Source organism: Pseudomonas sp. 5P_5.1_Bac1 (assembly GCF_025466015.1).
Taxonomy (GTDB): domain Bacteria; phylum Pseudomonadota; class Gammaproteobacteria; order Pseudomonadales; family Pseudomonadaceae; genus Aquipseudomonas.
The window spans coordinates 1-57,671 of the sequence record NZ_JANLNX010000070.1; the positions used below are offsets into that span (position 1 = coordinate 1).

General features: G+C 64.2%; 41 protein-coding genes and 2 pseudogenes (1 of these 43 running past the window's edge). 30 read left to right on the top strand and 13 right to left on the bottom strand.

What is annotated here, in order from left to right; all coding sequences use genetic code 11:
• Positions 1–70: 70 nt before the first annotated feature.
• Positions 71–2,488 (bottom strand): glucose/quinate/shikimate family membrane-bound PQQ-dependent dehydrogenase, encoded by a 2,418-nt coding sequence (locus NTD82_RS15120; protein ID WP_262129287.1) that lies wholly within the window; start codon positions 2,486–2,488, stop codon positions 71–73.
• Between the two features lie 332 nt (positions 2,489–2,820).
• Here NTD82_RS15120 and NTD82_RS15125 point away from each other — a divergent pair, with 332 nt between their 5' ends.
• Genes NTD82_RS15125 through NTD82_RS15135 form a run of 3 tightly spaced genes read left to right on the top strand, consistent with a single transcriptional unit; the run spans position 2,821 to position 6,406 of the window.
• On the top strand, positions 2,821–4,389 hold the full coding sequence (locus NTD82_RS15125) for an MFS transporter (protein ID WP_262129288.1): 1,569 nt from the start codon (positions 2,821–2,823) through the stop codon (positions 4,387–4,389).
• 32 nt (positions 4,390–4,421) lie between these two features.
• Positions 4,422–5,225 (top strand): SDR family NAD(P)-dependent oxidoreductase, encoded by an 804-nt coding sequence (locus NTD82_RS15130; RefSeq protein ID WP_262129289.1) that lies wholly within the window; start codon positions 4,422–4,424, stop codon positions 5,223–5,225.
• Between the two features lie 53 nt (positions 5,226–5,278).
• On the top strand, positions 5,279–6,406 hold the full coding sequence (locus NTD82_RS15135; RefSeq protein ID WP_095155121.1) for an NADH:flavin oxidoreductase: 1,128 nt from the start codon (positions 5,279–5,281) through the stop codon (positions 6,404–6,406).
• Between the two features lie 67 nt (positions 6,407–6,473).
• On the opposite strand, the gene NTD82_RS15140 is transcribed toward NTD82_RS15135, so the two are convergent.
• Together NTD82_RS15140 and NTD82_RS15145 are read right to left on the bottom strand one after the other, a co-directional pair.
• Positions 6,474–7,853, bottom strand: coding sequence for a class II 3-deoxy-7-phosphoheptulonate synthase (locus tag NTD82_RS15140; protein ID WP_095155120.1), 1,380 nt, complete (start codon positions 7,851–7,853; stop codon positions 6,474–6,476).
• A gap of 56 nt (positions 7,854–7,909) precedes the next feature.
• Positions 7,910–8,947, bottom strand: a complete 1,038-nt coding sequence (locus tag NTD82_RS15145) for an EthD domain-containing protein (protein ID WP_262129290.1) — start codon at positions 8,945–8,947, stop codon at positions 7,910–7,912.
• A 408-nt stretch (positions 8,948–9,355) separates the two neighbouring features.
• Here NTD82_RS15145 and NTD82_RS15150 point away from each other — a divergent pair, with 408 nt between their 5' ends.
• Genes NTD82_RS15150 through NTD82_RS15160 form a run of 3 tightly spaced genes read left to right on the top strand, consistent with a single transcriptional unit; the run spans position 9,356 to position 14,801 of the window.
• Positions 9,356–11,020 carry an FAD-dependent monooxygenase gene (locus tag NTD82_RS15150; RefSeq protein ID WP_262129291.1) on the top strand — a complete coding sequence of 555 codons (1,665 nt, stop codon included), beginning with the start codon at positions 9,356–9,358 and terminating at the stop codon, positions 11,018–11,020.
• Positions 11,017–11,295, top strand: a complete 279-nt coding sequence (locus tag NTD82_RS15155) for a DUF2783 domain-containing protein (RefSeq protein ID WP_095155118.1) — start codon at positions 11,017–11,019, stop codon at positions 11,293–11,295. The genes NTD82_RS15150 and NTD82_RS15155 overlap by 4 nt, the downstream gene beginning before the upstream one ends.
• Positions 11,292–14,801 (top strand): indolepyruvate ferredoxin oxidoreductase family protein, encoded by a 3,510-nt coding sequence (locus NTD82_RS15160; protein WP_262129292.1) that lies wholly within the window; start codon positions 11,292–11,294, stop codon positions 14,799–14,801. The genes NTD82_RS15155 and NTD82_RS15160 overlap by 4 nt, the downstream gene beginning before the upstream one ends.
• A 66-nt stretch (positions 14,802–14,867) precedes the next feature.
• Here NTD82_RS15160 and NTD82_RS15165 read toward each other — a convergent pair whose 3' ends face one another.
• From NTD82_RS15165 to NTD82_RS15190, 6 genes are all read right to left on the bottom strand, one after another.
• Positions 14,868–16,262: an MmgE/PrpD family protein gene (locus NTD82_RS15165; protein WP_262129293.1), complete on the bottom strand. Its 1,395-nt coding sequence runs from the start codon at positions 16,260–16,262 to the stop codon at positions 14,868–14,870.
• 75 nt (positions 16,263–16,337) lie between these two features.
• The gene (locus tag NTD82_RS15170; protein WP_262129294.1) at positions 16,338–16,904 is read right to left on the bottom strand and encodes an acetyl-CoA carboxylase biotin carboxyl carrier protein subunit; all 567 of its coding nucleotides are present in this window, start codon (positions 16,902–16,904) and stop codon (positions 16,338–16,340) included.
• Positions 16,905–16,927: 23 nt separating this feature from the next.
• Positions 16,928–18,415, bottom strand: coding sequence for an acetyl/propionyl/methylcrotonyl-CoA carboxylase subunit alpha (locus NTD82_RS15175; protein ID WP_095155114.1), 1,488 nt, complete (start codon positions 18,413–18,415; stop codon positions 16,928–16,930).
• 2 nt (positions 18,416–18,417) lie between these two features.
• Entirely contained in the window at positions 18,418–19,644 is a 1,227-nt protein-coding gene (locus tag NTD82_RS15180; protein ID WP_262129295.1) for a hypothetical protein, read from the bottom strand.
• 12 nt (positions 19,645–19,656) lie between these two features.
• The gene (locus NTD82_RS15185) at positions 19,657–21,165 is read right to left on the bottom strand and encodes an acyl-CoA carboxylase subunit beta (protein ID WP_095155112.1); all 1,509 of its coding nucleotides are present in this window, start codon (positions 21,163–21,165) and stop codon (positions 19,657–19,659) included.
• A 225-nt stretch (positions 21,166–21,390) separates the two neighbouring features.
• Positions 21,391–21,834, bottom strand: a complete 444-nt coding sequence (locus NTD82_RS15190; protein WP_262129296.1) for a MarR family winged helix-turn-helix transcriptional regulator — start codon at positions 21,832–21,834, stop codon at positions 21,391–21,393.
• Positions 21,835–22,225: 391 nt separating this feature from the next.
• Between NTD82_RS15190 and NTD82_RS15195 the strand changes: the two genes are divergently transcribed.
• Together NTD82_RS15195 and NTD82_RS15200 are read left to right on the top strand one after the other, a co-directional pair.
• Positions 22,226–23,092, top strand: coding sequence for a prephenate dehydrogenase (locus tag NTD82_RS15195; protein ID WP_262129298.1), 867 nt, complete (start codon positions 22,226–22,228; stop codon positions 23,090–23,092).
• A gap of 21 nt (positions 23,093–23,113) precedes the next feature.
• Complete coding sequence (locus tag NTD82_RS15200; RefSeq protein WP_095155109.1) at positions 23,114–23,395, top strand: chorismate mutase; 282 nt, start codon at positions 23,114–23,116, stop codon at positions 23,393–23,395.
• A gap of 130 nt (positions 23,396–23,525) precedes the next feature.
• On the opposite strand, the gene NTD82_RS15205 is transcribed toward NTD82_RS15200, so the two are convergent.
• On the bottom strand, positions 23,526–24,548 hold the full coding sequence (locus NTD82_RS15205; RefSeq protein WP_159985235.1) for an MsnO8 family LLM class oxidoreductase: 1,023 nt from the start codon (positions 24,546–24,548) through the stop codon (positions 23,526–23,528).
• 397 nt (positions 24,549–24,945) lie between these two features.
• Here NTD82_RS15205 and NTD82_RS15210 point away from each other — a divergent pair, with 397 nt between their 5' ends.
• From NTD82_RS15210 to NTD82_RS15280, 15 genes and pseudogenes are all read left to right on the top strand, one after another.
• A complete protein-coding gene (locus NTD82_RS15210) occupies positions 24,946–25,107 on the top strand; it encodes a hypothetical protein (RefSeq protein WP_262129299.1) in 162 nt (53 codons plus the stop codon).
• A gap of 135 nt (positions 25,108–25,242) precedes the next feature.
• Complete coding sequence (locus NTD82_RS15215) at positions 25,243–26,196, top strand: LysR family transcriptional regulator (RefSeq protein ID WP_262129300.1); 954 nt, start codon at positions 25,243–25,245, stop codon at positions 26,194–26,196.
• 141 nt (positions 26,197–26,337) lie between these two features.
• The gene (locus NTD82_RS15220) at positions 26,338–27,795 is read left to right on the top strand and encodes an FAD-dependent oxidoreductase (protein WP_262129301.1); all 1,458 of its coding nucleotides are present in this window, start codon (positions 26,338–26,340) and stop codon (positions 27,793–27,795) included.
• Positions 27,796–27,830: 35 nt separating this feature from the next.
• Positions 27,831–28,349, top strand: coding sequence for a CMD domain-containing protein (locus tag NTD82_RS15225; RefSeq protein ID WP_143501931.1), 519 nt, complete (start codon positions 27,831–27,833; stop codon positions 28,347–28,349).
• The gene (locus tag NTD82_RS15230; RefSeq protein WP_262129302.1) at positions 28,346–28,936 is read left to right on the top strand and encodes a peroxidase-related enzyme; all 591 of its coding nucleotides are present in this window, start codon (positions 28,346–28,348) and stop codon (positions 28,934–28,936) included. The genes NTD82_RS15225 and NTD82_RS15230 overlap by 4 nt, the downstream gene beginning before the upstream one ends.
• 25 nt (positions 28,937–28,961) lie before the next feature.
• A complete protein-coding gene (locus NTD82_RS15235; protein WP_262129303.1) occupies positions 28,962–29,876 on the top strand; it encodes an ABC transporter permease in 915 nt (304 codons plus the stop codon).
• Positions 29,873–30,691, top strand: a complete 819-nt coding sequence (locus NTD82_RS15240; protein WP_095155102.1) for an ABC transporter permease — start codon at positions 29,873–29,875, stop codon at positions 30,689–30,691. Before NTD82_RS15235 ends, NTD82_RS15240 begins: the two co-directional genes overlap by 4 nt.
• Positions 30,688–31,686 carry an ABC transporter ATP-binding protein gene (locus tag NTD82_RS15245; RefSeq protein ID WP_262129304.1) on the top strand — a complete coding sequence of 333 codons (999 nt, stop codon included), beginning with the start codon at positions 30,688–30,690 and terminating at the stop codon, positions 31,684–31,686. Before NTD82_RS15240 ends, NTD82_RS15245 begins: the two co-directional genes overlap by 4 nt.
• The gene (locus tag NTD82_RS15250; protein WP_095155100.1) at positions 31,683–32,579 is read left to right on the top strand and encodes an ATP-binding cassette domain-containing protein; all 897 of its coding nucleotides are present in this window, start codon (positions 31,683–31,685) and stop codon (positions 32,577–32,579) included. Before NTD82_RS15245 ends, NTD82_RS15250 begins: the two co-directional genes overlap by 4 nt.
• A gap of 3 nt (positions 32,580–32,582) precedes the next feature.
• Positions 32,583–34,088 carry an ABC transporter substrate-binding protein gene (locus NTD82_RS15255; protein WP_262129305.1) on the top strand — a complete coding sequence of 502 codons (1,506 nt, stop codon included), beginning with the start codon at positions 32,583–32,585 and terminating at the stop codon, positions 34,086–34,088.
• A gap of 121 nt (positions 34,089–34,209) precedes the next feature.
• Positions 34,210–36,297, top strand: a complete 2,088-nt coding sequence (locus NTD82_RS15260; RefSeq protein WP_262129307.1) for a hydantoinase/oxoprolinase family protein — start codon at positions 34,210–34,212, stop codon at positions 36,295–36,297.
• Positions 36,294–37,952, top strand: coding sequence for a hydantoinase B/oxoprolinase family protein (locus tag NTD82_RS15265; protein ID WP_095155097.1), 1,659 nt, complete (start codon positions 36,294–36,296; stop codon positions 37,950–37,952). The genes NTD82_RS15260 and NTD82_RS15265 overlap by 4 nt, the downstream gene beginning before the upstream one ends.
• 126 nt (positions 37,953–38,078) lie before the next feature.
• Positions 38,079–40,517 carry a TonB-dependent receptor plug domain-containing protein gene (locus NTD82_RS15270; RefSeq protein ID WP_262129308.1) on the top strand — a complete coding sequence of 813 codons (2,439 nt, stop codon included), beginning with the start codon at positions 38,079–38,081 and terminating at the stop codon, positions 40,515–40,517.
• 10 nt (positions 40,518–40,527) lie between these two features.
• Positions 40,528–41,499: an alpha/beta fold hydrolase gene (locus NTD82_RS15275; RefSeq protein ID WP_095155095.1), complete on the top strand. Its 972-nt coding sequence runs from the start codon at positions 40,528–40,530 to the stop codon at positions 41,497–41,499.
• 17 nt (positions 41,500–41,516) lie between these two features.
• Positions 41,517–41,858, top strand: a pseudogene (locus NTD82_RS15280) (aminotransferase class V-fold PLP-dependent enzyme); the annotation flags it as partial.
• On the opposite strand, the gene NTD82_RS15285 reads toward NTD82_RS15280, so the two are convergent.
• A complete protein-coding gene (locus tag NTD82_RS15285; RefSeq protein ID WP_262129309.1) occupies positions 41,771–42,739 on the bottom strand; it encodes an AraC family transcriptional regulator in 969 nt (322 codons plus the stop codon). The pseudogene NTD82_RS15280 and the gene NTD82_RS15285 overlap by 88 nt on opposite strands.
• Before the next feature lie 103 nt (positions 42,740–42,842).
• Here NTD82_RS15285 and NTD82_RS15290 point away from each other — a divergent pair, with 103 nt between their 5' ends.
• The gene (locus NTD82_RS15290) at positions 42,843–44,093 is read left to right on the top strand and encodes an MFS transporter (protein WP_262129310.1); all 1,251 of its coding nucleotides are present in this window, start codon (positions 42,843–42,845) and stop codon (positions 44,091–44,093) included.
• Between the two features lie 348 nt (positions 44,094–44,441).
• Here the strand turns inward: NTD82_RS15290 and NTD82_RS15295 are convergent.
• Positions 44,442–45,751: pseudogene (locus NTD82_RS15295) on the bottom strand (tyrosine-type recombinase/integrase).
• Positions 45,752–45,905: 154 nt separating this feature from the next.
• On the bottom strand, positions 45,906–46,820 hold the full coding sequence (locus tag NTD82_RS15300) for a LysR family transcriptional regulator (RefSeq protein WP_095155092.1): 915 nt from the start codon (positions 46,818–46,820) through the stop codon (positions 45,906–45,908).
• Positions 46,821–47,040: 220 nt separating this feature from the next.
• On the opposite strand from NTD82_RS15300, the gene NTD82_RS15305 reads away from it, so the two are divergent.
• From NTD82_RS15305 to NTD82_RS15330, 6 genes are all read left to right on the top strand, one after another.
• Entirely contained in the window at positions 47,041–48,063 is a 1,023-nt protein-coding gene (locus NTD82_RS15305) for a zinc-dependent alcohol dehydrogenase family protein (protein ID WP_095155091.1), read from the top strand.
• Positions 48,064–48,611: 548 nt separating this feature from the next.
• Positions 48,612–49,988, top strand: coding sequence for a hypothetical protein (locus NTD82_RS15310; RefSeq protein WP_262129312.1), 1,377 nt, complete (start codon positions 48,612–48,614; stop codon positions 49,986–49,988).
• Positions 49,989–50,059: 71 nt separating this feature from the next.
• A complete protein-coding gene (locus NTD82_RS15315) occupies positions 50,060–51,709 on the top strand; it encodes a VRR-NUC domain-containing protein (RefSeq protein ID WP_262129313.1) in 1,650 nt (549 codons plus the stop codon).
• Positions 51,706–53,967, top strand: coding sequence for an ATP-dependent DNA helicase (locus tag NTD82_RS15320; RefSeq protein WP_262129401.1), 2,262 nt, complete (start codon positions 51,706–51,708; stop codon positions 53,965–53,967). The genes NTD82_RS15315 and NTD82_RS15320 overlap by 4 nt, the downstream gene beginning before the upstream one ends.
• A 94-nt stretch (positions 53,968–54,061) precedes the next feature.
• Positions 54,062–55,702 carry a phosphoglucomutase (alpha-D-glucose-1,6-bisphosphate-dependent) gene (gene pgm / locus NTD82_RS15325; protein ID WP_095155088.1) on the top strand — a complete coding sequence of 547 codons (1,641 nt, stop codon included), beginning with the start codon at positions 54,062–54,064 and terminating at the stop codon, positions 55,700–55,702.
• Between the two features lie 183 nt (positions 55,703–55,885).
• Positions 55,886–57,671 carry the 5' portion of a UvrD-helicase domain-containing protein gene (locus tag NTD82_RS15330; protein ID WP_262129314.1) on the top strand. Its footprint extends 719 nt past the window's final position, so 1,786 of the gene's 2,505 nt are visible here — the first part of the coding sequence; it begins with the start codon at positions 55,886–55,888; its stop codon lies off the right edge, out of view.

The window sequence follows — 57,671 nt, forward strand, 5'->3', positions numbered from 1 at the left end:
AACCCCCCCCCCCCCCCCCCCCCCCCGGGAAAACCGGGCCCCCCGCCGGGGGGGGGGGCCCGGGGTCAGGTCACGGCAGGGCGTAGGAGATGACGTAGTCGCCGCGGTCGGTCGACTGACGCGCACCACCGGCGGTGATCACCACGTATTGCTTGCCGGTCTTCGGCGAGACATAGGTCATCGGGCCGCCCTGGCTGCCCACTGGCAGACGGGATTTCCAGATTTCCTTGCCGTTGCCGCTGTCGAAGGCGCGCAGGTAGAAGTCCTGGGTGCCGGCGATGAATACCAGGCCGCCCTGGGTCGACAGGGTGCCGCCGAGGGTCGGCAGGCCGATCGGCAGCGGCAGGTGCATGCGGATGCCCAGCGGACCGGTGTCTTCGACGGTGCCGACCGGCACTTGCCAGGCGACTTGGCGGGTCTTCATGTCGATGGCGGTCAGGGTGCCGTATGGCGGGGCCTGGCACGGAATGCCGGCGACCGACAGGAAGCGGTTCTTGTTCACCGCATACGGCGTGCCTTTGAGCGGCACCGCGCCCATGCCGGTGTTCAGCGCTTCACCACCACCAGCAGCTTTGCCTTGGTTGGCCGACGGGATCATCTGGATCCACAGGCCCAGACGCATGTCGTTGACGAAGATGAAACCGTGCACCGGATCGGTGGACAGGCTGCCCCAGTTCATCCCGCCGAGGGAGCCGGGGAAACTCAGCGACAGGTCGGTGCCTGGCGCGGTGTAGAGGCCGTCGTAGCGCATCTTTTTGAAGTCGATGCGGCACAGCAGTTGGTCATACGGGGTGGCGCCCCACATGTCCGACTCGGTCAGAGTCTGCGCGCCAATCTGCGGCATGCCGGTAGAGCGTGGCTGGGTGGCCGAGTACTGCTCGTTGGGGATGTCAGCGGCTTTCACCGGGACTTCCTCGACCTTGGTCAGCGGCTGGCCGGTGGCGCGGTCGAGGACGAAGATCTGCCCGGCCTTGGTGCCGATCACTAGCGCCGGCACGGTGTTGCCGTCGTCCTTGGTGAAATCGATCAGGCTCGGCTGCATCGGCAGGTCGAAGTCCCAGAGGTCGTTGTGCACGGTCTGGTAGACCCACTTTTCGGCGCCGGTGCTGGCGTCGATCGCGAGGATCGAAGCGCCGTATTTGTGGTTCAGCGCAGTGCGCTCGGCACCGTAGATGTCGGTGGACGAACTGCCCATCGGCAGGAACACGGTGTTCATCGCCGCGTCGTAGGACATCGGCGCCCAACTGTTCGGCGTGCTGCGCACGTAGGTGCTGTCGCCGTTTGGCGCCTGCTTGTCTTCCGGGTTGCCCGGGTCGAACGCCCAGCGCATGGCGCCGGTGATCACATCGAAGCCGCGGATCACGCCGCCGGGCATGTCGGTCTGGACGTTGTCCGCAACGCGACCGCCGACCACCACGGTGGTGCCGGCCATCAGCGGCGCGGAGGACAGTTGATAGTAGGAATCGGGCACGTTGCCCAAGCCGGCCTTGAGGTCAACCTGGCCGTTGTTGCCGAAGCCCTGGCAGAACTCGCCGGTGTCGGCATCGACCGCGATCAGGCGGGCGTCGATGGTATTGGTCAGTAGGCGACGCTGGCAGTTGGCGCCGGCCGCAACCGTGGCCGCGATGATCGGCGAGCTGTTGGGCTGGGTCGGCTGCGCGACGGCCTGGGTGGCGTCGAAGTAGGCCATGCCACGGCAACGCTGCCAGACCTTGGACTGGGCGTTGATCTGGTTTTTCCAGAGCTCCTTGCCGGTGTCGGCGTCCAGCGCGATCAGGTTGTTGTGCGGGGTGCAGATGAACACCTTGTCGCCGATCTGCAGCGGGGTGAGCTGGTCTTCGGCACCGTTGCCGTCGCTGATGGCGACGTCGCCGGTCTGGTAGGTCCAGGCCACTTTCAGCTTGTTGACGGTGTCACGGTTGATCTGGTCCAGCGCGGCGAAGCGGCTGCCGCCCTCGGTGTTGCCGTAATGGGCCCAGTCTTTCTGTGCCTTGGCCGGGTCCACCGGCGTCAGGCCGGGACCGTTGCCGTTGGCGGCGACGCTTGGGTGCGCGACGAACATATTGCCCACCGCCCACACCAGCGCGATCGCCAGCACGCCCGCGACGCCGTAGGCACCGCGCCCGGCAGTGCCGCCGGAAGCGCGCACCAGGGTCGGGTAGACCAGCGCGACGACGAAGCCGATGGCGCTGAACATGAACAGGCGGGAGAACATTGGCCAGAAGCTGCGGTCGGTGTCCACCAGCGCCCAGACGGCGGTGCCCACCAGGAATGCCGCGAACAGCCAGGCACCGGCCGGCTTGCGCAGGGCAATCAACACCCCCGCGCCGGCCATCGCCAGGCCACCGATGAGAAAGTACCAACTGCCGCCCAGCGCGGTCAGGCGAACCCCGCCCGCGGCCAGTGCAAGGCCGAGCAAGGCGACGACCACGCCCAGCCCGATGAGGATGAATTTGCTGAGGCCAGAGGCCTGAGAAGGTTGATTCATGCGGAACATCTCGCTGTGTGAATGCGGGCGATTATACGCTTAGCTAGCTAATTAACCAGATGGTTCATCGACCTTATAGCCGATAGTCGAATGCCAGGACGGCCTGACGGCTCAAGGAAAGGTTAGTCCGGTTGTTGCGGAATACGCGGCGAATCGTCGAGAACCCTGGCACCCCCGCCGGTGGACGACACGCAATGAGCACCATTTTTTTGAGTTGCATGCGATCTATCAGCGTGAGAGCATAAATTTCGCGTTTTCTGCAATACCGGCCAATGGCCAGGACGACCTTGCCGAGGTCGATAGGATTTTGTTTGAGTCGAGGGCATGACTGAATGGGCATTTCTCAAGAGCTCCTGGAAGAACACACGCAACCCGTTCTGAAAAACCGATACTCCGTACTTATTCCGCTGTGCGCGGCCGGGATCATCATTCCCATCGTCTTTACCGGGCCTGCAATCGCCACGCCGATGATTGCCCGGGACCTGGGCGGTTCATTGCTGGAGTTGGGCGGGGTGGTCAACGCCTACAACGTCGCCTTCGGCAGTTGCGTGATGGCGGGAGGGGCGCTGGCAGACAGATTTGGTCGTAAGCGATGCTTTATTTCAGGGCTGCTTTTGTTTTTTCTCACGTCGCTGCTGATCGGACTCGCGCCCTCTATCACGTTCCTCAACGTGTTCCGCGGGATCGAAGGCATTGCCGGGGCGCTGACGCTGACATCCGCCTCGGCCCTGATCGCCCAGGAATTCGACGATCACTTGCGCTTGAAGGCCTTCAGTTTCCTCGGCACCTCATTCGGTATCGGCCTGGCCTTCGGCCCCATGCTGGTCGGCGTGCTGATTGCTCACCTGGGCTGGCGCGCGCTGTTTTTCGGTATTGCCCTGGCCTCGCTGCTGGTGTTCGTCTTCAGTTTCCAGAAGGTCAATGAGTCGCGTGATCCCAACGCCAAGCGTATCGACTGGTGGGGTATCGCCCTGTTTACCCTGGCCCTCGGCGCGCTGATCCTGGGGATTGTCTCGGGGCCGGAAAAGGGCTGGGGTCACGCCTCTGTCGTGGCGCTGCTGGCGGGCAGTGGCGTGCTGTTGCTGCTGTTCATCCTCGTCGAACTGAAATCGCGCGAGGCCATGCTCGACCTGAGCCTGTTCCGTTTTCCGCGTTTTGTCGGTGTGCAACTGCTGCCGATCTCCACCGGCTTCTGCTTCGTCGCTCTGCTGGTCTTTCTGCCGATCTGGTTCATTGGCATTCAGGGCTACGACGAGACGGAAGTCGGCCTGGCCATCCTGCCGCTGACCGCGCCAATGCTGATCGTGCCGTTCCTGGCCGGCTCGCTGTCGCGTCACATCGCTCCTGGATACCTGTGCGGTGCCGGCCTGTTGCTGGCGGCCCTGGGGCATTGCTGGCTGGCGCTGACCCTGACGCCGGGCGCAAGTATCTGGAGCATTGTTCTGCCGATGCTGCTCATCGGCATTGGCAGCGGGCTGCCGTGGGGGCTGATGGACGGCCTGTCCATGAGCGTGGTGCCGAAGGAAAGGGCCGGGATGGCCGCCGGTATCTTCACCACCATGCGCGTGGCGGGCGAGGCCGTGGCCATCGCCATCATTGGCGCGTTGCTGGTGGGATACACGGCCTCGGGCTTGCGCCAGTTGGCTTCTGAAAGCCCGCTGCTGGGGGCTTCGCAGACCGGCGACTGGGCGGGCCGGATCGCCAGTGGTCAACTGAATTCGGTGCTGGAGCAGGCGGCCAGTCCTGATAAGGGTGTGCTGGGGCAACTGCTGGCCACGGTCTATCAACAATCGTTCAGTGCGGTGCTGGTGTTGATTGCCGTGCTGACGGCGGTGTGTGCGGTGCTGTGCGTGCTGACGGTGAAAGTCGATAGCACGGGCGGCGCGCCGGTAAAGAACTGAACACTGGGTATACCAATCGTTGAGGTGGATAAATGGATTTACAACTATCGGGTAAACGCGCGTTGGTGACGGGTAGTAACAGCGGCATCGGCAAGGCGATTGCCCTGGCGCTGGCCGCCGAAGGTGTCGAAGTGGTCGTTCATGGCCGGCGACGGCCGGAAAGCGAGGAGGTGGTGCACGCTATCCGCCTGGCGGGAGGCCGGGCGGAATTGGCCTGTGGTGACCTGACCAACGACGACCAGGCGCAGCAAGTGGTCGATGCCGCACTGGCGGCGTTCGGCGGCATCGATATCCTGGTGGCCAATGCCGGCGCGTTCCCGCCCACGCCGGTACTGGAAAGCGAGGCAGCGGACTGGCTGAACCTCTACAACCAGAACGTCGGCTCGGCGGTGCGTCTGGTCCGGTTGCTGGCTCCGGGCATGATCGACCGCGGCTGGGGCCGGATCATTACCCTCGGCAGTATTGCGGCGACCCGCCCGTTCGCCAGTTTTGGCGCGTATGCGGCGACCAAGGCCGCCTGTGTCAGCCTGGCGGTGACCTTGGCCAAGGAGTTCGGTGGCACTGGCGTGACCTCCAATTGCATCAGTCCGGGGGATGTCCTGACCCCGGCCGCCGAGAACCACTGGCACTCGGTGGCGCAGAAGAATGCCTGGGAAGGCGACTGGGATGCGATTGAGCGCAAGATCGCCTCGGAGATTTCACCCACCCTGGTCGGTCGCCTGGGACGACCCCACGAGGTGGCCGACCTGGTGACCTTCGTCTCAAGCCCGAAAGCGGCGTATATCAATGGAGCGAACCTGCGCATCGACGGTGGATTCCTGTCCAGCACCGCGTAAGCGGTGGTGACGCGTGCCGTTCCTTTTTCCGCGAGTCAGTCCAGGAGCACACCATGAGTCAAGCGCGTGAATCCCAGCACCAAGCGCTGTTCAAGCCCATTGCGTTCGGGCCGCACACCTTGAGAAATCGAATAGTCATGTCACCTATGACCCGCCAGCGTTCACCGGGCGGGGTGCCCGGGGAGCAATCCGTCGCCTATTACCAGCGCCGGGCCGAAGGCGGGGTGGGCCTGATCGTCACCGAAGGCACCTGCATCGGCCACCCGGCCGCCAGTGGCTACAATAATGTGCCGGACCTCTTTGGGCCCCAGGCCCTGGAGGGTTGGAAGCGGGTGGTGGAGGCGGTGCATCAGGCCGGTGCGCGCATCGTCCCGCAGTTGTGGCACGTCGGTCCGATCCGCCGCCTCGGCCAGGCGCCGGACCCGTTAGTGCCCGGTTATGGTCCCTCGGAAATCAGCGAGGGCGGGGAGGTACAAGTGAAGGCGATGAGCCTCGATGACATCGAGCAGGTGATCGAGGCCTACGCACAGGCCGCGAGGGATGCCCGGGCCATAGGCTTTGACGGTGTGGAAATCCATGGCGCCCATGAGTACCTGATCGACAGCTTTATCTGGAGCCAGACCAACCAGCGCGATGATGACTACGGTGGCTCTCTGGCAAACCGCACCCGCCTTGCCGCACGAATCGTCCAGGCGGTGCGCGAAGCGACCAGCCCGGATTATCCGATCATGTTCCGTTTTTCGCAGTGGAAGATCAGTGACTACGGGGCGCGGATCGTCGATAACGCCGCCGAGCTGAAGGTCTTTCTCGACATCCTGGTGGAGGCCGGCGTCGATGTTTTCGACGTCAGTACCCGACGCTTCTGGGAGCCGGCCTTCGAGGGCAGCAGCGATAGCCTGGCCGCCTGGACCCGACGCCTCAGCGGCAAGCCGGTGATGATGGTCGGTAGCGTGGGCCTGGACAAGGCTTATTCCATCGCGCAACTGCGCGGCAATGAAAACCCCGACGCCGGGCAGGCGGACCTGGCGCCGGTAGTAGGGCAGTTGCAGTCCGGTGCGGTGGACCTGGTGGCCCTGGGACGGATGCTGCTGGCGGATCCTCAATGGCCGACCAAGGTGTTCGAAAACCGCCTGGCGGAGATCAACCGTTTCGATCGCGAAGCGATGCAGACGGAGATCTGATCGGCGGTAATTGAAAAGCCCATCCGACCACGGTCGGATGGGCTTTTTAGTGGCTGCGGAAAAGGTTTCAGAGGGCCAGTTCAAGGATTGCCGGTTCGGGCTTTTCGATCTTCAGTTTCTCGGCAATCAGAAAGGCCAGCTCCAGGGCCTGGGTGGCGTTCAGACGTGGGTCGCAATGAGTGTGGTAGCGATTGCTCAAGTCCGCGTCGCAGATGCGCTGTCCACCCCCGGTGCATTCGGTGACATCGGCACCGGTCATCTCCAGATGTACGCCGCCGGCATGGGTGCCTTCGGCCTGGTGGACATCGAAAAAACGCTCGACTTCGGTGATCACCGAAGCGAACCGCCGCGTTTTGTAGCCGGTGCTGGACTTGATGGTATTGGCATGCATCGGATCGACCGACCAGATCACCTCGCGCCCTTCGTTCTTCACTGCGCGCACCAACTGCGGCAGGCGTTCGGCGAGCACGTCGGCGCCCATGCGTACGATCAAGGTCAAGCGCCCAGGCTCGTTGTCCGGGTTGAGCGCATCGATCAGGCGCAACAGGTCGTCTTCCCGCAGGGTCGGCCCGCATTTGAGGCCGATGGGGTTTTTCACTCCCTTGAGGAACTCGACGTGGGCATCCTCGACACCCCGCGTGCGTTCGCCGATCCACAGCATGTGCGCCGAGCAGTCGTACCATTCGTCGCTGGCATAGTCGAGGCGGGTGAAGGCTTCTTCATAGTTGAGCAGCAGCGCATCGTGGCTGGTGAACAGCTCGGTTTCACGCAGCGCCTGGACAGACTCTGGCGAGACACCGCAAGCATTCATGAACTTGAGGGCTTCCTCGATCCGGCGGCCAATCACTCGGTAGCGCTGGCCCTCGGGGGCGCCGGCAATGAAACGGGTGTTCCATTGCTGGACATGACGCATGTCGGAAAAGCCGCTGCGGCCGAGGGCGCGCAACAGGTTCATGGTGGCGCTGGACTGGTTGTACGCCTGCAGGATTCGTTCGGGATCGGGCCGGCGAGCCTGCGCGTTGAACTCGATGGAGTTGATGATATCGCCGCGATAACTGGGCAGCGTCACCCCGTCAATGGTTTCGTCGGGGCTGCTGCGCGGCTTGGCGAACTGCCCGGCAATCCGCCCGACCTTGACCACCGGCACCCCGGTGCTGAACGCGAGCACGGTCGACATCTGCAGGAAAACCCTGAACAGGTCGCGGACGCCGCCCGGATGGAACTCGGCAAAGGATTCCGCGCAGTCGCCACCTTGCAGGAGGAATGCCTTGCCACGGGCGACCTGGGCCAGGCGAGCCTTCAGTGAACGGATCTCGGAGGCCAGCACCAGCGGCACGCTGCCGCGCAGTTGCGCCTCGACCGCGGCGAGACGCTCGGGGTCGGGATACTCGGGCAATTGCAGTACGTTCTTTTCACGCCAGGACGAGGGTGACCATTCATTGGGCATCGGTACTTCTCCGCTTGTTCCATAAGGGGATCGGGTGAATCAGGACGCTGCGTGCGTCAGGCGTGCGCGCTGACATCCCGTCGAGCAGGCGCGGGGCTGGCGGTGCGGGTTTCACCGGGCAGTTGGTTGATGACCTGGAAGGCGAGGCCAGTCCAGTACTCAGGTTGCTGCGTATCGATCAGTGGCGCCTGGGCCTGGGTGAGCGCGGCGATGCCCGGATCAAGCAGGAACTCCTCCAGGTCGATGATCGAACTGAAAGCGCTGATTGCCACGCCGTCGATGTCCTTGGCCACTTCGTGATAAAGCGGCTGGTCCGCGTCGACCGGACCGATGTTGTGCAATTGCACATAGCGCCTGACCAGGCGCTGGGTCGCCGGTTGCTCGAGCAAGCGGGGTGCGTATTCCTGTAGCCAGCGGCGCTGGAACTGGTCGCGGCTGAGTGCCCGGTTACGGCGTATCAGGCTGATCAACAGGATCGATTCGCGAGATGTCGCGCTGGGTATGAGGATGTGCTGACGGCACAGGATCGGGCACAGCTCGCGGAAGATCACCTGGTCTTCGGGGAGGATCGCCCGGGAGATTTCCTCGTGGCCGAAGGTGACTTGCAAGGCGTCGGTGTTGGCGAAGCCGAGGTACGCGATACCGTCCCAATCCGGGCGCGCGTAGGGCGGCACACGGCCGATCACGCTGTCGAACAGTCGGCCGTCGTTGTCGAGGGGCGGCAGGTAGGGCAGTGGCGAGAGGTGCGAAGGGCCTGCGCTGAGGCGGTGTATCTGGTCATAGCGCAGCAAGGGATGGCGGCCGTCCGCTTGGGTGGGCAGGGCGTGGGTGAAGCGTGGGCCGTGGGTCTTGCGCCAGTACTCGGTCCACTTTTCGAAGTTGAGGTTGGGCTGTGCCTCGAAGGCATTCACGGTATTGGCCGGGTCACCGAGCACCTCGCCATACAGGTCGAGCATTTGCAGCGGACCTTTGCGTCGCTGATTCAAAGGCGTGTTGTCGGCCCGTGACAACAGCGTGCACAGCACGGTCAGCGGTTCGGTGCCCACGGCGGAATCGAGTGTCGATGCCGGGTTTTCCTTAGTGATGTCGAGCATTGCATCTCCTGAATAAATCATCGCCCTTCCATGGACCGCGACGTCCAGGTACGCCTGGGCTTGTGTTCAACATGACTTCATGTCGAAAAAGAAAGTAGTTCACGAATAGATCGCTTGCAATATAGTTTTTCGGAGTTTTATGTCGAAGCGCTCCACCGCGCCTAAGCGTGGCGTTTTCGGGCTGTATCTCTTGTATCTATGGGTATTGATGGCCATGTGCTGGCGGCTTTTATCGTCTGGATGCACGCTGTGGCAGGGAAAAGTTACAGACTGATAAACGTTATAAACATAGTTTTTTACACTATAAAACTTCAAGAAAGGCGTACTTGCGTACTACGCGTCAGGGAGCTAACTTCCTTTGCCAGGACCTGCTTTAACGCGACAACTTGCCATCGGAGGCGACGATTCATGCACCAGCCGTCCAGCTTGATCTATTCCACTCCCCCGGATCTTCAACTCACTACGGCCCGAACGGTGCCCCTGGCGATTGTCGGTGCCGGCCTCGTGGGCTTGACCCTGGCGCTCGACCTGGCCCGGCGCGGCGTAGCGAGCGTTGTTCTGGAGGCCCGGCAGACGCTGACGGAAGGATCCAGGGCCATTGTGTTTGCTCAGCGCAGTCTGGAAATCCTCGGGCGCCTGGGGTTGCCGGAGAACTTGCGGGAAAAAGGCGTCGACTGGCAGCTTGGCCGGGTCTTCCACAAAGACCAGGAGATGTTCAGTTTCGACTTTCAGTTGGAGCCCGGCTTTGGTTATCCGGCGTTCCTCAATATCCAGCAAACCTATATCGAGGAATGGCTGGTCCAGGCGTGCCTGGCCACTGGCCTGGTGGAGTTGCAGTGCCTGAGCAAAGTGGTGGGCGTCGAGCAGCGGGCAGAGGGGGCGACCGTGAGTGTCGCGTGCCCCGACGGTGCCTATCGATTGCATTGTGACTGGCTTGTCGCTTGCGACGGCGCGCGGTCGGCGGTCCGCAGTGCGCTGGACCTGCCTTTTATCGGCAAGGTATTCGACGATCACTTCCTGATTGTCGATGTGGAAATGAAGCCCGACTTTCCCGCCGAGCGACGTTTCTGGTTCGACCCCCCCTTTCATCCCAACCATTCGGTGCTGCTGCACAAACAGCCGGATGACCTGTGGCGGGTTGATTTCCAACTGGGCGCCGACGCCGATCCGGCCGTGGAGCGCGAACCAGAGCGGGTCGCCAGGAGGCTGCGAGCGATGTTCGGCGAGCAGACGCCGCTACGCATCGACTGGATCAGTGTCTACACCTTCCGCTGCCGGCGATTGGAGAGCTTTGTGCATTCGCGGGTGGTCTTCGCCGGTGACAGTGCGCACCAGGTCAGCCCGTTTGGCGGGCGTGGCGGCAATGGCGGCATCCAGGATGCGGACAACCTCGGCTGGCGCCTGGCCGGAATCATCCTCCACGGTGCGTCACCGGCGCTGATTCACTCCTATGACGAAGAGCGGGTGTTCGCCGCTGACGAAAACATCCTCAACTCGACCCGCAGCGCGGACTTCATCACTCCGCCCAGTAGCGCCGTGCATGTATTGCGCGAAGCGTCCCTGGCGCTGGCCAGCAACACCTCCTGGGCTCGCACGCTGATCAATTCCGGGCGGCTGTCGAAGCCGGCGCGGTTGCTTGGCGTCGGTCAGTTCGAGCAGTTCGGCGAGCACGACGCCACCCGCATCGCGCCCGGGACGGCGAGCCCGGATGCACCCGTAACCGTTCACGGCAAGCCCGACTGGCTGCTCAACCATCTGGGCCGGCGGGGCTTTACCGTATTGCTGTACGAGCCTGGCCCGACGCCGGTAGCGGAGGCGATCGCCGCGGCCTATCCGGTCGATGTGCTGGTGCTGACTTCACGCAGGCCCGACCCGGGGCTCGATCAGGTGTGGGATCACACGGGCCTGGTCGCGTCGCGCTACGGCCTGCAACCGGGGGCGGTGGCGGTGATCCGCCCGGACCAGCATGTGTTGACCACCCTGAGCTTTCTCGATGTGGCCGCCATCGAGCGCGCCATTGCTATCGCTTCGGCCACTGAAGTGCCTGCCCACGCACAGGAGCATGTGTCATGAGCACGTTATCCAGCCCTTTGGCCACCAGCCTTGCCAGCGAGTGCCGCCTGAGCAACCCGGATGGCTACTTCCAGCTACTGACCGACGCCTGCCAGGACCTCGACGCATCGGCCGGGCATTTGCTGCATGCCCAGTTGGTGTTGCTGCTGATGAACCATATCGGCGATGAGGCCGTACTACGAGAGGCGATTGTGATCGCTCGCCAGGGATTGAAGCTGCTCAGCACCACTGCCCCCTATCCACAGCAAGCGCACTCTGAAGGGACTCGAACATGACTCTGGATTCGGCGTACGTGCTTGACTCTCGTTATCGGCGGGGTATCGAAGAGCCCGCCGGCAAGATCTTCCTCAGTGGCCAGCAGGCGCTGGTACGCCTGCTATTGGCCCAGGCTGCCGCGGACCGCGCGGCGGGCATCAATTCGGCGGGTTTTGTCAGCGGCTATCGGGGCTCGCCGCTGGGTGGCCTCGACCAGGAGCTGTGGCGGGCCAGGCCGTTGCTGGAAAAGGCCAACATCCGCTTTCAGCCGGGCATCAACGAAGACCTGGCGGCGACCGCGCTGATCGGCAGTCAGCGGGTGGAAAGCGACCCGACCCGATTGCACGACGGCGTCTTTGGCATGTGGTACGGCAAAGGCCCGGGAGTCGACCGTTCCGGCGATGCCCTGAAACACGGTAACGCCTACGGTTCGTCGCCCCATGGCGGCGTATTGGTGGTCACCGGAGATGACCATGGTTGCGTTTCGTCGTCGATGTCCCATCAGTCGGACCAAGCCTTGATTGCCTGGGGGCTGCCGGTGATCCACCCGGTCGGGCTCGACGATTATGAGTATTGCGGGTTGTGGGGCTGGGCCCTGTCGCGGAGTTCCGGGCTGTGGGTCGGGTTCAAGGCGATCACCGAAACGGTCGAGGCATCGCGTTCAGTCGAAACCGTCGAAGCGCCACGCTTTACCGCGCCGACTATCGATCCCGGACCTGACGGTCTGCACTGGCGCTGGCCAGACTTGCCAGGCATGCAGATTGAACGGCGGTTTTCCTACAAGATCGAGGCGGCGCGGAGTTTCATCCGCGCCAATCCCCTTGATCGGGTGGACGTGGCACCGGCCTTTCCCCGGCTGCTGATCGCGGCCGTCGGCAAGGCGTATGGCGATGTGCGCGAGGCTCTGGAGCGTGGCGGCGTGACACTGGACGCGCTGGAAAAGGCTGGGATCGCCCTGCTCGGCGTGCGGGTCGTGTACCCGCTGTCACCGGTGTTGGAATCCTGGGCCCGGCGCTGTGAGCGGGTGCTGGTCGTCGAAGAGAAGGCCGGCGTAGTGGAAGACCAGCTAAAGCGCGCGCTGTTCAACGCCAAACCGGAGCACCGGCCGCTGATCATCGGCAAGTTGGATGAACGCGGGCAACCGTTGTTGTCGGTCACCGAAGAGCTGCGGCCGTCACGGATCATGCGGGTTCTGGCGACACGTCTGGCGCCGTTTGGCCTGGCCATCGATGCGCCGCGCTACTGGATCGAAGGCCCGGTGTCGCGCGAACTTCACTGGCTCAAACGCACGCCCTACCTGTGCTCGGGGTGCCCGCACAACACCTCGACCCAGTTGCCGGAAGGCAGCGAGGCCCGGCTGGGTATCGGCTGCCATGCGCTGGCGGCGCGGATGCCCGACCGCGCGACCAGCGGCAGCGTGCAAATGGGGGGCGAGGGTGCCGACTGGCTGGGGCAGATGGCTTTCGTGGCGACCCCGCATATTTTCCAGAACATCGGTGACGGGACGTTTTTCCACTCGGGCTACCTGGCGATTCGGCAAGCCATCGCCGCCAACGCCAATATCACTTACAAGGTCCTGTACAACGACGCGGTTGCAATGACGGGCGGCCAGCCGGTTGACGGCAAACTGAGCGTGCGCCAGGTGGTCGAGTTGGTGCAGAGCGAAGGCGTGCGCGAAGTCGTGGTGGTGGCGGATGACCCGAGCCGCTACCCATCAGGCGAAGGCTTGCCGGAGGGCGTGAAGGTTTACCACCGTGACAGCCTGGACAGTGTCCAGCGGCGTTTGCGGGAATTGCGCGGCGTCAGTGTGTTGGTGTTCGACCAGGTGTGCGCCACTGAAGCCCGGCGACGGCGCAAGCGCTTGCCGCCCGCGAAGGTGCAGTCGCGGGTGGTGATCAACGAGCAGGTCTGCGAAGGCTGTGGCGATTGCCAGGTCAAGTCCAACTGCCTGTCGGTGGTGCCGGTGGACACCGAATTCGGCCGCAAGCGCAGTATCGACACCGATTCCTGCAACCTCGACCAGTCCTGTGTGAAGGGCTTCTGCCCAAGCTTCGTCACCGTCAGTGGCACGCCTGCCACGGCGCGCCGCAAGCAGTTGCCCGCCGAGGATGTGCTGGTCCGCGCCGGCGCCCTGGCGACGCCAGAACAGGTGGGCTTCGAGCGGACCTTCGAACTGCTGCTGACGGGCGTGGGCGGCACGGGTGTGGTGACGATGGCGGGCACCATCGCCATGGCCGCGCACCTGCAAGGGCTGGACGTGTCGGTGCTGGACTTTACCGGGTTCGCCCAGAAAGGCGGCTCGGTGTTCAGTCACATCCGTCTGGCCCGGAATCCACGGCAGTTGCACCAACACCGCATCGACCGGGCCTGCGCTGACGTATTGATCGCCTCCGACCTGGCCGTTGCCTCTGAAGATGAAGCCTTGAACGTGCTACGCCGGGGCAAGTCCCGGGTGGTCGCCAGCACCAGCGAAGTCCAGGCCGGCGCGATGCTGCTGGACCCGGCCGTGCGCCTGGAAACCGGGGCGATCGAGCAGCGCCTGATCGACACCGTGGGGGCCGAGCGCTATCAGTCGCTGGATGCGCGCAAGGTGGCGACGGCGGTGGTCGGCCCGATGCAGGCGAATATCCTGCTGTTGGGGTTTGCCTGGCAGCAAGGCGCCATCCCCCTGACGTTCGATGCCCTCGATCGCTCGCTGGAAATCTATGGCGGCGATGTCCAGTCCAACCGCGTGGCGTTTGCCTGGGGACGACTGCTGGCGGCCGATCCGGCCTTCGTCGACACTCAGATCAACCCGGCCCCGCAGATCCGCCCCGCGCCAGTGGTGTCGCAGGGCGAGACCCTAGCGCAGGTGGTGCAACGGCGTAGTGCGTTTTTGGTGGACTATCAGGATCAACGTTATGCCGCGCGTTACCGGGCGATGGTCGAGCAGGTCGTCCAGGCTACCGCGGGGTTGGGCGATACCACGCTGGCCCATGCAGTGGCCCACAACCTGTTCAAGCTGATGGCGTTCAAGGACGAATACGAAGTGGCGCGGCTGCACAGTTCGCCCGAGTTTCTGAAAAGCCTCGGCGAGTCGTTCGCCGGCCGGCCCAAGGTGACTTTTCATCTGGCCCCACCGTTGCTGGATGGCTTGCGCAAGCGCACGGGCGAACCGCGCAAGATCAAGGTCTCCGGCTGGATCATTCCGGTCTTCCGGGCGCTGGCGGGGCTGCGTTTCTTACGGCACACCGCGCTGGACCCGTTCGCTGTGCTCAAGGAGCGTCGGGAAGAGCTGCGCCTGCTCGAGACCTACCAGAACACCGTGCTTTCGCTGCTGCCGAAGCTGACCGCCGAAAACTTGCCGCTGGTGGTGAGTTGGGCGCGCCTGCCGGAAGCGATTCGCGGCTACGGGCATGTCAAGGCGCGTTCGATCATCGGCGCGCGGCAGCGCGAGAGTGAATTGTTGGCGCAGATCAATGGTGGCCCGCTGGAGCGCAATGAAGTCCGGCGCATCGCGGTGGTGGAGGTGGAAAAGGTCTATTGACGGCAAGCGGTCCCGGGGAAAACGACAACAGGCACCTTTGACAGGTGCCTGTTGTCGTTTGGGAGATTACAGCGGGGTGTGCAGGGCCTGGGCGAGTACCTGATAGGAAGGGTTGATCGCGTCGCGGTCAAAGATCCAGTCGACGATGGTTGCCGACTGTGCCCGGGCCTGGGCAGCGTCCGACCAGGCCAGGCACTTGTTGAACTTCGTCAGCAGCTCTTCCTGGCTCATCGGGTTCAGCGGGTTACCCTTGGCGTGGCTGACTTCGCCTTGCAGGACCGTGCCATCGGCCAGCTCGATGCGGATCTTGATCTTGCCGTGGGTGCCCAGTTCGGCGATCTCGCAGGACGGGTCGTGATCGGGGAAGATCTTGCGGCTCAGGGCGATCACCGCAGGCCGCAGGATCGCCTGTTCGTTGAAGTCATCGATGAACAGGTCGCCGCTGGTGAGTGCCGCGGCGATGTTGTAAGCCAGGCTGAAGCGCGCCTCGACGACCGTGGTCGGTGCTTGCTTGCGTTCGATCGGGGCGCTGACCAGGTCGAAGATCTGCCGGTTGGTCAGCACGTCGATGCGCACCACCTCCGCCGCCTGCAGGCGGCGCCCGCGCACCAGTTCAAGGGCCAGGGCCACCGCCGAGGTATTGGGCCGGCACGTGGGGTAGGGCTTGAAGGCAATGCCGTCGGTGTTGCTGAACGTGTTGCCCAGACCGGCCTCGATGGTGTCCAGTGCCGAGCCGGGTTCGAAGGCGTTGTAGTAGCCCCAGCGACCGGTGAGGAACTGGCTCGCGCCGGTAAAGCCGTTGGCCGCCAGCACCACGGCGCGCACCGCATTGGCCGCCACCAGGCCCTGCTGGTAGAACACCGTCGAGGCGCCATCGATCATGCACTGGGTTTCGCCCAGGGCACTGGTGTAGGCGATGCCCAGCGCGTGATGCAGTTGCGCACCTCGCAGGCCGTAGAGCTTGCCGGCGGCGGCCGTGGCGGCGATGACCTTGCACAGGTCGTAGCGACCGCTTTCCAGCAGGGTTTCCTTGCGGGCCCGGGACAGGCGAATGGACAGGTCCTGGCCGGCGACAAAGGCCGTGAGGAACGCCTGGCGGTCGATGGGCTGGCCGATCAGGTCGGCAATCGCCAGTAGCGGCGGCAGGATGGCCACGCTGGGATGGGTGCCCAGAGGGTCGGCGACGTCATCGAAATCCAGCACGCGGGCGGCCGCGCCGTTGAGCATCGCCGCTGCCGGCGCGGGTAGCGCCTGCTGACGGCCGAGGACCCGGCTTTGCGGCTGGCCACCCCATTGCTCGACGATTCCGGCCAATACCTTGACCCCCACATCGCGGGCACCTGCCAGTGACACACCGAGGGCATCGAGCAACGAACGGCTGGCGATTTCCAGGGAGGCGGCGTCGATTGAAGCAAAGGTCAGGTCGTCACAGTACTGGGTGACGCGGGCTTCTAGTGTCATTTCAGCTCCATTGAATATGAGAAAAGTTACCGGGTCGCGCCCCGTCGCGGCTGCTTCGGGGGCGTTGTGCAGCGCTCAATCCACCTTGGCGAAGGTGATCAGCAGTTGGCCGGCGAGGATGCCGTCGTCCTGTTTGATGTGCAGGGTCTTGATCTGTCGGCGACCGGGCGCGGACAAGGTCATGACCATCTTCATCGCTTCGATGCGCAGCAACGGCTGGTTCTCTTCGACGAGGGTGTCTTCGCTGACCAGCACTTCCAGCACGCGCGCGGGCATCGGTGCCAGCAAACTGCTGCTGAAGTGCTGGCGGGGCGTCGCGTCGCCATCCCCCCGGCGTTTGCCGCTGTGCCAGGTGAGGGCACGTTGGCTGCCGGCGTGGTTCAGGGTCAACTGTTGCGCGCCATTCGCGGTGACATGCACGGTCTTGCGTTGGCCGTCCACGTTCAGGGTCAGCCGGGTGGTGCTGTGGGGCAGTTCGTCCTGCTGCAGAACTTCCAAAAGGAGGCTGCTGCCATCGGCGAACACTGCTTGGTAACGCTGTTCGCCCAGGGCTTCGATGTGCACCTGTGCCGTGCCGGTGTCGCCTTCTGCGCTGCCGGCCAGCGTCGTGACGGGCAGGCTGTGCGCCGCTGATCTGCTCATGCGGGGTCGCTCCTTGAGGGATATCAGGCCAACTGCCAGTGGCTGTTGCGCCGGGTCCAGGCCGATGGTTGGTTACTTGCCGTGGCGGGCACGGGCGCGGCTGCCGGAGACAGCTCCAGGTGCCGCGCCAGTGCCGCCACGGCATGCAGCAGCCGGGCGTCTTCGGCGGGCAGGGCATGGGCCGAGGGAAAGTGATTGCAGATAGACAGGTCATACGTGCCGTCGACGAACGCCGGGTAGGACAACAGCCAGGCGTGCACCGGCAGGTTGGTGCTGAAGCCCGCCACCAGCCATTCCTCCAGCACGGCACGGGCACGCCGTACGGCAAAGGCACGGTTGTCGGCGCTGACGATCAGTTTCAGGCACAGGCTGTCGAACAGCGGCGACATCAGCGAGCCGATCTGAATCCCGGAATCGACACGAATTCCCGGGCCCTCCGGGATGCGGTAGTCGATGACCCGTCCGCCGGTGGGCAAGAAATCGCCATGGGCATTTTCGGCGCACAAGCGGAATTCGAAAGCATGCCCGTGAAATCGCACCTGCTCCTGGGTCAGGCCCAGTGGCTGGCCCTGGGCCGAACGAATCAGGTGTTCGACAATGTCGACCCCGGTGATTTGCTCTGTCACCGGGTGCTCGACCTGAATCCGCGCGTTCATCTCGATGAAGTAGAACTGTTCGCTGGCATCCACCAGAAATTCCACGGTGCCGACACTGTCGTAGTTGACCTCCCGGGCCACCGCCAGCGCCGCCTCATGCAGGCGTTGCCGGACCTCGTCACTGAGGTTCGGCGCTGGCGCTTCTTCGACGATTTTCTGGCGACGGCGCTGCACGCTGCATTCCCGTGTCCCCAGGTGCAGGTAATGGCCGTGCTGGTCGGCGAGTACCTGGACTTCAATGTGGCGGACCACTTCCCCGAGGAATTTCTCCAGGTACAGTTGACCGCTGCCGAACGCGCGGATCGCTTCATGGCGTACCTCGGCAAAGGCCCCGGAAAACTCGTCGGGCTGCGTCACCACGCGGATGCCACGTCCGCCGCCGCCCAGGGCCGCTTTGAGCAGGACCGGGTAGCCGAGGGCGTCGGCGGCACGCGCGCCAGTCTCGACGTCATCGTCGATGGTCAGGCCTGGCACCACTGGAACCCCGGCACGCTGGGCGGCGGCGCGCGCGGCAATCTTGTCGCCGGTGTGGCGCACGGCCGCCGCGTTGGGTCCGATGAACAGCAGGCCGGCATCTGCGCAGGCCTGGGCAAAGTCGGCGTTTTCCGCCAATGGCCCATAGCCCGGCGCCACGGCGTCGGCGTTGCTGTCCAGGGCCGCGTCGATCACGGTCTGGATCAGCGTCGCGGGATCCCAGGCTTGCACGCGGACCGAGCTGTCGGCCGCAAGAACAAAGGGCGCCTGGTCATCGTCGGCGCTGTAGATCACCACGGTCTCGATGCCCAGCAGTTGGCAGGTGCGGATAAAACGGTGGGCGATTTCTCCACGGCAGCAGATCAGAACGCGACGAACCATCGTCATACCTCCGCCAGTCGAGCAGGCGTTGCCCCGGCACTCTGGCCACGGCCCAGCGTGGTGTGGGCGCGGGTGAACTCGCCGGCGCTGACGGCGCCCGCCACTGAGACTTCGCCCGCCAGGGCTACGGCGGCGGCGATTTCCGCCAGCTTGCGGGCGTCGTCCGTGCAACCCAGCATCTGCAGGCACTCTTGCTGCGCGGGCAGGCGCGTGCCGCCACCAACGGTGCCGACAATCAGGTTGGGCAGGGTTACGCTGGCGAGCAGGTCGCCATTGTCCAGCACGTCGAAGGTGGTGCAGGCGTTTTTGAACGACACCGTGACGAACGCGGGGTCTTGCCCGCAGGCAATGAACAGCGCGGTCAGCGCATTGGCAATATGGATGTTCGGCGCGGTCGCGCCGCGTTGCGCGAGCAGGCTGTTGCAGGCATGCAGGAAGCGTTGCATGCGCAGCGGCGTGGTGCGCAGGCGCTGTTCCACCAGTGCCTTGGGAATTCTCACGCTGGCAGACACATAACGGCCCTTGGCCTGGTCGGCCACGAAGCGCTTGTCACCGCCCAGGGTGTTGAAATAGTAATCCACCCACTCCGGGCATTGGTTCTTGATATAGCGGCAGGCGGCTTCGTTGGCTTTGGTGGCCATGTTCAGGCCCATCGCGTCGCCGGTTTCGTAGGTGAACGCCAGACCCACCAGATCGCCCTGGAATAGCGGCGATACCTCCAGCAGGCGTGCATGGTTGCTGGTGGCGTTGGCCGTTTCGACGATCTCGACCATGTGCGCCCTGAGCCAACTGTCGAACCGCGGCGCATCACTGGGGTCGTGCAGGACGAACGCGGAAATCTTGGTCAGCGCGTCGCCCAGAAACCGATACGCGGGCTGTCCGGGCGAAGGCTGGGCGTTGTCCAGGCTGGTGATATTGCAGCCGCCACTGTCGGTGATCAGGTTCATGCCGCGGGAGAAAGATGCCACCAACGCACCTTCGGTGGTCGCCAGCGGCACGATGAACTCGCCTTTGGCTCGTTCGCCATTCATCAGCAGCGGCCCGGCAATGCCCAGAGGCGTGCCGACGAAGCCGATGAAGTTTTCACAGGTGCCCTTGACCTGCTCGCCACTGATTGCCGCTCCGCCGATATAGGGAAGGCGGGTATCCGTCTGCTCGGCGACCCAGGCCAGGCGTCGGGCGATCTGGTCTTCGTGATAGTCGTTGCTGGGGTCCCTTGGAATAGCCATGACCGTGCTCCTTCACAGTTGGATGTTCGAATGTCTTCTACCCGGCAGCCCCGGGATCTTGTCTTGCAAGAGGGTGAAATTGGCGATCAGCGTATTGCGTAGATGCTCGGGCTCGACTAGGCCTTCGATGTAGGTGCGGCTGGCCGAATACTCGGCGCTGGCGTGGGCCTGGCGGTAGTCATCGATCAGGGTTTCCCGGCGTGCTTGGGGATCGGCGGATGCGGCAATGTCCTTGCGGAAAATCACGTCGACTGCGCCCTCCGGGCCCATTACCGAGATTTCCGCGCCGGGCAGAGCGAAGATCAGGTCGGTGGCCGAACGGTTGGCCAGCGTGGGATAAGCGCCGCCGTAGGCTTTGCGCAGGACCACGGCGATTTTCGGCACACTGGCTTCGCAATACGCGTGCATCAGCTTGGCGCCCGCACCAATCACGTTCGAGCGTTCCTGCTGCCGCCCCGGCAGGTAGCCGGGCACATCGATCAAGGTCAGCAGCGCAATCCCGAAGGCATCGCACAACCGCACGAAGCGCGCGGCCTTGGTCGAGGCGTTGATGTCCAGGCAGCCCGCCAGCCAGGACGGTTGGTTGGCGATGATGCCGATGCTCTTGCCGCCCAGCCGGGCGAAACCGATCACGATATTGCGGGCGAAGAGCGGCTGTACTTCGAGGAACGACTGCTCATCGACGAAGCCGTCGATCAGTTGGCGGACATCGAACGGCAGGTTTTTTTCGCGGGGAACCAGGCTAGCCACGGCGGGGGTCAGGTAACGCTGGGTCGTCGGACCCTCCACATGCGGAGGGTACGCGGTGTTGTTTTGCGGCAGGTACGACAGCAGTTGCCGGGTCAGATCCAGTGCCGCCTCGACACTGTCCACGAGGAAATGGGCCAGCCCGGTTTCGCTGGCATGCATGAACCCGCCACCGATTTCTTCCTTGGTCACTTCCTCGCCGGTGGCGCGCCGGATCACCGCGGGGCCGGTCAGGAACAGCGCTGACTGGTTGTCGATCATGATGATGAAGTCCGTCAGCGCCGGGGTGTAGGCGGCGCCGCCGATGCAGTCGCCGAGGACGACGGAAATCTGCGGCACCACCCCCGAGGCCCTGACAGTCTTGTAGAACACATGGCTGAATTGCGAATCGGCGTCCACACCTTCATGGATGCGCAGGCCGGATGAATGATTGAGGGCGATCACCGGGACCCCGGTGCGCAGGGCGATGTCCAGAACCTTGCCGATTTTCAGGGCGTGGATGCGGCTCGAACTGCCGCCCATGAAACTGCCGTCATGGCCGTAGACGATAACGGGGCGACCGTCGATGGTGCCATGGCCGGTGGCGATGCCGTCACCGCGGGTCTTGCGGGCAGCGGCGCCGAAATGCACGCAATCGTGCTCGGCCTGGGCGTCCAGTTCCTGGAAGCTCTCGGGGTCGAGCAGGTCGATGATCTGTTGCCGGTGCACAGCGGGGGTGGGAGCGGGAACTGTCCGTTCACGAGTAGCGTCCCTGACTTCAAGCGAATCTGACATGAATGGGCTCCACGGGCTGATAAAAGCATGACGAACGCCGTCCCTTGGCTTGCTCGCAGAAAGGCGCTCTATGGATTGAAGCTGGCGATAATCGGATGCTGCACGACGATGCTAGATCTCATGCGAGCTATTCGCAAGTATTGCTAGAAGGAGTTTTCATGGAGCGAAAGGGGATGCGGGGAGGGGAATGCGCCGGGTGTGGGGAAGGCTCCGGCGCGGAAGGGGTCAGTCGGCGGCGGCCGTGATGATCTTGTCAAATACCCCGTCGACAATCGCAAGGTGTTCGGAGGGCACGCCATCCAGCAGCTTGGCGCGGATGTGCCTGACGACCAACTCAGCCTGTTCCGCCAGCTTGCGACCGGCGTCTGTCAGATAGAGCGCCTTGGCACGACGGTCGGAAGGGTCGTCGCGACGTACCACCAGGCCGGCACTTTCCAGTTGATCGAGCAAGCGCACCAGGGACTGTCCTTCAAGCCCCATGTGATCGGCGAGGGTGCGCTGGCGCAGGCCTTCGCCCAATTTATTGATGAGCCACAACGGGGTGGTGGTGGCCTCGGACAGATTGAGCTTGCTCAATTCTTCGTCGGATACCTTGCGCCAGACCCTGGCAGCTCGCTGCAGGCGCAGACAAAACGTATCGTCTGCAAGGGAACGTAAGCTTGAATACATCGCTACACCTATTGTTGTATTTGATCGCCGCTTCTCCGGTGGTCGTGGCCGAAGCAGCCTGCCCGCCGGTTCACGATGGGACAACGGGCCAGCTGCGATGCCTTGGCGGCTAATCGCGTGATTTAAAGTGGGTACAAGCGAACAGTCAGGATGTATAGACATCCTGACTGTAGCAGAGCGCCCACGTGTACGCCGATTCACCCCGCTTGCCGGTGATCCGGGCGTCGGCCGCCATTATCGAGGTTTTTCAGCCTTTTCACAGGCGAAAATTCGCCTTCTGCCTCGTCCGTTAGTGGCAAATGAAGAATTTTACGACCTTGCGTATTGATCGTTCGCGTACTAATTTTCATGCTCGCATTGGTAAACCACTCAAGCAAAGGAGTGCGGGAGCATGGAACGCATACGTCATCTGGGTATCGTTGGCTTGGGATTGCTGGGCAGCTCTATCCTGCGGGCGGTGAAACTGAACTACCCGCACATTCACCTGCACCTTTTCGATGGCAACCGCCAGGTCTGCCGTGAGGTTGAGGCGCTGGGCCTGGTGACACAGTGTGCCGCTAGCCTGGCGGAATTGCAGGACTGTGACCTGGTGGTGGTGTGCGTACCGACGGGGGCGGTGGCGACGGTAGTCCTGGCCCTGGCCGAGGGTATGAAAAACGGCGCTGTGCTGACGGATGTCGCGTCAGCCAAGCAGACGGTGATCAACGAGCTGGAAGGTCGTTTGCCGGCGCATGTCTCATTCGTCCCCGGCCACCCCATGGCGGGCGGTGAAGTGAGCGGCCCGGGGGCCGGGCGCAAAGACCTGTTTGTCGGCAAGAGCTGCTTGCTGGTTCCGCTCGCCACCACGGCGGAGAACGCTATTGAACGGGTCGAGGGGTTCTGGCGCGCTCTTGGTGCCGTGACCTGCCGGGTCGATGCCCGCCAACATGACCGGATCGCGGCGTTGACCTCGCATCTGCCGCACCTGATCGCCTTCTCGCTGATGGAGACCTTTGGCGACCAGTTGCCCATCAACCCGCAGACCGGTTCGTTCATCGGTCGCAGCTTCTTCGAACAGATTCGCCTGGCCTCATCGGATGTCACGGTGTGGACCAGCATCTTTGAAAACAACACGGATGCGCTGCTTTCCCAGACCGAGCATTTCATCGAGGTACTGAGCAAGTGGTGCGCCATCCTGCAAGAACGTCCGCTGGAGTTGCACGGCAAGATAAGCCACTCCTCGGTGCTGGCCAACAAACTGCTGGGAAGCGCGCTGTAGCGCAGAGGGAGAAAGAGGCAAATGGACAACATTGAACTGGCAAGCTTGCGCCACACCATCGACGAACTGGACGAGCAACTGATCATCCTGCTTTCTCAGCGGTTTGAGGTCACCGAGCGAGTGGGGCGACTCAAGGCCCGGCAGCGATGGCAGGCTGTGGACCCCGAGCGCGAGTCGCAGCAGGAGCATCGTTATTCAGCGTTGGCTTCACAGCATGGCTTGAGCCGGGCGCTGATCTTGAAGATCTTTCGCACGATCATTGACGAAGTGGTGTGTAACCACCGCTCGTTCGTTCGCCATTGACCCGGTATGGCGAGGGCCACCCTGTCGGGGGGCCGCAGCCGTGGCCCTTCAATGGATCAGCCTCTCACTCTTGAGCCCGTGGACGCGCTCTTCCATAGCGCAATGCTTCGGTGCGCCAGCCGGGCTTGCGCTAGCGTGCGCCGAGACCGGATGCTTCGGAAAGCAGTCGGTAGCTTCGCAGCCGGTCATCGAAACTGTAGGTGACCGTCACCACCCCGATTTCCTCGCAGCCGTATTCGTCAGCGATGTGTCGAATCCTCGACCAGCAGGTCTCGGGCGAGCCCACCACCATGTCGCCTAGCGTGTTGTCGAACTCGACCCGCTCCTGCTGAGTCATCCGCGCGTATCGCCGCTGCACCTCGCCAGGGGACAACAAAGGCTCGCGGGGCATGCTTCCTGCCATCAGTTTCCTGTAGACGGCGGTGCCGGCGAGGAAGCGCGCTTCGTCATCCGACGCTGCGCAAATCACTGCAAGTGCAACCAGGCGAGGAGGGGGCGTGGTGATCCCGGACTGCCGGTACGCTTCGGCATGTTGCCTGAAAATCGCCGGAGAGCATGTCGCCGGTGCGATGAATTTTGCCAGCGCCAGACCCATTCCCAACTGCCCCGCCAGGGTTGAGCTACCGCCGCCTGACCCGAGCATCCATAGCGAGGGCAGGGTGGCAGGGCTGGTGTCGCAGGCCAAGGCTGAATAAGCATGATTCGTCGGGAAATCACCCCGCAGAAACGCACAGAGTTCAGCGGCCTGCCGGGGGAAATGATCGTGCTGTAAAACACTGCCGGGGGCAGCGAGGGCAATCGAACTCAGGTGACTACCGCCAGGCGCTCGTCCTATTCCCAGATCGATGCGCCCAGGGAAAAGCCCACCGATGAGCGCGAAGGTTTCGGCCACTTTATAGGGGCTGTAATGGGTGAGCATCACGCCGCCGCTGCCAACCCGCATCCTTGTCGTTGCGCTGGCGATCCGCGTGAGCAGAATTTCCGGAGCCGCACCGGCGAACTGAATGCTGTTGTGATGTTCGGCTACCCAGTACCGGTGGTAACCCAGGCTTTCGCACGCGATGGCGAGTTCCAGCGACGTGGCGGCGGCGGTTACCGAGGTTCGGGCTTCATGGATGGGCGTCTGATCGATTACGGTCAATTTCAATGACACTGCACGTGGCTCCGTAAAGGCCGGTTGGGCAACTGAAAGGGAAAGAGGGTGCGGCTTTGTGTAGATGTTAACGAATTTGCTCGGCGAAGTGTGACGGGCAGTGACGCTCCCTTCGCTTGTGCACCCAGCATGACAACTTCCAGTTGGCTCGATGCGAGCCTTGCCCCGCGCTCGACGGCGGCAGGGAGCTGCAAAGGGTGACTTTTTCGAGAAAGGGGCTGTGGGACCTCAGGCTTGGGGCATCCCTTTCAAACCATCCAAGGCATGCCCTCGGATGTGCCCCAATGTAGCCATCCATTGGAAGTGAATGGTGCTCCATGGTTTGTGGGAAGGCAGAAATGATCAGCCGAACAGCCTGCCAGACGACCCCCTAAAGACTCTCTGAGTCGCCGATAGCGTGCGCGTCCTGGCCGGGCGGACCCGGCAATCGGCAGGAGAAATCGAAGGCACCATCGACCAGTTGCTGCAGGTCACCACCCAGGTGGTGGACGAGATGCAGTCGGGGCTGGTCCTGATCGAGGACAGCCTGCACCTGAGCCACTGGAACAACCCTCGATAGTGGCTGGCCAACGCAGTTGATCAGTATCACGGGACTGCGCGGATACCTTTTAGATTGCAATGAATCCCACTTGATTGAAGAATCAGCGCACCCGGCCACACGGCCAGACGGTATCGCCGTTATCAAGGAGAATTCGTGGATCTGCGCCAACTCGAGGCTTTCGCAGCCGTTATGTCCGCCGGCAGCGTGACGGGCGCCGGGCAGATGCTCGGCCGCTCCCAGCCCACCATCACCCGGTTGATCCAGGAGCTGGAGCAGGAGCTCGGCTTCGCCCTGTTCGAGCGCAGCGGCCCGAAAGTCACGCCGACGCAGAAGGCCTTCCTGCTGACCGCCGAGGTGGAGAGCGCGCTGCAGGGCATTCGCCATGTGCAACAGCGAGCGCAGAGCATCGCCCGCAACGAAAACAGTTCGTTGCGCATCGTCGCAACCGCGGCGCTGGCCACCGGGCTGATTCCGCAGACCCTGGCCAACCTGCCCGAGGCGCTGCGCCCGCAACAATTGCAGGTGCACAGCATGCTGCCCGGCCCCGCGATCGAAGCGGTGCTGTCCAAGACCGTTGACCTGGGCGTGGTCAGTCTGCCGTTGGAGCACCGCGGGCTGGAGCTGCACTGGATCGCCCAGGCGCCGTGCGTAGCGGTGTTGCCAGTGGATTCGCCGCTGGCGGACGAAGCGGTGATCAGCATGAAGCGCCTGGCGGCCCATACCCTCGCCAGCATTTCCAATCCGTTCCGCTTCCGCCGGCGTATCGATAAAGCCTTCGAAGCCGCCGGGGTGAAGCCCGCGCACATCATCGACACCAACTCTTCGCTGATCGCCATCCAGATGGCCCGGGTCGGATTGGGCATCGCCCTGGCGGACCCGTTCACCGCCCTTGGCGTGCCGCTCAATGGTGTGCTGGTGCGGCCGATCGAGGTGGACATTCCGTTCTTCTTCGGCCTGGTGACGCCGTTCGCCAGCCCGCTGTCCGATGCCGCCCGGCAACTGGTGGTGGCGCTGGAAGCGGCTTGCCACGAGCTGATGCCCGCGGTCATCGTCCATCCGGCCAACCGTCATGACGCGCTGATGCAGTCGATCTACGCCAGCCAGTGACTGAACCTGCGGGCATATGAATAGCGTTTTTTAGTCTTTGGAGAAATTAAGTCTCGCCAATAGTATTCGGTTTAAGAATTCAATTGCCGATTGAATGCAGAAAATGAATTCAACGGCCGCGATCTTTCCTCGAGTACCTACATGTCCCTATCTTCACCTTCCCCGGGCCTGGATGCCCTTGAACAGCGGCTTGCCGAAGACCTCGAATGGTTGGGCCTGCCCGCCAGGGAATGGATCCCGGAGCAAACGTTGGATGGCCAGCCCGTGCTCCCGGTCGTGATCGTCGGCGGTGGCATGGCCGGCCTGGCGCTCGCCGCCGAACTCAAGCATCTGGGTGTGCCGGCCTGCCTGTTCGACAAAGCTGATGAGGGCCTCGAAGGCCCCTGGATTACTACCGCGCGCATGGAGACGCTGCGCTCGCCGAAACAATTGAGCGGCCCGGCGCTGGGCCTGCCCGCGCTGACGTTCCGCGCCTGGTTCCAGGCGCAATTCGGCGCTGCGGCCTGGGACGCCCTCGACAAGATTCCTCGTCTGCAATGGGCGCACTACCTGCGCTGGTATCGCCAGGTGCTCAAGCTTGAAGTGCGCAACCGCCATCGCGTTGCCAATGTCGACGCCAGCCGCGAAGACCATGTGCGTCTGCAGGTCGAATCCCCGGGCGGCGACTTCATCGTGCTGGCTCGCCATGTGGTCCTGGCGACCGGCCGTGATGGCTTGGGTGGCCCTTGGGTTCCGGAGATTGCCGCGGTACTGCCCCGGCACCTGTGGGCGCATTCGGCGGATGGCCTGCGCGACGACCACTTCGCCGGCAAGCGTGTGGCGGTGGTCGGCGGCGGGGCCTCGGCCATGGACGCGGCGGCGACCGCCCTGGAAGCCGGCGCAGAGCGGGTCGACGTGTTGATTCGCCGGGCGCAGTTGCCGCGGGTGAACAAAGGCAAGGGCGCCGGCAGTCCGGGCATGACCCACGGTTACTGGCGCCTGCCGGACGCCTGGAAATGGCGGATTCGGCGCTACCTGGAAGTCCAGCAGGTGCCGCCGCCGCAAGGCAGCACCTTGCGCGTATCGAAACACGGCAATGCACGGTTCCTGTTCGACAACCCCATCGAATCGGTGGTGGTGGGCGAGGGCGACGAACTGCTCGTGCGCACACCGCGGGCGAACCTGACCTACGACTTCATCGTATTCGCCACCGGGTTTCGCAATGACCTGACGACGCGCGAGGAGTTCGCGGGGCTTGCGCCCCATGTGCGGGTCTGGTCGGACCACGCGGGCTTCGCTAGCAACGAGGGCGCCAGCGAGCTGGCACAGTTGCCGGACCTCGGCGCCCAGTTCGAATTCCAGGAGGCCCGTCCCGGCAGTTGCCCGGGGCTTGGCCGGGTGCATTGCTTCAACTACCCCGCGGCGCTCACCTATGGCGGTGTTTCCGGGGATATCCCGGCCATCAGCGATGGCGCCAAACGCATCGCCCAGGCGCTGGCTGGGCAGTTGTTCGGTGAGGACATCGCCTGGCATTTCGCGCAGATGCAGGCCTACGAAGAACCTGAGTTGCAGGGGGACGAATGGACCGCTGGTGTCCTTGCGCCTGAAGAGCTGCTGTGAACCCGTGATTCCCGCCCATCCTCCGAGGTAGTGCCATGACCGTTTCCCTTTCATCCGGGCCGGATTTGTTGTCCGGCCTGTTGCCGGCCAGCCCGTACCTGCATGACCTGCGCGCCAGCCGCGACAAGGTCGTGCAGGCGACCCGGGACAGCCACGCCGCGCTGTTCGATCCCGGCCTCGACCAGGCCCTCGACCTGCTGACCCGCCATGCGGTCGCTTTGTACGTCGCAGTGCTCAACCGCCAGCCCGCGCTGGCCGCGCATTACCGCAGCCAACTGCTGGACGACGGCCTCGCGCCGGTCTCTCGGGCGGCGATCGAGGCCGACGACCTTGAAGGTGTGGGCGACCCACGCTTGCAGCGGATTCTGGGCTATGCCCGTGTGCTCACGCTGACACCCGAACAGGGTGATCGCGAGGCCCTCTACGGTCTGCTCGAACAGGGCCTGGGGCCGGTCGAGGCGGTGAGCCTTGCGCAATTGGTCGCGTTCCTGGCGTTCGAAGCGCGCCTGCTGGGCGGCCTGGCGGTAATCGGTGAAAAGAGGGCGCAGGCATGAGTGAATTGATCGAAGAACAGGGCTTCACCAACGCCAGCCTCGTCTGGAAAAGCTGGCTGCCATTGGTGGACAAGGACACCGCCAGCAGCGAGCAACTGAGCGTGCTGAAAGAGAGCCACCCCCGCGCGCTGGTCTCGGAGTACTACCTGACCCTGGCCCATCAGCCTGAGATCCTGCGCCACCGCTCACTGGCCTTCAACGCCATCATGTATGCGCCGGGCGGCCTGTCGCGGGCCGAGCGGGAGCTGGCCAGCGTGGTGGTGTCGCGGGTCAACCGCTGTGTCTATTGCGCCTCGGTGCATGCCCAGCGCTACGAACAACTGGCCAAGCGCAACGCGGTCATCGCCCAGGTGTTCGCCGACCCGTGGAGTGCCGGCGACACCGACCGCGAGCGGGCGATCATCCGCTTCGCCATCGCCCTGACCCTGCAACCCGCCGGCAACCATGAGGAACAGGTGCGTGACCTGCGCGCGCAGCTCAGCGATGCCGAAATTCTCGATCTGGTCCATGTGGTGGCGATCTTCGCCTGGGCCAACCGGCTCATGCTCAACCTGGGCGAGCCGCAGCCTGACACGGCACCGGCATGAACGCGGACAGCGGAGGAACGTGCTGATGTGGCATCGCCTGGCCAGTGCGCTGGTTGCCGTCTGGGGCGCGGTGACCCTGGTGTTCGTGATCACCCGGTTCATCGGCGACCCTTCGGCGCTGTTGCTGCCCATCGGCGCCAGCGCCGCGCAGATCGATGCGCTGCGGGCCCAGTTGGGGCTGGACCTGCCGCTCTGGGAGCAATACCTGCATTACCTCGGCCAGGTGTTCGAGGGCGATTTCGGCCAGTCGTTTATCAGCGGCAAGCCGGCGCTCGCCCAGGTGCTGGAACGGCTGCCGGCGACCTTGCTGCTGGGCGGTTCGGCGTTGGCGTTCGGCGTGCTGAGTGGCGGTCTGGCGGCGGTTGCGCTGGCGACCCGGGGCGATCGCCTGACGCGCTTCATTCTGCAACCGCTGGTGCTGCTGGCCCAGGCCACTCCCGGCTTCTGGCTGGGCATGCTGTTGGTGATGCTGTTTGCGGTGAACCTCGGCTGGCTGCCCAGCGGCGGCTACGGCAAGGCCAGCCATCTGGTGCTGCCGGCGGTGACCCTGGGTGCGTTCATCGCCGCCAGTGTCGCCCGGTTCCTCCAGGCCAGTCTGCTTGAGGCGCTGCATGGCGACCACGTGCGTACCGCGCTGGCGGCCGGCCTGCCGTGGAGCCATGTGTTTCGCTGGCATGTGCTGCGCAACGGGCTAGTGCCGGTGGTCACCTTCCTCGGCATTGTCGCCGGCGAACTGCTGGGCGGTGCGGTGGTGGTGGAGACGGTTTTCTCCTGGCCGGGCAGCGGGCGCTTGCTGGTGCAGTCGATCAACAGCCAGGACTTTCCGGTGATCCAGGCTGCCGTGCTGGTCGCGGCGGTGCTGTTCGTGGCGATCAATCTGCTGGTCGATCTGCTCAACCAGTGGCTGGACCCACGCATTGCCCATGGGGGGCGTCGATGATGAAGGCTGCCTTGAACAACCTGCGCCCGGTCTGGGTGGCGGGGCTATTGCTGGTGCTTGCCGTGCTCTGCGTGCAGGGGCTGGTCGACCCCGCGCATATCGATCTCGGCCAACGCCTGCGCGCGCCCGATGTGCAGCACTGGCTGGGCACCGATCAACTGGGTCGTGACTTGCTCGGGCGGATCATCCAGGGCGCGGCGCTGACCTTCGCCGTGGCGCTGGTCTCGGTGTGCTTGAGTGGCGTGCTGGGGATCACCGTCGGCATGTTCGCCGGCTATGTCGGCGGTTGGCTAGATACGCTGCTGATGCGCCTGGTGGACATGCAACTGGCGCTGCCCGGCTTGCTTCTGGCTTTGCTGGTGGCGGCGGTGTTAGGGCCGGGGCTGGGCAATCTGGTCTGGGTGCTGGTGCTGACCGGCTGGACCGGTTTCGCCCGGGTGATCCGCGCCCAGGTCATGCAGTTGCGCGGCATGGAATTCATCCTCAGCAGCCACGCCATCGGCGCGGGAGACGGGCGCATCCTGTTGCGTCACATCCTGCCCAATATCGCCGGGGCGTGCCTGGTGATCGCCACCCTGGAAGTGGCGCGGGTCATCATCGTCGAGGCTTCGCTGAGTTTTCTTGGCCTGGGTGTGCAGCCGCCGCTGGCAAGCTGGGGACGGATGCTCGTTGAAGGGCAGGTCTACATGGCCCAGGCCTGGTGGGTCGTGGCCTTTCCCGGGCTGGCGATCCTGCTGGCAGTGCTCAGCGTCAACCTGCTGAGCCGGGCGCTCAAGCGCCGCTTCGATCAGCACCAACCGGGGAGAGGGCGATGAGCGCGTTGCTGGAAATCAACAACCTCAGCATCGGCTTCGACACCGCCCAGGGCATGCTGCTGGCGGTCGACCGCCTGAGCTACCGCGTCGAAGCCGGCGAAACCCTCGGTATCGTCGGTGAAAGCGGCAGCGGCAAAAGCGTCCATGCCTTGGCCATCGCCGGCCTGCTCGACCATCCCGCCGCGCGCATTCTGGGCGGCAGCATCCGCTTCGAGGGCCGCGACCTGCGCGGCCTCAGCCGGCGTGAGTGGACGCAGATCCGCGGCCGTCATATCGGCTTCGTGTTCCAGGACCCAATGACTGCGCTCAATCCGCTGCTGACCATCGGCCAGCAACTGAAAGCGCCGCTGAAGTATCACCTCGGCCTGAGCGAGCGCGAGGCCCGCCAGCGTTGCCGCGAGTTGCTCGACCAAGTGGGTATCAGCGAGGCGGACAAGCGCCTGCGCCAGTTCCCCCATCAACTATCCGGCGGCCTGCGCCAGCGGGTGCTGATTGCCATGGGGATTTCCCTCGGGCCGAAACTGCTGATCGCCGACGAGGCCACCACGGCACTGGACGTGACGGTCCAGGCCCAGATCGTCGATCTGGTCATGGCGCTCAAGGCGCAACTGGGCCTGAGCCTGATCTGGATTTCCCACGACCTCGGCGTGGTCGCCCGGCTCGCCGACACGGTGCAGGTGATGTATGCCGGGCGCATCCTCGAACGCGGTCCGGTCGATGCGTTGTTCTACGACCCGCGCAACGCCTACACCCTGGGCCTGTTGCGCTCGCTGCCGCGCCCCGAGCGCCAGCGTCTGCAGGCCATCCCCGGCCAGCCGCCGGACCTGCGCACGGCGCGGCCGGGCGACCCGTTTGCGGCGCGCAATCGCTACGCCACGCCGCGCTGTTTCATCGAACAGCCGCCCCTGCGTCAGGTGGTTGAGGGTGCGGCCGGGCACCTGTCAGCCAGTTGGTATGACTTGCGATCGATCATTGCCCGGGAGGGCGGTATATGAGCCTGCAACCCTTGCTCCGGGCCGAAGGCCTGTCGCGGACCTTCCGCCAGGGCGGATGGCTGCGCCAGACCAGCACCCCTGCGGTGCGGGATGTCAGCCTGCACATCATGCCGGGAGAAACCCTGGCGCTGGTGGGTGAGTCCGGCTCCGGCAAAAGCACCCTCGGACGCTTGCTCAGTGGCCTGGACCAGGCCGACTCCGGCCGCGTCGAATTCGCCGGCCAGCGCATCGACGGCCTGGACGCGGCGCGCTTGCGGGCGGTGCGACGGGACCTGCAAGTGATCTTCCAGGATCCCTACAGCGCTATCGACCCGCGCATGGCGGTCGGCGATTTCGTTGCCGAGCCACTGCGGGTGCACAAGGCGTTCTTTGACGCTGATGACCTGCAACGCCAGGTTGCCGGACTGATGCGCAAGGTCGGGCTCGACCCGGCCATGGGCGACCGTCGTGCTCGCGAGTTTTCCGGTGGTCAGCGCCAGCGCTTGTGCATCGCCCGGGCCATCGCGCTGAAACCGAAACTGATCGTCGCCGACGAGCCGATCACCGCGCTGGACGTGTCGATCCAGGCACAGATCATCAACCTGCTGATGGACCTGCAACAGGAACTGGGCGTCACTTACCTGTTCATCAGCCATGACCTGAGCATGGTCCGCCATGTCAGTCAGCGGGTGGCGGTGATGCGCGAGGGGCGGATCGTCGAACTGGCGCCCACCGCACAACTGTTCAGCGACCCGCGCCACCCTTATACCCAGGCGCTGCTGTCCGCCGTGCCGGTGCCCGACCCGCGCATCGAGCGGGCCCGCCAGCGGTTGTACTTCGACCCGCAACAACACCCCATCGGCGACGACGCGAGCCTGCGTCTGGTGGGGCCTGACCACTATGTTCTCGGATAAGCCATGCGTGCTTTGCTTGCCCTGCTGATTGCCCTGGCGCTGCCGGCCCAGGCCGACAGCCATGTCGATATCGCCCTGAACGGCGAGGTGAACACCTTCGACCCGCACATGTCGGCGACCATCGCCACCGACCTGAGCGTGGCCAGTCACCTGTACAACGCGCTGATCCTGCGCGGGCCGGACCTGCGCCTGCAGCCGTCGCTGGCCTTGCGCTGGCGCAACCTGGAGCCGACCCGCTGGGAATTCGACCTCGCGCCGCAGGCGCGCTTCGCCAACGGCGAGCCGCTGGATGCCGAGGCCGTGGTGTGGAACCTGAACCGGGTGCGTGATCCCGCGACCAAGTCGCGCATCGCGCCGTGGTTCCGGCAGATCGCCAGCGCCCATGCCGAAGGGCCGCACACCCTGGTGATCGTCACCGACGACGCGTTTCCGACGTTGCCGGCGCAACTGTCGATGCTGTTCATGCTGCCGCCGCGCTGGACCGCCAGCCACGATCCCGCCCGCGAGGTGATGCCCAGCGGTCCGTATCGGATCGCCTCGCGACAACAGGGCGATGTGCTGACGCTGGTGCGTAACGAGCAGTCCTGGCAGCCGCGCCCGGCCTTCGACGAGGTGCGCCTGCACAGCCTGCCGGATGCCTCGGCGCGGGTGTCGGCGCTGCTGGCCGGCGAGGTCGACTGGATCAACGCCATCCCGCTGAGCGAGGTGCGGCGTATCCAGGGCAGCGGCAGGGCGCTGGCCGGCGTCAGTGCGCCGGGTACTCGCTCGGTGTTCATCAAACTCAATACGCTGCGCCCGCCGTTGAACGATGTGCGGGTGCGACAGGCGCTCAATTACGCAATTGACAAGCAAGGCATGACCTCGGCGCTGTTCGATGGCCAGGCGGCAGTCAGCGCTTGCCAACTGCTTACGCCGGTCTACTTCGGCTACAACGCGGACCTGCGGGCCTATCCCTACGATCCGGCGAAGGCCCGGCGCCTGCTCGCCGAAGCGGGTGTCGCCGCAGGCACCCGCTTGCGTCTGGAAGTACCGGCCAACACTTACCTGCAAGGCGACGAGGTGACCCAGGTGATCGCCTCGCAATTGCAGGATGTCGGCCTGGATATCGAGCTGGTGCAGTACGACTTTTCCACCTGGATCAACCGCTACCTCAAGGCGCAGAAGCTCGGCGACATGGCCTTGCTTGCCTACGCCTGGCCCAGCCTCGATGCCGACGGCGTGCTGTCGCTGCTGCAAAGCGACAGCATCTACGCCTATTACCGCGACGCGAGGCTCGACCGCCTGCTCGCCGCCGGGCGCAGCGTTCTCGATGAAGCGACACGCCGCGCCACTTACCAGGAGGCCACCGCCCACCTGTGCGAGCAGGCGCCGGTGCTGTATCTCTACGAGCAGCCGTTCACCTATGGCGCCTCGCCGCGCATCCAGTGGCAGGCCCGCTCAGATGACTGGGTCCGCGCCTACGACATGCAGCCCGCAGAGGCTGCCAAATCCGCCGATTCCGCCTCCTGAACCCGATATAACGATATGCGATTAAACCATTGGTGAACCTTCACTTTGCTCTTTAGTATTCGGATTAAGCATTCATGGCGTTCAATCATGTCAAAAGAGAATTTTAACGGGAGAGGCGGGAATGACTGAAAAGCGCAACGCGCTACCCGCCCGGGGCCTGCGAATAGGCGTGGACACCGGCGGCACCTTCACCGACATCTGCCTCTACGATCCGGCCAGCGGCACCCTGCAAGTCTGGAAAATCAGCAGCAGTAACGCCGACCCGTCGGAGGCCATCGTCGCCGGCATTCGCGAGGTGTTGCAGGTGAGCGGCCAGCCCGCCGGCGACGTGGCCTACGTCGGCCACGGCACCACGGTCGCGACCAACGCCCTGATTGAAGGCCGCACTGCGCGCACCGCTTTGCTGACCACTGCGGGCTTTCGCGATGTGGTGGAAATTGGCCGCCAGACCCGGCCGACGCTGTACGACCTGCAAGTGCGCAAGGTGACCCCGCTGGCTTCCCGCGACCTGCGCCTGGAGCTGGACGAGCGGGTGCGTTTCGACGGCTCGGTGGCCAAGGCGCTGAACCCGCGTCAGGTGCTGGAGCGCGTCGCGCAACTTGAGGCGGCGGGTGTGGAAGCGGTGGCGGTGGGCTTCCTGTTTTCCCATCTGGCGCCGGAGCATGAAGCGACGGTCGCGAAGATCCTCGAAGAGCGCCTGCCGAACGTGTTCGTCAGCACCTCGCATCAGGTCGCGGCCGAGTACCGCGAGTTCGAACGCTTTTCCACCACCCTGGTGAACGCCGCCCTCGGCCCTGTGATGCGCGATTACCTGGGCCGCCTGCAACCGCGGCTGGCCGCGTTGGGCGTTGCCGCGGCGCCGCGCCTGACCCAGAGCAACGGCGGCATCATCTCCGCCAGCCATGCCGCGCAGTACCCGGTCAAGACGGTGCTGTCCGGGCCGGCAGCCGGGGTCATGGGCGCGGTCGAAGTGTCGCGGGCTGCGGGGATCGGCGACATCATCACCTTCGACATGGGCGGCACCTCCAGCGACGTGTCCCTGACCCGCAACGGCGCCGCGTCGCTGTCGACCCGCGCTAGCGTCCACGGTCACCCGCTGAAAGTGCCGCAACTGGATATTCATGCCGTTGGCGCCGGTGGCGGTTCCATCGCCCGGGTCGATGCCGGCGGCCTGCTCAAGGTCGGCCCGGCTAGCGCCGGTGCCTGGCCGGGGCCGGTCTGCTACGGCCAGGGCAACCTGGAGCCGACCGTCACCGACGCCAATGTGGTGTTGCAGGTGCTCAACCCGACGCACCTGCTGGGCGGACGCATGCCGATCAACCGGGGCCAGGCCATCGAGGCCATCGACCGCCTCGCGCAGTCGCTGGGCATGGACCTGTTCGAAACGGCCCAGGGCATTCTGTCGGTGGTCACGGCCAACATGGCCAAGGCAATCCGGGTGATTTCCATCGAGCGCGGCCACGACCCGCGTGACTTTGTGCTGATGGCATTCGGCGGCGCCGGACCGCTCCACGCCGCGCGCCTGGCCCGCGAGCTGGAGATCCGCCGGGTTCTGGTGCCGCGCAACCCGGGCATTCTCTGCGCCATGGGCCTGTTGCTCAGCGACGCCCGCACCCATTTCGCCAAGGGCTGCCTGCTGCGCCTGGACGAGGCCGGGGGCGCCGCGTTGGAACAGGGCTTCGACGGCCTGGAGCAACAGGCCAGCGACTGGTTCGAGCAGGAGGCGATCGCCGTCGAGGCGCGTCAGGTCAAGCGCTTTGTCGATGCGCGCTATGCCGGTCAGGCCCATGAACTGTTGATCGAAAGCCCGCCGGGGCCGATTGCCGCGGACTGGCTGGCGCGGGTGCGCCAGGCCTTCGAACTGGAGCACCGGCAGATCTACGGCTTCGACGCCGCCAACGAGCCGATCCATGTGATCGCCATGCGCGTCGAAGCGACCGGCAAGGTCGACAAGGCGGTGCTGGTCGAGCAGCCATTGGCCTCGGGCGACGTCGCCGAGGCCCGGGTGGGCCAGCGCGAGGTCTGGTATCCGCAGGTTCGCGGCTTCGTTGCCACACCGATTTATGACCGCGAGCGGCTGGGTGCCGGGCACTCGCTCAACGGGCCGGCGATCATCGAACAGATGGACAGCACGACCCTGGTGCTGGAGGGCCAGCGGGCCACGGTGGACCGCTATCTGAACATCCTGATCGAGGAGCAAGGCGAATGAGCGCACCGCCCGTTACCCCCGTCGCCCGCAAGGTCGATCCGATCACCGTCGAGGTGATTGGCTGCGCCTTGTCGACCATCGTCGAGCAGATGGGCGAGGCGATCATCCGCGCCGCCTACTCGGCCAACATCAAGGAGCGGCGCGACTGCTCCGCGGCGATTTTCGACACCGAGGGTCTGATCATCGCCCAAGCCGAGCAGATCCCGCTGCACCTCGGCTCGCTGCTGGGCATCGTCGCCGAAACCCTCAAGCGCGCCGACCTCAGTGCGGTGCGCGCCGGTGATGTGTTCATCGGCAACGATGCCCACACCGGCGGCGGCACTCACCTCAATGACATCGTCCTGCTGGAGCCGGTGTTCGTCGAAGGCCGGCTGTTCGCCTGGGTCGCCAACCTGGCGCACCACTCCGATTTCGTCGACCGTGGGCATGCCCATATTTATCAGGAAGGCCTGCGCATCCCGCCGATCAAGCTCTACCGCGAGCGCCAGGTGCAGCAGGATGTCCTCGACCTGATTCTGCTCAACTGCCAGGTGCCGCACGAGCGTATCAACGACCTCAGCGCGCAGATGGCCTCGAACAAACTCGGCGTGGAGCGGGTCCAGGCACTCTGCGAGCGCTACGGCGCCGCCACCGTGGCCGAGGCCAGCACGCTGCTGCTCGACTACAGCGAGCGCAAGACCCGCGCCGGGATTGCCGCGATCCCGGACGGCCGCTATGTGTTCGAGCACGACTTCGATACCAGCCTGTGGCCGGACATCCTCACCCTCAAAGTGGCCATCGAAGTGACGGGGGAGGAGATCCTCTTCGATTTCGACGGCTGCCCGCCGCAGACCCGCTCGGGGCTGAACATGGTCGCCACGGTGCTGCGAGCGGTGGTGTATTACGTGGTCAAGACCCTGATCGACAGCGACACGCCGGCCAACGCCGGTCTGCATCGACCGATCCGCATCAGCGCGCCTTATGGCTCGATCGTCAACGCCGCGCCGCCAGCGGCGGTGTACAGCCGTCACGATATTGCCCAGCGCCTGACCGACATGCTCTTCGCGGCCCTGGCCCAGGCCATCCCCGAGCGGGTGCTGGCCGGGTCCACCGGGGTCACGGTGCTGACCATGAGCGGCGTTCACCCGCGCACTGGCCAGTTCAATGTCTACAACGAGAGCATGGGCGGTGGCCTCGGCGCACGCTTTGCCCAAGACGGTATCGACGGCGTGCACGTGCATGGCACCAACTCGGCGAACATCCCGGTCGAGGCGCTGGAGAGCGAGCACCCGCTGATGATCCACGCTTACGAACTGGTCCAGGACTCCGGCGGCGCCGGCGAATTTCGCGGTGGCATGGCCATCCGCCGGGTCGTTTCGCCGGTCGATCATGTCGCCACCGTCAACCTCGGCGGGCCACACAACCGCGTGCCACCGTGGGGCCTTGTCGGTGGCTTGCCGGGCAGCACCTCGCGGATCGAACTGGGCGCTGGCGTCGCCGCGCTGCGCAACCGCACCGGCACCTTGCAGCCGGGCCAGACCGCGGCCGCGATCACCTCCGGTGGCGGCGGTGTCGGCGACCCGAGGCAGCGCGCACGGGAAAAGGTGCTCCAGGACCTGCGCGAAGAGCGGATCTCGCCCGCCGCCGCCCGCGACATCTATGGACTGGATACCTGAGCAGCAGACCCGTTCCGCCTTGCCGAACCCAAAACCCCAAAAACCAACGTGCGCCAGAGGCGCACACGCCGTCAGCCGACCACGGTACGCGGTATCCACTTCAGTACCACTGGATGCCCTATAACGATGCCAACATTTAGCCGCACCCCTCATCCTTACTCACCGCTTGCCTTGTGCATCTTCGCCAGCGTCGGGCTGCTCAGCGAGAGCGCCCTGGCGGCCACTGCCACCGATCCGGCGCTGGAAACCGTGACCGTCACCGGCACCCGGGGCGAACAGCGCACCGTCATCAGCAGCCCGGCACCGATCGACGTGATCCCCGCCGCGCAGCTCAAGACCGTGGGCCGCGACGGCCTGATGGAAACCCTGAACGCACTGCTGCCGTCCTACAACCTGCCGGCCATGAGCGGCGCCGGTGCCAGCGGCGTGATCCGCGCCGCCGGCCTGCGCGGGCTCAACGCCGACCAGGTGCTGGTTCTGGTCAACGGCAAGCGCCGCCACAACAGCGGCCTGCTGCAGAGCGGCTCCTGGACCAGCAGCGGCTCGACCCCGGCCGACCTCGACCTGATTCCGACCAACCTGATCGAACGCATCGAAGTCCTGCGGGACGGCGCTGCCGCGCAATACGGCTCGGACGCCATCGCCGGGGTGATCAACATCATCCTCAAGCAGGAAGACAGCGGCGGACAGGCCTCGGCCAGCTACGGCCAGAACTACCTGGGCGATGGCTCCACCCGCCAGGAAAGCGTCAGCCACGGCTTTGCCCTGCCCAACGACGGCTTCGTCCACCTGGCCCTGGAAAACCGCAACCAGGACCGCTTCACCCGGGCCGAACCGGTGGTCCGCGAAGGCTTCGCGGCCAATGGCGTGACCCGTGTGCCCAAGGCCTACGAGGTGGTCAACGAAGGCTACGGCAACCCCGAGAGCAAGATCACCAACTTCGCCTACAACGCCGAGTTGCCGCTGTCCGATGTCACTTCGCTGTATTCGTTCTCGACCCTGAGCCACCGCGACGGCTACAAGCACGCCAACTTCCGCCAGGCCACCGCCAACGGCAACATCACCGAGATCTACCCGGATGGCGCCTCGGCCAAACGGCCGCTGGACGAGGACGACTTCCAGGTGGTGTTCGGCGCCCGTGGCGAACTGGCCGGCTGGAACACCGACCTGAGTACCAGCTACAGCCGCGACTACATTCGCCTGACCACCTCACGCAACCTCAACGCCAGCTTCGGCCCCGAGAGCCCGACCACGTTCTACATGGGCAGCCAGACGTTCAAGCAGTGGGTCAATAACCTCGATTTCACCCAAGCGTTCGACATCGGCCTGGCCAAGCCGACCCAAGTGTCGTTCGGCGTCGAGCACCGCTTCGAAGACTGGAAACTGGGGCAGGGCGAGTACCTGTCCTGGGCGCGCGGCGACTACGTCTACACCAGCGGTCCCTTCGCCGGTCAGGAGCCCAACACCTCGTCGAGCGTGCGTGGCGTCAGCCCTGACGATGCCGGCCAGGCCGACCGCAATGTCTACGCGGGCTACGTCGATGTCGGCTTTTATCCCACCGACAAGCTCTACACCGCGGTGGCCCTGCGTCACGAGCGCTATGACGACTCGGCCGGCAGCACCACTAACGGCAAGCTGACCACCCGCTACGACTTCACCCCCGAGTTCGCCCTGCGCGCGACCGTGAGCAACGGCTTCCGCGCGCCATCGCTGGCGCAGAGTGTCTACCAGCAAAGTTCGGTGAGTTCCTACCAGGCCACCACCAACGGCTACACCCAGTACTACTACAAGCACCTGGCCCCTGACTCGCAAGTGGCCCAGGCACTCGGCGCCAAGGCGCTGAAACCGGAGAAATCGCAGAACTTCAGCGTCGGTTTCACCTGGCAGCCGCTGCCGCAGATGACCACCACCCTGGACGTCTACCAGATCAATATCGACGACCGCCTGGTGCTGTCCGACATCCTCACCGGCCGCGATGTCGTCGCGGTGATGGAGTCCTACGGCCTGCGTGATTTCAACGGCGCGCAGTTCTACACCAACGCTGTCGATACCCGCACCCGTGGCGTCGACCTGCTGACCGACTACCGCGCCGACTACGGCCAGTTCGGCCAGGTGCGCTGGAGCGCCGCGCTCAACCACAACGAGACCAAGATCGAAAGCATCAAGGACGACATCACCACGCCGTCGGGCAGCGGCGTTTTCGGCCACTCGGCCCAGGGCTACCTGCTGCGCGGCAACCCGCGCGACAAGATCATCCTCGGTGCCGACTGGCGTGTCGGCCAGTGGCGCAGCAACCTGCGGGTGACCCGTTTTGGCGAAGTGACCCAGCCGGGCTCGACCCAGGACACCGACCGTACCTTCGGCGCCAAATGGATCACCGACCTGAACGTCGGTTACGACTTCAGCAACGGCGTGTCGCTGGAAGTGGGGGCCAACAACCTGTTCGACGTGGTCCCCGACAAGAACGGCATCACCAGCAGCACCGGGCTGGGCCAATACGGCTACATCTCGCCGTTCGGCTTTGGTGGCGGCTACTGGTACACGCGCCTTGCCTACAACTTCTGAGGGACCATCGATGCACAGGAGAACCGTGCTCCAGACCCTCGGCACACTCACCGCGGGCGCCGCATTGGCGCCGCTGCTGGCGCGTGCCGGCCAACCCGACAACCGCAAGGCGAGGCACATGCCGGACATCAAGCGTAACCAATCCATCGTCATCAACGGCGCGACCCTCAACTACTCGATCGCCGGTGAAACCAATGAACAGCCACTGATCGTTCTCCACGGCGGTCGCGGTCAAGGCCAGCACGACGGCGTATTCGCCGCCCACGCCGCGTTTGGCGACCGCTACAAAGTCATCGGCTTCGACATGCGCGGCCACGGCCATTCGAGCGTGACGCCGCCGTTCACCTTCGATCAGATTGTCGAAGACATCGAGCAACTGCGCGTGACCCTCGGCGGCGGGCGCAAGCTGATCCTGCAGGGCGGCTCGTTCGGCGGCTTTATTGCCCAGGCGTATGCGGTGCGGTATCCGCAACACCTGTCGCACCTGATCCTGCGCGGCACCGCGCCGAGCTATCGGCACGAGGTGGAGGCCACCGCCAACCTCAAGGCACGGGCGGCGAAGAAAGCGCCGATGGCCACCGAAGCCATGTTGCAGAAAATCTTCACGCCCACGCTTGTGGACGACGAAGAGTTCCGCCTGATCATGTTCGCCCTGGCGCCGATGTATGTGCCGGACGGCGTCGCCCCGGATCTGGACGGCCTGCTCGAACGCAGCCGCACCGGCATCTACCGGGCGAAAGTGCACAACGACCTGTACGAGCCCGAGGTATGGCATGCGTTTGATGTGGTTGAGCAACTGGCTCGGGTCAAATGCCCGGCGCTGGTGATCTGCGGCGCTGAAGACTGGATCTGCGATCCGGTGCAATCGAAGATCATCGCCGAGCACCTGCCGGGCGCCCGACTGGTTGTAGTACCCGGTGCAGACCATGCGATCCCTGCCGATGTGCTGTACCGCGAAACTGACCGCTTCCTGCACGGTTAGGTCGCCATAAAGGCACCGGGGCGGTGGTGTGGACCTCCGGTGCAACCGAATCCAACAACCTCGCCCTCAAGGGCATCGCCGCGTCGGCAGGGCAGCGACGACACATCATCTCCAGCCGGTTGGAGCACAAGGCGGTGCTGGACACCGTCAACCAGTTGGCGGGTGAAGGCTTCGACGTCACTTGGCTGGCCGTCGTCCGTTGCCATTCGTTTACCTTGAATAATGCCAATGCCGCCCATTGTGGCCCATCCACTAATAATTCCACTCAGCTTCAGGTGGCAGCCGACGGCCTCAACCTCCGACTCAACCCAGGCGTCTTGCCCGTAACACGCTTGAACGCCCGACTGAACGCCGCCTGAGACGTATAGCCCAAACGCTGCGCGACCTCTTCAATTGGCATCCTTTCCAGCGTCAGCCATTGGCTGGCAAGCCGCATTCGCACCTCGGTGACGTAGCGCAGCGGGGTCATGCCAATCGTCAATTGAAAACGCTCCGCAAAGACCGAGCGGGACGTATTGCATTGCTCCGCCAACTGCTCGACGGTCCAGTCGCGGCCCGGTTGTTGATGCAGCGCTAGAAGCGCACCTGCCAGCCGCGGATCGCGCAGGGCGGCAACCAGGCCGGAGGCGTTGCCGCAGGCGCACTCGACCCAACCTCGAACGACCATCGCGGCGACCACGTCGGCCAATCGCGCGAGGATACCGGCGAAGCCGACGCGTGCGGCGCTGACCTCGCGCTCCATGGTGGTGAGAATAGGCACCAGCCCGGGGTAACGCTGGCCACCGGCATCAATCAGCATCAGGCCCGGCATCAGCTTGCCGAGGCCATGGAGGCTGCCCAATTCGAATTCCATGCATCCACTGAACAAAAGCGTGGCCGGCATGGGGCCGGCATCGGTTCCGGTGTCCACCGCGCTGACGGTGTCGCCGAGAGGCTCACCGTCCAGAAGGTCGATGTCCTGCACGGGCACGTGCGTATGCGAGAGCAATTGATGGGCCGCGCCATGGGCGATGAAGACGGCGTTACCGGCGGACAGCGCATAGGTTGTCCCGTCTTCCATGCGCAGCACCGTGTTGCCGACCGCCAGAAAATGGAACCAGGCATGCCCGGGTTTGGCAGCGAAGCCCAAGCCGAAGGCCGGGCCCGCCTGGATACGCCGGTACTCGACACCGCGCAGGCGCATGCCGCGCAACAGCTCGTTGATGAGATCGGAAGAGAGGGCAAATGGGTCTGTCGGCATTGTTCAGGTGTTTTGGTCAAAAAGTTGAGCTTTTCGATCATAGATCATCCGAATTCTCGCGCCTAGACTGCGGGTCGCACTTGAAGATTGGGAGATCCGTGCAATGACTGACCTTGTATGCAATGCCGTACCCGACAGCCGTTCCGGCGCCGGGCCGGATGCAGAACCTGCAACCCCCGCGTGGATGGCCGTATTCTCGTTGGCCATGGGCGTGTTTGGCTTGCTGACCGCTGAGTACCTTCCGGCCAGCCTGTTGACGCCGATGGCGACCGAGTTGGGGGTATCCGAAGCGCTGGCTGGCCAAGCGGTCACGGTGACAGCCGTGGTGGCGCTGTTCGCCGGCCTGTTGGTGCCGGGCCTGACTCGCAGTATCGATCGGCGCTGGGTGTTGCTGGGTTTTTCCACGTTGATGATCGCTTCCAATCTGTTGGTCGCCGTTTCCTCCAGTTTTGCGGTGCTGTTGTTGATGCGTATCTTGCTGGGCATCGCGCTTGGCGGGTTTTGGAGCATGGCGGCGGCGGTGGCGATGCGCCTGGTGCCGGGGGCTTTGTTGCCGCGAGCGCTCTCGATCATTTTCAGCGGCATCGCCATCGGGACGGTGGTTGCGGTCCCGCTGGGCAGTTATCTGGGCGGGCTGTATGGCTGGCGCAGCGCGTTCTTTGCAGCGGCGGCGGTGGGGGTGGCGACCCTGGTTTTCCAGTCACTCACGCTGCCGAGCCTTGCGCCGCGTCAGCCGGCACGCCTGCGCACGGTGCTTGAGGTGTTGCAGCGGCCAGGCATTGCAATGGGGATGTTCGGTTGTGTGCTGGTGCACAGCGGCCACTTCGCGATGTTCACGTATGTTCGGCCATTCCTCGAAGGTACGACCGGCATTGGCCCACAGGGGCTGTCGTTGATGTTGCTGGGTTTTGGTGTGGCGAACTTTGTCGGCACATTGGTGGCCGGGTGGATGCTTACCCGTCACCCGTTGGCCACCCTGGTGTTGATGCCTGCGCTGGTGGGCGTTGCGGCACTGGCGCTGGTCCTGTTGCCGGCGTCGGTGCCAGGGCAGGCCGTTCTGCTGGCGGTCTGGGGCCTGGCCTTTGGGGGTGTGCCGGTAGCGTGGTCGAACTGGGTCGCCAGCGCGGTTCCTGACCAGGCGGAAAGCGCCGGGGGCATGGTGGTAGCGTCTGTACAGTCGGCCATCGCCACGGGCGCTGCCGCTGGTGGGGCAATGTTCAGCCTCGGTGGCAGCGCAGGCGTATTCGTGGCGGCGGCCGTGCTGATGCTGCTGGCCGCGCTGCTGATTGCACTGCGTGTGCGCGTTCCTTCAGTAGATGGTGCTGTGCTGAACGGGTCGGCACTCCATTTGTGATTTAGCTCTCCACGCGGCGCCGATCAGCCATAGCGGCTTGGCTACTCGGCCAACTACCGGCGACCCAAAGCTGACAGAGCTGAGGCTCAGGTTTAACTTGAGCAAGCCGGTCACGGCCCCAACCTCTACATTCTCAGCCCGCTACCCAGTGTTCAGTATGCTCGATAGTGCGGAAAACCAGCCTGGTCAAGTTTGTAGATGATGGGAGCGGTAGCATCCATATCCATCTGCAGGTTGGGGCTGCTATAGGCACTTTGCGGACGTTGGCGGAGTGCCGCAAACGGCCAAGCCAAAAGCGAACGTGCCAGGCAGTTCTCCATGAAACGGTAGAGCAAAGGTTGTTGGTGCTTACTCTGATGTATCCAACGCAGCGTTCTTGCGCAATTGATCCAGGTAATCGACCCACTGTTGGGCTGCCTCCCGCCGCTGCGCCAGCAGTTGCGCGCGCATATACTGCGCCCAGCGCGCCTGGCATACGGTGAGACAACGACAACTCGAGCACAATCGGATCGATCCCCAAATGCTCGTGGGCGATGGTGCGGTAGGTGGCGCGAAAGCCGTGGGCGGTGATGTTGTATTCCGGCCACATTCGTTGAAATGACTTGAGTATGGAGGTCGGGTTGATCGGCCGCCCAGGGTAGATTGGCGAGACAAGAACCCAGCCGTTGCCGGCCTCATCCACCACGCGGCGTTTGTGCAGCTCGCGCAGCAGCTCGAGCGCCTGCTCCGGCAACGGCACGATGTGCTTGCTCTTGTCCAGATGACGGGTCTTGCTGACCACATAACGCCAGTCGGCGCTGATCAGATCAACATCTTCCCAGCGCATCTTGACCAACTCGCCCGGGCGAACCGGCAGCATCAGCAGCAGGCGCATTGCGGTGGGAATGCTGCTTGGGTCGAGCTCATCCAGACGCAGTAGAAACCGACCCAGGTCGGCCGGTCGCTCGATCGCCGGATTGCTGACTATCACATGGCGGATTTTGAGCTCCTCGGTGTTGCTCAGTGCCACGTTATGCTCCACCCAACCACGCCCTTCAGCGAAGCCAAGCACGGCGCGGATGATGGTGCGCACGCGCTTGGCCATGGCCATGATGCGGCGCTGGCGCAGTTCAGTGATGATGCCTGTGATGTGCTCGAGCTTGATCTCACCGACGGGGATGCGGCCGATCGTGGGCAGGATGTGGTTGTTCAGGGCGCCGCGAAAGCCGACGAGCGATTTGCTCACCAGATCAGGAGTTTTGAAGGCCAGCCACTGCGCCGCCACGTACTCGAAGGTGCGCTCTTCGTTGAGCAACTGTGCCTCGATTTTAGCGATTTTAGCCTTGAGCGGAGCGATTTGGTTGGCGACGTCCCGCCGCGCTGCACGGGCGATTACGCGCGCGTCCTTCAAACCGATATCGGGATAGCGGCCTATCTTACGCGCGCGTCCTTCAAACCGATATCGGGATAGCGGCCTATCGCGAAGACATTCTCTTTGCCGTGTAGGCGGTATTTCATCCGCCAGTACTTCGAGGCCGGCTTACCCGCTTTAAGGGAGGCCTTGACCTGCAGAAACAGTCCTGGCACTTCGCCGTCGGCATATTTCCCGATTCGGTTACCGTGCGGAGGAAGGCATCGCTGAGTTTTCGCCGGAACGCCGGTGCAGTATCGGGCGGCATAGTATGGGGGTACCGTTTTTTATAAGGTCGACTTGTACCCCCAACGATACCCCCAAGACCTCTGGACACTACTGGAATGTGACGGACGGTAGTGGACGAATTGTTTGGCTAACATACTGTTTTAATGGATTTTTTGGAATTCAGTGGAAGTCTGTTACAAGCTATCCGGGTCCCCGAAGAACATCTGAATCCTCGACCGCAACCACTTCTCCCCCGGATCATTGTCCTGCGCCCCGCGCCAGGCCATATGCAGTTCGAAGGTCCGCGCCTCCAGCGGCAGTTCTTCGGCGCGCAGGCCGCCGGCGGCGGTGAGGATGTCGGCGGTGTAGTCGGGGACGGTGGCGACGATGTCGGTGCCGGTAAGCAGGCTGCCCAGGCCATTGAACTGTGGCACCGCCAACACCACGTGGCGTTCGCGGCCAAGCTTTTGCAGTTCTTCATCGATGAAGCCGCTGAGGTCGCCGGCGAAGGACACCAGTGCATGGGGCCGTTTGCAGAAATCATCAAGGCTCAGCGAGCCGGGCACGCTGTCGGCCCGCAGCAGTTTCGGCTTGCTGCGTCGCAGCACCTTGCGTTTGGCGTTGGCCGGCAGGTCGGCGGTGTAGCTGACGCCGACGGAGATTTCGCCGGAGGCGAGCAGGGTCGGCATCAACAGGTAATTCACCCGGCGCACCACCAGCACGACGCCCGGCGCCTCGGCACGGACGCGCTTGAGCAGCAGTGGCAGCAGGGCGAATTCGGCGTCGTCCGACAGGCCGATGCGGAACACGTTGGTGCTGGTCGCCGGATCGAAGTCGGCAGCGCGGCTGACGGCGGTGGAGATGGAGTCCAGCGCCGGCGAGAGCAGGGCGAAGATCTCCGTTGCCCGCGCCGAAGGCTCCATGGCACGTCCGGTGCGGACGAACAGCGGGTCATCGAACAGGGTACGCAGCCGCGACAGCGCGGCGCTGATCGCCGGCTGGCCGAGGAAGAGTTTTTCCGCAGCCCGGGTGACGCTGCGTTCGTGCATCAGGGTCTCGAAGACGATCAGCAGATTGAGATCGACGCGGCGCAGGTCGTTACGGTTCATCGGCTTCGCTTCGCTGGCGGTTCGGGGCAAGGGGTGAATCTTACGAGCAAAGGCTGTTACCCTGCACCGTAAATTGTGGCTGTGTGCCAGTGTACGGCAAGCAGCCCGGCATGAGCCCAATCGATGACAAGCATGTCGACTATTAATGACCACTGATGGTCTAACCGTGAAAGCCCCGATAGAGTTCAGGGCATTAGAGGTTCACTAGGCGAGGTTTGCGATGTCCCGCATGATCCGTTTCCACAAGTTCGGTCCGGCCGAGGTGCTCAAGATCGAAGAGCAACCAACACCCGCACCGGCTGCCGGGGAAGTGCAGATTCGTGTCCAGGCGATCGGCGTCAGTTGGTATGACGTGCTCTGGCGGCAGAATCTGGCGCCGTCCCAGGCGCGTCTGCCGGTCGGCATCGGCCATGAGATGGCGGGCGTGGTGACGGCGGTGGGCGAAGGTGTCGATGACCTGGCGGTGGGCGACAAGGTCGCCAGCTTCCCGGCCAGCAGCCCCAACGATCACCCGGTCTACGGCGAAATCATCGTTCTGCCGCGGCTGGCGCTGACCCGCTACCCCGATATCCTGACCCCCATCGAAGCCAGCGTGCACTACACGCCGCTGCTGATGGCCTATTTCGCCTACGTCGATCTGGCCCGTGCCAAGGCCGGGCAGACTGCGCTGGTCACTGATGCCAGCCACTGCGCCGGCCCTTCGTTCGTGCAACTGGGCAAGGCCCTGGGTCTGAAGGTGATTGCTGCCACCCGCGACGCCGAACAGCGCGAGCCGCTGCTCAAGCTGGGCGCCGACAAGGTGATCGTCACCGAGGAGCAGGATCTGCTCATGCAGATCAACAAGTACACCGACAACCGTGGGGTCGACATGGTCCTGGACGGGCTCGGCGGGCCGCAGATGTCGCTGCTCGGAGATGTCCTCGCACCGCGCGGCAGCCTGGTTCTGTACGGCCTGCAGGGTGGCAACCAGACGCCATTCCCGGCCTGCGCGGCGTTCCAGAAGAACATCCAGTTCTTTGTCCACTGCATCAGCAACTTCACCGGCAAGCCGGAGTTGGGCATCACCCAGGACCAGGTCGCCCTGCACCGGGCGCTGCGGGATATCAACCAGTTCACCGCTGACCGCCAGTTGCTGCCGCAAATCATCCAGGTCTACCCGTTCGAGCGTGTCGTCGACGCTCACCGGCATATGGACGAGTGCCCGTGTGGTGGTCGTGTAGTACTGGAACTGCCCGACGCCTGACAGTATTTTCAGCTCCCTCCTGCAAAGCCCGAGAATATGCTCGGGCTTTTTTGTGAAAATTACCTCCTAAAATTTCAGAAATTTCCTATTAGTCTTATGCGGACTAAGGACTTTGCTTCGGCTATGTTGTTGCTGTGGGAATAAAGGTATTCCAGTGTCCGTAGAATTACGCTGCGCTGTGCAAAAGTATCAGTTGCATCAGGCCGCAGAGGACTTCCCGCACGTAATCAAACCCGCCTTGCCGTTGTCGTCTCAAGGAGCGAGATATGTACGTTGAATTATTGATTGCCTTGAATTCCAGCCGGAGCAGGCGCGTTCCGGGTGTCGGGGCTTCCGGCGAAGCCTGTCGGGAGTGCGTGTTTAAGTGTGTTGGTTGGGATGTAAGAAACTTCCTGCAAGCTGGAATTAGATTCCTACATTGAAAGTAAAAATTGAATCCGAAGAGAAGGAGAGTTTCTTCTTTGGGCATCTTTTCGGGTGTGTTTCCAGTTTTCAATAGTTGCAATAAATATCAGGGAAATACTATGGGCGCGATTCATGACCAAGCCATGCAATATGTCTATCAGCAAGTCCTGCAGCGACTGCTCGAACGCCTGACCCAGGGCCAACGCGCGTCCTTGCAGTTGCTGATCCAGCGGCTAATGGTGATTGCCGGAGGTCTTGAATGCATCCATGGGTTGAAGGTCATGCTGGTGCACACCGGCAGTCAGGACAGCACCCACACGCTGGCCTTTCTCAGGGCTGCGCAACTGAGCCTGGCGGCACGCTCGCCCGGCACGTTCAACCTGCGGGTGGCCACGGCGCGGCATACCGATATGCCCGCCGTCGTGCTGAGCAACATCGAGCGGGCGTTCGCCGCGCTGGTGGTGCATGACGATCCGCGGGTCGAGCTGCTGATGGTCGATGATGGCCAGGTGCGTCCCTTCGATGCCCGTCAGGCAATTTCCCGGCCGCAGCAGCAGGCGGACCGCCACGCGGTGCTGATGGCGGGTCATCTGACGCCGGGCCACCCGCACCTGGCCCTGACCCACCGCCATTACCTCGACCTGGCCGACCTGCATCGCCTCGGCGCAGCCTGGAACGGCGGTGTCGACGTGCTGGTCAGCGGTGACCCCGGTCCACGGCGCAAGCGCTTTCTTGCCGGTGCCCTGCGGATGATGCGTGAGGTCGGGCTGCCGCGGGTGCGGCCGGTCGAGGCCTTTCCTCGCGCCTTGTTCGAGCTGGCCTGCGCTGTGCGCCAGGAATACCGGGCGCCTGCGTCTGTCGATGGTGTAGCGGAAAAGCCCGAAGCGCCCGAACCTCGCAGCCGCATGCCGCGCTTTATCGCCGTGGACGACCTGGTCCACGACCCGTCCTGTGGCTCCGGGCAGCTTCTGCTCGAATTGCTGCGCTATCGCCACGATGAATGGTCGTTCGCGTTTCCCGTCACGGAGCCCGGCAACCCGTTGTTGCGCGCGCATCTGCAGGGCCTGCGCAGCGAGTTCGTCGACGGGCGCTGCTATCAGGATGGGCTTGAAGACTGCTTGCGACGTGCGCAAGAGGGGATGCAGCGCGAGCAATTGCCGATGGCCCTGCGTGAACAGTTGCTCGGGCCCTGGCAGAAGGCCGATGACCTGTTGCAGGTAAGGCGTCTTGTCGGAGATTTTGCCTCGCAGGCGTTTGGTGCCAGCGAGGCGCAACTGATCTGCCTGCTGTTCTCGCCCTTCGTCAGCCAGGGCAGGGCGCTGGAGGGCTTTTTGCGGCGCTGTCACCCGGGGATGGTGGTGGCGTTGCCTTATCTGCACAAGGCCCTGCACGGGCAGCCGTCGTCGGAGTCGGTGGTGCAATGGCTGACCGGCACCAGTGGGCTGCCAATGGCCACGCTGCAGGCGCTGTATCGGCGCAAGGCGCTGATCGAGGCATGCGCGGACGCGCCCGACCATTGATCTTGTGCGGTTGCCAATAGCGCTGATCTGTATGTATAACCAGTGTCCGTTTTCCGTTGGTTGCACCGCTCGTGATCGCCCACTCCGTCAACGACCCGCTTTATTACCTGCACAATTTCCGCCAAGTGCTGGACTGGCTGCGTGCGCGCTACACCGATTTGCTGGATGCCGGCGAACACGCCTTCATCGAGCAATTCGAGCGCCTGCCGCAGGCCAGCCAGGCGTTGTTGGTGCGGATGGTGATGCGCAAAGGCGTGCTGTTCCGTGAGCGCCGGCTGGTCTACTCCGAGATAGGTGCGCCCCGCGAGGCGCTGGAACCCTTGCTGGCGCTGGGCTGGGTAGATGATGACGCGCCCTTGGGGCTGGATGCGCTGTTCGAGGTATTGCTCAAGGAGGAAATCAGTACCTGTTTTGCCGCCGTGCTGAGCCGACCCAAAGCTGCCAAGCACGAGCTGTTCGAGCAGTTGCACGAGCAGTTTCCCGAGCCGCGGCCGTTACGGCAGTGGTGGCCGGACTGCGAGGAGGCGATCTATGTGCTGCGCCAGCAGGCGCTCTGCGACCGCCTGCGGCTGATGTTCTTCGGCAACCTCTATCAGGATTGGTCTGAATTTGTCCTCGCCGACCTGGGTTTGCTGCGCTATGAGCAAGTGCGTTTCAGCACTGATTCCCGGGCCTTGCGCGAGCGGGCCGATATCGAGTTGTGCCTGACGTTGCATGCCTGTGCCGAGCAACTGGAAAGCGAACCGGATATCGACCTGTTGCTCGGACAGCTGGCCGCCCTGAGCACGGCCAACCCGTGGCTGGAGCGCCGCCGGGCACGCGTTCAATACCAGCTTGCCTACCACTGCGAGCGCCAGGGCGACTGGCCGCGGGCGTTGCTGATCTATCCGGACTGCGCCCACCCGCAGGCGCGGGAGCGGCATATCCGCGTGCTCGAGCGCAGCGGCGATTACCCCGCAGCCCTCGAATTGGCGCTGCTGGCCGCGGAGCAGCCGGGCAACGCCGCCGAAGCTCAGGCGCTGAGCCGGATTTTGCCGCGGCTCAAGCGCAAGCTCGGCGGTCCGCCGCAGTCACGGCGCAAGCCGCACGTAATCAGTCGCCTGGACCTGTGTCTCTCGCAGGAGCTGGCGGCACTGGGCGTGGAGCGGGCCGTCCAGGTTCACCTGGAACAGGCCGAGGCGGCGCCGGTTCACTATGTCGAGAACACCCTGTTCAACAGCCTGTTCGGCCTGCTGTGCTGGAGCGCGATCTTCGCGCCGCTGCCCGGTGCGTTCTTCCACCCGTTCCAGAGCGGCCCGCAAGACCTGCTGGATGCCGGCTTCCAGGCTCGCCGCGCGGAGCTGTTCGCCGATTGCCTCGGGCAACTGGAGGATGGCCGCTACCGCCAGACCATTCTCGCCAACTACGCCGCCAAGCACGGCCTGCAATCACCGTTCGTGTACTGGGAGCTGCTGACCCTGGGATTGTTGGAACAGGCACTGGAATGCCTGCCGCCCGCGCACCTCAAGCAGTGCTTCCTGCGTTTGCTGGAGGATATCCAGGCCAATCGCGCCGGCATGCCCGACCTGATCCAGTTCTGGCCCGAAGAGAAACGCTACCGGATGATCGAGGTAAAAGGCCCCGGCGACCGCCTGCAGGACAACCAGCTGCGCTGGATCGAATTCTGCTCCACCCACGGGCTGCCGGTGGATGTCTGCCACGTCGAATGGGCGAGCCCGTGAGCTATCGGGTGGCGGTGCGCACCTTGTGCGAGTTCACCGCCAAGGTCGGCGACCTGGACCTGCGGTTTACCCCGTCACCCACTGCGCAGGAAGGGGTGGCCGGGCATCGCCGGGTGGTGGGGCGGCGCGGCAGCGACTACGAGGCCGAGGTTGCGCTGGACGGGGTATTCGGCAGCCTTGAAGTCCGTGGCCGTGCCGACGGCTATGCGCCGGGCCGCAATTGCCTGGAAGAGATCAAGACCCATCGCGGTGACCTGAACACCCAGCCGGACAACCACCGGCAATTGCACTGGGCACAGGCGCGGGTCTATGGCTGGCTGATGTGCCAGCAGCGCAACCTGGCAACGATCAACCTGGCGCTGGTCTACCTGGATGTCGACAGCGACCAGGAAACCCGTTTCGAATGCACCGCCAGCGCCGCCGAGCTCGAAGCCTATTTCCACCAGCTATGCGGACGCTTCGTACAGTGGGCCGAGCAACAAAGCCGGCGCCTGACGCTGCGCGATGCCGGGCTGCAGACGTTGGGCTTTCCCTGGCCGGCGTTTCGCAAGGGGCAACGGGAGCTGGCCGAGACCGTGTACAAGGCGGTCAGCACCGGTCGCTGCCTGATGGCCCAGGCCACCACGGGCATCGGCAAAACCCTCGGCACGCTGTTTCCGTTGCTCAAGGCCATGCCCCGCCAGCCGCTGGACAAGATCCTCTTTCTCACCGCCAAGACCCCGGGCCGCGGGCTGGCCCTGGATGCGCTGCGTCAGGTAATGGCGGCCGATCCCGAGCTGGCCCTGCGTAGCCTGGAGCTGGTCGCTCGCGACAAAGCCTGTGAATACCCCGGCACCGCCTGCCACGGCGACGCCTGCCCGTTGGCCAAAGGCTTTTATGACCGCCTGCCAGCCGCCCGCGAGGCAGCGATGCGCCTGCCGCTGCTGGACAAAACCCAGGTCCGCGAACTGGCCCTGGCTCATCAGGTCTGTCCGTACTACCTCGCCCAGGAACTGGCACGCTGGGTCGATGTGCTGGTGGCGGACTACAACTACTACTTCGACCAGAGTGCGTTGCTGTTCGGCCTTGCGCAGACCGATCAATGGCGTCTGGCGCTGGCGGTGGACGAGGCGCACAACCTGGTGGAGCGGGCGCGGCAGATGTACAGCGCCAGCCTTGACCAGGGCCAGTTACAGGCCTTGCGCCGCGAACCGCCGGCGGGCATGGCCAGCGCCTTGCAGAGCCTCAACCGCGAATGGAACCGCCTGCACAAGGAACAGGTGGCGCCGTATCAGGCGGGCAACGAGCTGCCGACGGCGTTTCTCAAGGCGTTGCTGCGCTGCGTCGGTCTGGTCCAGGAATTGATGAATCGCACGCCCCAGGCGGTGGACCCGGCGCTGTTGCAGTTTTTCTTCCAGGCTTTGCAGTTCCTGCGTTTGAGCGAGGTGTTCGACGAGCACTTCCTGTTCGACATCAGCAAGCGCAACGGGGCAGGGCGCCGCAGCCTTTCGACCCTGTGCCTGCGCAATGTGGTGCCGGCACCGCTGCTGGCCCCGCGTTTCGCCGCCGCGCGCAGCGCCGTGCTGTTTTCCGCCACGCTCAGCCCACGGCATTTCTACGCCGACCTGCTGGGCATACCTGCCGACACGGCCTGGCTGGAGGTCGAATCGCCTTTCGTGGCCGAGCAGTTGCAGGTGCGTATCGTCAGCGAGGTGTCCACCCGCTACCAGCACCGCCAGGCTTCCCTGGCGCCCATCGTTGAACTGATTGCCCGCCAGTTTCGCGATCAGCCGGGTAATTACCTGGCGTTCTTCAGCAGCTTCGAATACCTCCAGCAGGTGTCGGCGCTGCTGGCCGAGCGTTATCCGGGCATCGAGCAGTGGTCGCAATCCTCGGGCATGGATGAAGAGCAGCGTCAGGGCTTTCTCGATCGCTTTGTCGAAAACGGCCACGGCATTGGTTTTGCGGTGCTCGGCGGGGCGTTCGCCGAGGGCGTGGACCTGCCGGGAACGCGCTTGATCGGCGCCTTCATCGCCACCCTCGGGCTGCCCCAGGTCAATCCGGTGAACGAGCAACTCAAACAGCGCATGGCGGCATTGTTCAGTTCAGGCTTCGACTACACCTATCTCTACCCAGGTGTGCGCAAGGTGATCCAGGCGGCCGGGCGGGTGATCCGTGGCACCGAGGATCGTGGCACCGTCATGCTGATCGACGACCGTTTCGCTGAAGCCCGCGTGCAACGGATGTTTCCGGCCTGGTGGGCGCCTCAGGATAAATAGTCAGGTGGCGTGGATCTTCATCGTCGCCTTGTAGTCGAAGTGCCAGTAAACTGCGTGATTTCATCACCCCGAAACTCTTTTCTTGAGGTTTTGCATGAAGCTCAGTCCTCTGGCTGGCAAGTTGGCTCCCGCTTCCGTACTGGTCGATATCCCGCGTCTGTTGACCGCTTACTACACTGGCCAGCCCGATGTGGGCGTGGCCACCCAGCGGGTCGCCTTCGGCACCTCCGGCCATCGCGGCAGTTCCTTCGACCTGAGTTTCAACGAGAACCATGTGCTGGCTATCAGCCAGGCCATCTGCCTGTACCGCCAGGCCCAGGGCATTGATGGCCCGCTGTTCATCGGCGCCGACACCCACGCGCTGTCGACCCCGGCCCTGGCCAGTGCTCTGGAAGTGCTGGCGGCCAATGGCGTCGAAGTGATGCTGTCGAAGGACGACGAGTACACCCCGACCCCGGCCGTGTCCCACGCGATCATCTGCTACAACCGCGGCCGCACCGCCGGCCTTGCCGACGGCATCGTCATCACACCGTCGCACAACCCGCCGCAGAGTGGCGGCTTCAAGTACAACCCGCCCAATGGCGGCCCGGCCGACAGCCATGTGACCAAGTGGGTCGAGGCCAAGGCCAACGAACTGCTGGCCGACGGCCTCAAGGGCGTCAAGCGCCTGCCTTACGAGCAGGCACTGAAGGCGGCCACCACCCATCGCCATGACTATGTCGGCAGCTACGTCGCCGATCTGGTCAACGTCATCGATTTCGATGCCATTCGCGGTGCCAACCTGCGCCTGGGCGTCGATCCGCTGGGCGGCGCGGGCGTGCGCTACTGGTCGGCAATCGCCGATCACTACAAGCTCAACCTGGAAGTGGTCAACGCCGAGGTCGATCCGACCTTCCGCTTCATGTCGGTGGACTGGGACGGCCAGATCCGCATGGACCCGTCCTCGCCGTACGCCATGCAAGGCCTGATTGGCCTGCGTGACCGTTTCGACGTGGCCTTCGCCTGCGACCCGGACCACGACCGCCACGGCATCGTCACTCCGACCGGTGGCCTGCTGGCGCCGAACAACTACCTGGCCGTGGCCATCGACTACCTGTTCCAGAACCGTCCGCAGTGGCGTGCCGATGCCGCGGTCGGCAAGACCGTGGTCAGCAGCGGCCTGATCGACCGGGTCACCGCGCGTCTGGGCCGTCGCCTGTACGAAGTGCCGGTGGGCTTCAAGTTCTTCGCCGACGGCCTGTTCGACGGCTCGCTGGGCTTCGGTGGCGAGGAGAGCGCGGGTGCGTCGTTCCTGCGCAAGGACGGCAGCGTCTGGACCACCGACAAGGACGGCCTGATCCCGGCACTGTTGGCGGCTGAAATTACCGCTCGTACCGGCCGTGACCCGAGCCAGGCCTATGCCGAACTGACCGCCGAACTGGGCGAGCCGTTCGCCACCCGCGTCGAGGCCAAGGCCAATCCGCAACAGAAGGCCCTGCTGGGCAAGCTGGCGCCGGAGCAGGTCAAGTCCACCGAACTGGCGGGCGAGCCGATCCAGCAGATCCTCAGCCATGCGCCGGGCAACGACCAGGCCATCGGCGGCCTGAAAGTGATGACCGCCAACGGCTGGTTCGCCGCGCGGCCGTCGGGCACCGAGGACATCTACAAGATCTACGCCGAAAGCTTTATCGACGATGCGCACCTGCAGCGTCTGGTGAGCGAGGCGCAGGAGCTGGTGGACAAAGCGATTTCCTGACCCCGATCGCCGGCAAGCCGGCTTCCACCTTGTGGGAGCCGGCTTGCCGGGCGCCTTGCCGCAGCGATGACCTTTCTCAAATCCCCCTGCTAATTCCCTGATTTTCCAGACAATCAGTTCTGTCCCATTGCGCCCGAATGGGGTAAAACTTCCGGCTTATGTGATTTTCCAGCCGGAGCCGGTGTGTCAGACAAGCTTCCCCCGCAACCCCTCGAATTGACCCCTCCCGCCCAGTTGCCGTGGATTCGGCGCCTCACCGCGCGCCTGCTTGGCCGTGGCCTCAACCGCCTGCGGGCGCAACACCGTGATTCGTGGTTCCAGGGCCATGCCAGTGGTCAGCGCACTGGCCACGCTGATGGCCTGCGCGAGGGTTACGACCAGGGGCGTGTCGATGGCTACGAAGCCGGGCGTCAGGTGCTGGTGATCCGCGACACCCGCCCCGACGGCCATGGCATTCCCGGCCTTGACGACAGCCTGTTCGACGACTGGCGCCTGCCGCTCACCGCCGAGCTGAAGAAGCGCTTCAAGGCCGATGTCGCCCGGCACCTGCCGGAGCACGCCCAACCCAGCGCCGCGCAGTGGAAGATGATCTTCAGCGACACGCCTTCCACTTGTGTCATCGCCGGCGCGGGAGCGGGCAAGTCCACTTCACTGGTGCTGCGCATCCTGCTGCTGCGCCATTACCTGGGCTACGAGCTGGACGCCATGACCGTGGTGACGTTCACCCGCGAGTCGCGCAAGGACTTCATTGCCCGTCTGCTGCAGGTGTTCAGCCTCTGGCAGGTGGCGTTGAACCCGGCGCAGGCGCGGGAGCTGGTGCGCACCTTCCACTCGCGGATCCTGCCGCTGGTGCGCAGCCTGCCGGGATTCAGCCAGGTGCGCGCTTTCGAGACCCTCGGCAACGAGCTGCCCGCCGGCGCCGAAGCTGATGCCGAGAGCAACCCCTTCGACCTGCGCATCAACGACGCCCAGCGTCAGCAACTCAACCTGTGCTACCGCGACCTGCTGCGGGCCAATCCGCGTTTTGCCGCATTGATCGGCGGGCTGCGCCGCGAGGCGGTGCAACTGAAGTCGCTGGAAAAAGACCATCCCGACGTGCAGAAACGCATGGCGGTGACCCAGCTCTCGGCCAGTCGCGATGAAGAACTGTGCGACACCATCGAAGACCTGTGGTTTGGCGCCGGTGCCTGGCCCATCAAGGGCATCGAGCCGAGCCGTGAGACGGTCGAAATCAACGGTAGCCGTTTCCACTTCCATGGTCATATCGCCGAGCTGGATGCCTGGGTGGTGCTGGGCTTCGATCCCGGGGAAAACCAGCAGTACAAACGCCCGAGCGCCAAGCTGCCGGTGTGGGCGGAGTGGGTGATCAAGCGCACCCTGTTTCAAGCTTTCTGCGATAAGCCTGTGATTTGGTTGGAAAACTATGCTGCCGCAAAGCGCCTGACGGCGTCCCTGGCGGGCGATGCGGTGGCCGGGCCGGGCTTCGACTACAAGGTCAAGGGCGAGCTGGCTGCAGTGCCGCTGCTGGATGCTTTCGTCACGGCGGCGGGCTTTATCGAAAACCTGGGGCTGGATGTCGCGGTCGCGGTGAGTGGCATGAGCTTCCCGCAGGGCGATAGCGATGCGCAGTTCTTCGAGGCCCTGAGCCTGTACTGGAAGGCGCTGGAGGACCATCTGCTGGGGCAGTCGCCGCCGGTGATGAGCTACAACCGCATGTTCGCCCTGTTCGGCGAGAACAACCCCGAGAACCTGCGGCTGCTGCCCGACCCGCTGCTGCGGCCGCTGGCGCACCTGATGGTCGACGAGTTCCAGGATGTCTCGCCGCAGATTGTTTCCTGGCTGCGGGCCAGCCTGCGGGAGATCCGTCGTCGTGGCCCGGCCATGCAGGTCGGGCGCAAAGCGCAGCATTCCTCGCTGCTCTGCGTGGGCGATGACTGGCAGTCGATCTATGGCTGGCGCGGCAGCTCGC

Bases quoted from the DNA above. Each gene is read 5' to 3' on its own strand.
- NTD82_RS15230 (WP_262129302.1), top strand. From the start codon at position 28,346: ATGAGTGAATTGATCGAAGAACAGGGCTTCACCAACGCCAGCCTCGTC.
- NTD82_RS15185 (WP_095155112.1), bottom strand. From the start codon at position 21,165: ATGTCAGATTCGCTTGAAGTCAGGGACGCTACTCGTGAACGGACAGTT.
- NTD82_RS15120 (WP_262129287.1), bottom strand. From the start codon at position 2,488: ATGAATCAACCTTCTCAGGCCTCTGGCCTCAGCAAATTCATCCTCATC.
- NTD82_RS15150 (WP_262129291.1), top strand. From the start codon at position 9,356: ATGCACCAGCCGTCCAGCTTGATCTATTCCACTCCCCCGGATCTTCAA.
- NTD82_RS15145 (WP_262129290.1), bottom strand. From the start codon at position 8,947: ATGCTCGACATCACTAAGGAAAACCCGGCATCGACACTCGATTCCGCC.
- NTD82_RS15160 (WP_262129292.1), top strand. From the start codon at position 11,292: ATGACTCTGGATTCGGCGTACGTGCTTGACTCTCGTTATCGGCGGGGT.
- NTD82_RS15290 (WP_262129310.1), top strand. From the start codon at position 42,843: ATGACTGACCTTGTATGCAATGCCGTACCCGACAGCCGTTCCGGCGCC.
- NTD82_RS15245 (WP_262129304.1), top strand. From the start codon at position 30,688: ATGAGCGCGTTGCTGGAAATCAACAACCTCAGCATCGGCTTCGACACC.
- NTD82_RS15155 (WP_095155118.1), top strand. From the start codon at position 11,017: ATGAGCACGTTATCCAGCCCTTTGGCCACCAGCCTTGCCAGCGAGTGC.
- NTD82_RS15260 (WP_262129307.1), top strand. From the start codon at position 34,210: ATGACTGAAAAGCGCAACGCGCTACCCGCCCGGGGCCTGCGAATAGGC.
- NTD82_RS15220 (WP_262129301.1), top strand. From the start codon at position 26,338: ATGTCCCTATCTTCACCTTCCCCGGGCCTGGATGCCCTTGAACAGCGG.
- NTD82_RS15180 (WP_262129295.1), bottom strand. From the start codon at position 19,644: ATGGCTATTCCAAGGGACCCCAGCAACGACTATCACGAAGACCAGATC.
- NTD82_RS15175 (WP_095155114.1), bottom strand. From the start codon at position 18,415: ATGGTTCGTCGCGTTCTGATCTGCTGCCGTGGAGAAATCGCCCACCGT.
- pgm (WP_095155088.1), top strand. From the start codon at position 54,062: ATGAAGCTCAGTCCTCTGGCTGGCAAGTTGGCTCCCGCTTCCGTACTG.
- NTD82_RS15270 (WP_262129308.1), top strand. From the start codon at position 38,079: ATGCCAACATTTAGCCGCACCCCTCATCCTTACTCACCGCTTGCCTTG.
- NTD82_RS15255 (WP_262129305.1), top strand. From the start codon at position 32,583: ATGCGTGCTTTGCTTGCCCTGCTGATTGCCCTGGCGCTGCCGGCCCAG.
- NTD82_RS15265 (WP_095155097.1), top strand. From the start codon at position 36,294: ATGAGCGCACCGCCCGTTACCCCCGTCGCCCGCAAGGTCGATCCGATC.
- NTD82_RS15170 (WP_262129294.1), bottom strand. From the start codon at position 16,904: ATGAGCAGATCAGCGGCGCACAGCCTGCCCGTCACGACGCTGGCCGGC.
- NTD82_RS15195 (WP_262129298.1), top strand. From the start codon at position 22,226: ATGGAACGCATACGTCATCTGGGTATCGTTGGCTTGGGATTGCTGGGC.
- NTD82_RS15275 (WP_095155095.1), top strand. From the start codon at position 40,528: ATGCACAGGAGAACCGTGCTCCAGACCCTCGGCACACTCACCGCGGGC.
- NTD82_RS15300 (WP_095155092.1), bottom strand. From the start codon at position 46,820: ATGAACCGTAACGACCTGCGCCGCGTCGATCTCAATCTGCTGATCGTC.
- NTD82_RS15250 (WP_095155100.1), top strand. From the start codon at position 31,683: ATGAGCCTGCAACCCTTGCTCCGGGCCGAAGGCCTGTCGCGGACCTTC.
- NTD82_RS15305 (WP_095155091.1), top strand. From the start codon at position 47,041: ATGTCCCGCATGATCCGTTTCCACAAGTTCGGTCCGGCCGAGGTGCTC.
- NTD82_RS15200 (WP_095155109.1), top strand. From the start codon at position 23,114: ATGGACAACATTGAACTGGCAAGCTTGCGCCACACCATCGACGAACTG.
- NTD82_RS15130 (WP_262129289.1), top strand. From the start codon at position 4,422: ATGGATTTACAACTATCGGGTAAACGCGCGTTGGTGACGGGTAGTAAC.
- NTD82_RS15310 (WP_262129312.1), top strand. From the start codon at position 48,612: ATGCAATATGTCTATCAGCAAGTCCTGCAGCGACTGCTCGAACGCCTG.
- NTD82_RS15285 (WP_262129309.1), bottom strand. From the start codon at position 42,739: ATGCCGACAGACCCATTTGCCCTCTCTTCCGATCTCATCAACGAGCTG.
- NTD82_RS15140 (WP_095155120.1), bottom strand. From the start codon at position 7,853: ATGCCCAATGAATGGTCACCCTCGTCCTGGCGTGAAAAGAACGTACTG.
- NTD82_RS15165 (WP_262129293.1), bottom strand. From the start codon at position 16,262: ATGACACTAGAAGCCCGCGTCACCCAGTACTGTGACGACCTGACCTTT.
- NTD82_RS15240 (WP_095155102.1), top strand. From the start codon at position 29,873: ATGATGAAGGCTGCCTTGAACAACCTGCGCCCGGTCTGGGTGGCGGGG.
- NTD82_RS15225 (WP_143501931.1), top strand. From the start codon at position 27,831: ATGACCGTTTCCCTTTCATCCGGGCCGGATTTGTTGTCCGGCCTGTTG.
- NTD82_RS15235 (WP_262129303.1), top strand. From the start codon at position 28,962: ATGTGGCATCGCCTGGCCAGTGCGCTGGTTGCCGTCTGGGGCGCGGTG.
- NTD82_RS15190 (WP_262129296.1), bottom strand. From the start codon at position 21,834: ATGTATTCAAGCTTACGTTCCCTTGCAGACGATACGTTTTGTCTGCGC.
- NTD82_RS15135 (WP_095155121.1), top strand. From the start codon at position 5,279: ATGAGTCAAGCGCGTGAATCCCAGCACCAAGCGCTGTTCAAGCCCATT.
- NTD82_RS15125 (WP_262129288.1), top strand. From the start codon at position 2,821: ATGGGCATTTCTCAAGAGCTCCTGGAAGAACACACGCAACCCGTTCTG.